The 57671-nt window shown below is 71.7% G+C and carries 52 protein-coding genes and 1 tRNA gene (2 of these 53 cut by a window edge); 42 read left to right on the top strand and 11 right to left on the bottom strand.

Annotated features, from left to right (window positions below; translation table 11 throughout):
* Positions 1-255 carry the final stretch of a flavin reductase family protein gene (locus AB4Y83_RS05235; RefSeq protein ID WP_442273401.1) on the top strand. Its footprint begins 267 nt before the window's first position, so only the last 255 of its 522 coding nucleotides appear in the window; its start codon lies off the left edge, out of view; the stop codon is at positions 253-255.
* Positions 256-363: 108 nt separating this feature from the next.
* On the opposite strand, the gene AB4Y83_RS05240 is transcribed toward AB4Y83_RS05235, so the two are convergent.
* Both AB4Y83_RS05240 and AB4Y83_RS05245 read right to left on the bottom strand, forming a co-directional pair.
* Entirely contained in the window at positions 364-2415 is a 2052-nt protein-coding gene (locus AB4Y83_RS05240; RefSeq protein WP_442296219.1) for an acyl-CoA dehydrogenase family protein, read from the bottom strand.
* A 23-nt stretch (positions 2416-2438) separates the two neighbouring features.
* On the bottom strand, positions 2439-3158 hold the full coding sequence (locus tag AB4Y83_RS05245) for a TetR/AcrR family transcriptional regulator (protein WP_442273403.1): 720 nt from the start codon (positions 3156-3158) through the stop codon (positions 2439-2441).
* A gap of 98 nt (positions 3159-3256) precedes the next feature.
* Between AB4Y83_RS05245 and AB4Y83_RS05250 the strand changes: the two genes are divergently transcribed.
* From AB4Y83_RS05250 to AB4Y83_RS05260, 3 genes are read left to right on the top strand one after another with little or no spacing between them, the layout of a single operon-like run.
* Positions 3257-4552 carry an acetyl-CoA C-acetyltransferase gene (locus AB4Y83_RS05250; RefSeq protein ID WP_442296220.1) on the top strand — a complete coding sequence of 432 codons (1296 nt, stop codon included), beginning with the start codon at positions 3257-3259 and terminating at the stop codon, positions 4550-4552.
* A 2-nt stretch (positions 4553-4554) separates the two neighbouring features.
* Positions 4555-5874 (top strand): 3-oxoacyl-ACP reductase, encoded by a 1320-nt coding sequence (locus tag AB4Y83_RS05255; protein ID WP_442296420.1) that lies wholly within the window; start codon positions 4555-4557, stop codon positions 5872-5874.
* 7 nt (positions 5875-5881) lie between these two features.
* Positions 5882-6739 (top strand): MaoC family dehydratase, encoded by an 858-nt coding sequence (locus AB4Y83_RS05260; protein ID WP_442296221.1) that lies wholly within the window; start codon positions 5882-5884, stop codon positions 6737-6739.
* Positions 6740-6767: 28 nt separating this feature from the next.
* Here AB4Y83_RS05260 and AB4Y83_RS05265 read toward each other — a convergent pair whose 3' ends face one another.
* Both AB4Y83_RS05265 and AB4Y83_RS05270 read right to left on the bottom strand, forming a co-directional pair.
* Complete coding sequence (locus AB4Y83_RS05265; protein WP_442296222.1) at positions 6768-7688, bottom strand: hypothetical protein; 921 nt, start codon at positions 7686-7688, stop codon at positions 6768-6770.
* Entirely contained in the window at positions 7689-8609 is a 921-nt protein-coding gene (locus tag AB4Y83_RS05270) for a GCN5 family acetyltransferase (protein ID WP_442296223.1), read from the bottom strand. It lies immediately after the preceding gene.
* A gap of 229 nt (positions 8610-8838) precedes the next feature.
* On the opposite strand from AB4Y83_RS05270, the gene thrS reads away from it, so the two are divergent.
* The 9 genes from thrS (at position 8839) to AB4Y83_RS05315 (ending at position 21059) form a co-directional block, all read left to right on the top strand.
* Positions 8839-10824: a threonine--tRNA ligase gene (gene thrS / locus AB4Y83_RS05275; RefSeq protein ID WP_442296224.1), complete on the top strand. Its 1986-nt coding sequence runs from the start codon at positions 8839-8841 to the stop codon at positions 10822-10824.
* A gap of 196 nt (positions 10825-11020) precedes the next feature.
* Complete coding sequence (locus AB4Y83_RS05280; protein WP_442296225.1) at positions 11021-14305, top strand: GH92 family glycosyl hydrolase; 3285 nt, start codon at positions 11021-11023, stop codon at positions 14303-14305.
* A gap of 466 nt (positions 14306-14771) precedes the next feature.
* The gene (locus AB4Y83_RS05285; protein WP_442296226.1) at positions 14772-15389 is read left to right on the top strand and encodes an HIT family protein; all 618 of its coding nucleotides are present in this window, start codon (positions 14772-14774) and stop codon (positions 15387-15389) included.
* A gap of 93 nt (positions 15390-15482) precedes the next feature.
* Positions 15483-16106 (top strand): phosphatidylinositol phosphate synthase, encoded by a 624-nt coding sequence (pgsA, locus tag AB4Y83_RS05290; RefSeq protein WP_020144318.1) that lies wholly within the window; start codon positions 15483-15485, stop codon positions 16104-16106.
* Complete coding sequence (locus tag AB4Y83_RS05295; protein WP_442296227.1) at positions 16103-17113, top strand: phosphatidylinositol mannoside acyltransferase; 1011 nt, start codon at positions 16103-16105, stop codon at positions 17111-17113. The genes pgsA and AB4Y83_RS05295 overlap by 4 nt, the downstream gene beginning before the upstream one ends.
* On the top strand, positions 17110-18282 hold the full coding sequence (locus tag AB4Y83_RS05300) for a glycosyltransferase family 4 protein (RefSeq protein WP_442296228.1): 1173 nt from the start codon (positions 17110-17112) through the stop codon (positions 18280-18282). The genes AB4Y83_RS05295 and AB4Y83_RS05300 overlap by 4 nt, the downstream gene beginning before the upstream one ends.
* Complete coding sequence (locus AB4Y83_RS05305) at positions 18279-18830, top strand: hypothetical protein (protein WP_056777231.1); 552 nt, start codon at positions 18279-18281, stop codon at positions 18828-18830. The genes AB4Y83_RS05300 and AB4Y83_RS05305 overlap by 4 nt, the downstream gene beginning before the upstream one ends.
* A gap of 101 nt (positions 18831-18931) precedes the next feature.
* Positions 18932-19870, top strand: a complete 939-nt coding sequence (pdxS, locus tag AB4Y83_RS05310; RefSeq protein ID WP_056825361.1) for a pyridoxal 5'-phosphate synthase lyase subunit PdxS — start codon at positions 18932-18934, stop codon at positions 19868-19870.
* A gap of 169 nt (positions 19871-20039) precedes the next feature.
* Positions 20040-21059 carry a DUF4037 domain-containing protein gene (locus tag AB4Y83_RS05315; RefSeq protein ID WP_442296229.1) on the top strand — a complete coding sequence of 340 codons (1020 nt, stop codon included), beginning with the start codon at positions 20040-20042 and terminating at the stop codon, positions 21057-21059.
* 32 nt (positions 21060-21091) lie between these two features.
* On the opposite strand, the gene kynU is transcribed toward AB4Y83_RS05315, so the two are convergent.
* On the bottom strand, positions 21092-22345 hold the full coding sequence (gene kynU / locus AB4Y83_RS05320) for a kynureninase (RefSeq protein WP_442296230.1): 1254 nt from the start codon (positions 22343-22345) through the stop codon (positions 21092-21094).
* Positions 22346-22472: 127 nt separating this feature from the next.
* Here kynU and pdxT point away from each other — a divergent pair, with 127 nt between their 5' ends.
* From pdxT to AB4Y83_RS05370, 10 genes are all read left to right on the top strand, one after another.
* Positions 22473-23213: a pyridoxal 5'-phosphate synthase glutaminase subunit PdxT gene (pdxT, locus tag AB4Y83_RS05325; protein ID WP_442296231.1), complete on the top strand. Its 741-nt coding sequence runs from the start codon at positions 22473-22475 to the stop codon at positions 23211-23213.
* A complete protein-coding gene (locus tag AB4Y83_RS05330) occupies positions 23210-23968 on the top strand; it encodes a YebC/PmpR family DNA-binding transcriptional regulator (protein WP_442296232.1) in 759 nt (252 codons plus the stop codon). Before pdxT ends, AB4Y83_RS05330 begins: the two co-directional genes overlap by 4 nt.
* Positions 23969-24114: 146 nt before the next feature.
* On the top strand, positions 24115-24771 hold the full coding sequence (ruvC, locus tag AB4Y83_RS05335) for a crossover junction endodeoxyribonuclease RuvC (protein WP_056777220.1): 657 nt from the start codon (positions 24115-24117) through the stop codon (positions 24769-24771).
* Positions 24768-25370 carry a Holliday junction branch migration protein RuvA gene (gene ruvA / locus AB4Y83_RS05340; protein WP_442273416.1) on the top strand — a complete coding sequence of 201 codons (603 nt, stop codon included), beginning with the start codon at positions 24768-24770 and terminating at the stop codon, positions 25368-25370. The genes ruvC and ruvA overlap by 4 nt, the downstream gene beginning before the upstream one ends.
* Complete coding sequence (gene ruvB / locus AB4Y83_RS05345; protein WP_056825368.1) at positions 25367-26503, top strand: Holliday junction branch migration DNA helicase RuvB; 1137 nt, start codon at positions 25367-25369, stop codon at positions 26501-26503. Before ruvA ends, ruvB begins: the two co-directional genes overlap by 4 nt.
* 245 nt (positions 26504-26748) lie before the next feature.
* Positions 26749-27111, top strand: a complete 363-nt coding sequence (yajC, locus tag AB4Y83_RS05350; RefSeq protein ID WP_442273417.1) for a preprotein translocase subunit YajC — start codon at positions 26749-26751, stop codon at positions 27109-27111.
* 7 nt (positions 27112-27118) lie between these two features.
* On the top strand, positions 27119-29029 hold the full coding sequence (gene secD / locus AB4Y83_RS05355) for a protein translocase subunit SecD (RefSeq protein WP_442296233.1): 1911 nt from the start codon (positions 27119-27121) through the stop codon (positions 29027-29029).
* Entirely contained in the window at positions 29026-30180 is a 1155-nt protein-coding gene (secF, locus tag AB4Y83_RS05360; RefSeq protein ID WP_442296234.1) for a protein translocase subunit SecF, read from the top strand. The genes secD and secF overlap by 4 nt, the downstream gene beginning before the upstream one ends.
* Positions 30181-30255: 75 nt before the next feature.
* Positions 30256-30780, top strand: coding sequence for an adenine phosphoribosyltransferase (locus AB4Y83_RS05365; RefSeq protein WP_442273420.1), 525 nt, complete (start codon positions 30256-30258; stop codon positions 30778-30780).
* A gap of 28 nt (positions 30781-30808) precedes the next feature.
* A complete protein-coding gene (locus AB4Y83_RS05370) occupies positions 30809-33094 on the top strand; it encodes a RelA/SpoT family protein (RefSeq protein WP_020144302.1) in 2286 nt (761 codons plus the stop codon).
* Positions 33095-33190: 96 nt separating this feature from the next.
* On the opposite strand, the gene AB4Y83_RS05375 is transcribed toward AB4Y83_RS05370, so the two are convergent.
* The gene (locus AB4Y83_RS05375) at positions 33191-35221 is read right to left on the bottom strand and encodes a DUF349 domain-containing protein (protein ID WP_442296235.1); all 2031 of its coding nucleotides are present in this window, start codon (positions 35219-35221) and stop codon (positions 33191-33193) included.
* On the bottom strand, positions 35218-36060 hold the full coding sequence (locus tag AB4Y83_RS05380) for a peptidylprolyl isomerase (RefSeq protein ID WP_442296236.1): 843 nt from the start codon (positions 36058-36060) through the stop codon (positions 35218-35220). Before AB4Y83_RS05380 ends, AB4Y83_RS05375 begins: the two co-directional genes overlap by 4 nt.
* 228 nt (positions 36061-36288) lie before the next feature.
* Between AB4Y83_RS05380 and AB4Y83_RS05385 the strand changes: the two genes are divergently transcribed.
* Both AB4Y83_RS05385 and hisS read left to right on the top strand, forming a co-directional pair.
* The gene (locus AB4Y83_RS05385; RefSeq protein WP_442273423.1) at positions 36289-36990 is read left to right on the top strand and encodes an MBL fold metallo-hydrolase; all 702 of its coding nucleotides are present in this window, start codon (positions 36289-36291) and stop codon (positions 36988-36990) included.
* Positions 36991-37019: 29 nt separating this feature from the next.
* Entirely contained in the window at positions 37020-38336 is a 1317-nt protein-coding gene (hisS, locus tag AB4Y83_RS05390; protein ID WP_442296421.1) for a histidine--tRNA ligase, read from the top strand.
* Positions 38337-38376: 40 nt separating this feature from the next.
* Here hisS and AB4Y83_RS05395 read toward each other — a convergent pair whose 3' ends face one another.
* The gene (locus tag AB4Y83_RS05395) at positions 38377-38988 is read right to left on the bottom strand and encodes a hypothetical protein (RefSeq protein ID WP_442273425.1); all 612 of its coding nucleotides are present in this window, start codon (positions 38986-38988) and stop codon (positions 38377-38379) included.
* The gene (locus AB4Y83_RS05400; protein ID WP_442296237.1) at positions 38985-39359 is read right to left on the bottom strand and encodes a hypothetical protein; all 375 of its coding nucleotides are present in this window, start codon (positions 39357-39359) and stop codon (positions 38985-38987) included. The genes AB4Y83_RS05395 and AB4Y83_RS05400 overlap by 4 nt, the downstream gene beginning before the upstream one ends.
* A gap of 202 nt (positions 39360-39561) precedes the next feature.
* Here AB4Y83_RS05400 and ald point away from each other — a divergent pair, with 202 nt between their 5' ends.
* The 14 genes from ald to AB4Y83_RS05470 all read left to right on the top strand — a co-directional run bounded on the left by ald (position 39562) and on the right by AB4Y83_RS05470 (position 53215).
* Positions 39562-40677, top strand: coding sequence for an alanine dehydrogenase (ald, locus tag AB4Y83_RS05405; RefSeq protein WP_056777190.1), 1116 nt, complete (start codon positions 39562-39564; stop codon positions 40675-40677).
* Entirely contained in the window at positions 40674-41660 is a 987-nt protein-coding gene (gene xerD, locus AB4Y83_RS05410; protein WP_442296422.1) for a site-specific tyrosine recombinase XerD, read from the top strand. The genes ald and xerD overlap by 4 nt, the downstream gene beginning before the upstream one ends.
* Before the next feature lie 204 nt (positions 41661-41864).
* The gene (locus tag AB4Y83_RS05415) at positions 41865-42701 is read left to right on the top strand and encodes a ParA family protein (RefSeq protein WP_442273734.1); all 837 of its coding nucleotides are present in this window, start codon (positions 41865-41867) and stop codon (positions 42699-42701) included.
* 14 nt (positions 42702-42715) lie between these two features.
* The gene (locus tag AB4Y83_RS05420) at positions 42716-43744 is read left to right on the top strand and encodes a segregation and condensation protein A (RefSeq protein ID WP_442273427.1); all 1029 of its coding nucleotides are present in this window, start codon (positions 42716-42718) and stop codon (positions 43742-43744) included.
* A complete protein-coding gene (scpB, locus tag AB4Y83_RS05425) occupies positions 43737-44393 on the top strand; it encodes an SMC-Scp complex subunit ScpB (RefSeq protein WP_442296238.1) in 657 nt (218 codons plus the stop codon). Before AB4Y83_RS05420 ends, scpB begins: the two co-directional genes overlap by 8 nt.
* Positions 44390-45352 carry a pseudouridine synthase gene (locus AB4Y83_RS05430; protein WP_442296239.1) on the top strand — a complete coding sequence of 321 codons (963 nt, stop codon included), beginning with the start codon at positions 44390-44392 and terminating at the stop codon, positions 45350-45352. Before scpB ends, AB4Y83_RS05430 begins: the two co-directional genes overlap by 4 nt.
* A gap of 46 nt (positions 45353-45398) precedes the next feature.
* Complete coding sequence (locus AB4Y83_RS05435) at positions 45399-46481, top strand: prephenate dehydrogenase (RefSeq protein WP_442296240.1); 1083 nt, start codon at positions 45399-45401, stop codon at positions 46479-46481.
* A gap of 58 nt (positions 46482-46539) precedes the next feature.
* A complete protein-coding gene (gene cmk / locus AB4Y83_RS05440; RefSeq protein ID WP_442296241.1) occupies positions 46540-47247 on the top strand; it encodes a (d)CMP kinase in 708 nt (235 codons plus the stop codon).
* Positions 47244-47909 carry a lysophospholipid acyltransferase family protein gene (locus tag AB4Y83_RS05445; protein WP_442296242.1) on the top strand — a complete coding sequence of 222 codons (666 nt, stop codon included), beginning with the start codon at positions 47244-47246 and terminating at the stop codon, positions 47907-47909. The genes cmk and AB4Y83_RS05445 overlap by 4 nt, the downstream gene beginning before the upstream one ends.
* Positions 47910-47921: 12 nt before the next feature.
* The gene (gene der / locus AB4Y83_RS05450) at positions 47922-49421 is read left to right on the top strand and encodes a ribosome biogenesis GTPase Der (RefSeq protein ID WP_056777170.1); all 1500 of its coding nucleotides are present in this window, start codon (positions 47922-47924) and stop codon (positions 49419-49421) included.
* A gap of 98 nt (positions 49422-49519) precedes the next feature.
* Positions 49520-49593: transfer RNA gene (locus tag AB4Y83_RS05455), tRNA-Pro, on the top strand.
* A gap of 282 nt (positions 49594-49875) precedes the next feature.
* The gene (locus tag AB4Y83_RS05460; RefSeq protein WP_442296243.1) at positions 49876-50379 is read left to right on the top strand and encodes a hypothetical protein; all 504 of its coding nucleotides are present in this window, start codon (positions 49876-49878) and stop codon (positions 50377-50379) included.
* 113 nt (positions 50380-50492) lie between these two features.
* Positions 50493-51473 carry a hypothetical protein gene (locus tag AB4Y83_RS05465; RefSeq protein WP_442296244.1) on the top strand — a complete coding sequence of 327 codons (981 nt, stop codon included), beginning with the start codon at positions 50493-50495 and terminating at the stop codon, positions 51471-51473.
* Entirely contained in the window at positions 51473-53215 is a 1743-nt protein-coding gene (locus tag AB4Y83_RS05470) for an Ig-like domain repeat protein (RefSeq protein WP_442296245.1), read from the top strand. The genes AB4Y83_RS05465 and AB4Y83_RS05470 overlap by 1 nt, the downstream gene beginning before the upstream one ends.
* Before the next feature lie 47 nt (positions 53216-53262).
* Here AB4Y83_RS05470 and AB4Y83_RS05475 read toward each other — a convergent pair whose 3' ends face one another.
* Entirely contained in the window at positions 53263-54066 is an 804-nt protein-coding gene (locus AB4Y83_RS05475; protein ID WP_442296246.1) for an acyltransferase, read from the bottom strand.
* A gap of 130 nt (positions 54067-54196) precedes the next feature.
* A complete protein-coding gene (locus tag AB4Y83_RS05480) occupies positions 54197-55621 on the bottom strand; it encodes a YibE/F family protein (RefSeq protein ID WP_442273437.1) in 1425 nt (474 codons plus the stop codon).
* Positions 55622-55779: 158 nt separating this feature from the next.
* On the opposite strand from AB4Y83_RS05480, the gene AB4Y83_RS05485 reads away from it, so the two are divergent.
* The 3 genes in view from AB4Y83_RS05485 to AB4Y83_RS05495 are tightly spaced (each overlapping or abutting the next) and all read left to right on the top strand, a layout consistent with a single transcriptional unit that may run on beyond the window.
* A complete protein-coding gene (locus tag AB4Y83_RS05485; protein ID WP_442296247.1) occupies positions 55780-56388 on the top strand; it encodes a CDP-alcohol phosphatidyltransferase family protein in 609 nt (202 codons plus the stop codon).
* Positions 56385-57434 carry a DUF881 domain-containing protein gene (locus tag AB4Y83_RS05490; protein WP_442296248.1) on the top strand — a complete coding sequence of 350 codons (1050 nt, stop codon included), beginning with the start codon at positions 56385-56387 and terminating at the stop codon, positions 57432-57434. Before AB4Y83_RS05485 ends, AB4Y83_RS05490 begins: the two co-directional genes overlap by 4 nt.
* Positions 57431-57671: the 5' portion of a small basic family protein gene (locus AB4Y83_RS05495; RefSeq protein ID WP_256795581.1), read on the top strand. Its footprint extends 92 nt past the window's final position; 241 of the gene's 333 nt are visible here — the first part of the coding sequence; its start codon is at positions 57431-57433; its stop codon lies beyond the right edge, outside the window. The genes AB4Y83_RS05490 and AB4Y83_RS05495 overlap by 4 nt, the downstream gene beginning before the upstream one ends.

Consider the following 57671-nt stretch of genomic DNA (forward strand, 5'->3'; position numbering starts at 1 on the left):
CGCCTCGCCGACGTCTTCGCCGGCGTCATGCCCGCGCCCGGCGGGGCCTTCCGGCTCATCGAGTGGGAGCAGACCGCGTGGGGTCCGCGCCCTCGCCACGCCACGACCTGGATGGGCGTGCGCCTCGACCCGGGCAGCCGTCGCGACGTCGGGTGGTCGGTGCTCGTCGAGGCGACGATCGAGCACGCCGAGGTCGGGGTCGAGGACGCCCCGCTCGTGCACCGGCGCGGTCGCTACCAGCGCGCGACCGAGTGACGCACGACTGACGGTGCGGGACGGCATACGACATCGGGCGGTAGATTGCGCGTGAGATCGCGCAGTGTGTGCGCTCGGGCGACAGGAGCCGCGCGATCTCACGCCGGATCAGGCGGTGCCCGACATCTCCGTCGTCAGCAGGCCCTCGGGGATGCCGAAGGCGTCGACGAGCGTCGTGGCGTACGGGCGCAGCTCCGCGCAGACCTCGTTGACGAGGGCGGTGAGGGCCTTGGCGCGCGAAGGGCTCAGCCGGTCGTGCTCGAGGTACCACGCCTTGTGGCGCTCGATCGTCGACAGGGCGTAGAGGTCGCAGACCCGGGCGAGCACGGCGCGGGCCTCGTCGTCGGAGCAGGACTCGACCGAGGCGGCGAAGGTCTCGGCGACGGTGCGCTCGACGTGGGCCGTCGCGGCCTCGACGAGGTGGTCCTGCGTCGCGTTGAAGATCGCGAACGCGTCGGCGCCCGGAGCGGTGGCCCGCCGGAGCCGTCGGGCCAGGCCCTCGATGAGGTGCTCCTCGCGTTCGCGCAGCAGGCGCAGCTGGGTGCCGCGGATGCCGAAGGTGACGTCCTCGTCGCGGCCCGGCGCAGCGTCGACGAGTCGCTGGATGATGCCCCGCGCCGACGACCGCTCGATGACGGTGCCGCCGACCAGCCGCGCGCCGAAGCGCACGATGCCGGCCGTGTCGAGGTCGCCGAACGTGGCCTGGTACTCACCGAGGAGCGACTTGGCGACGAGCTGGAGCAGGACGGTGTTGTCGCCCTCGAAGGTCGTGAAGATGTCGGTGTCGGCCTTGAGCGCGGCGAGGCGGTTGGCCCAGAGGTAGCCGGCTCCGCCGCACAGCTCGCGGCATTCCTGGATGGTGTCGGTCGCGTGCCTGGTCGTCAGCACCTTGATCCCGGCGGCCCGGGTCTCGAGCCGGCGCTGGTCCTCCTCGGACGTCGCGCGCCCGGCGAGCACGTCGTCCATGTCGGAGACGAGCTCGTGCTGCGCGAGCTGGAGGGCGTATGCCGTCGCGATCCTCGGCAGCAGGCGCCGCTGGTAGGTCCGGTAGTCGAGGACGGTCGTCTCCTCCTCGGTGCCGGGGGCGGCGAACTGGCGGCGCCCGGCGGCATACGTCGTCGTGACGGCGAGGGCCGAGCGGGCGGCAGCGCCCGCTCCGCCGGCCACCGAGATGCGACCGCGGACGAGCGTGCCGAGCATCGTGAAGAAGCGGCGGCCGGGGTTGTCGATGGGGCTCGTGTAGGTGCCGTCGTCGCGGATGTCGCCGTAGCGGCCGAGCAGGTTGGTGCGCGGCACCCGGACGTGGTCGAAGAGCAGCCGTCCGTTGTCGACGCCGGCGAGACCGAGCTTCGGGCCGCAGTCCTCGATGGTGACACCCCTTGCGGGAGTGCCGGACTCGTCGCGGATCGGGACGAGGACGCAGTGCACGCCGCGGGACTCGCCGTCGACGACGAGCTGCGCGAAGACCGCCGCGAGGCGACCGTCGCGGGCCGCGTTGCCGATGTAGTCCTTGCGTGCCGCGGGCACGGGTGAGTGGACGACGATCTCGTCGGTCGCCGGATCGAACGTCGCGGTCGTCAGCAGGCTCTGCACGTCGCTGCCGTGGCCGGTCTCGGTCATCGCGAAGCAGCCCTGCAGCTCGCCGGACGTGATGCGGGGCAGGAGGTGGTCGTGGCGGCTCGTACCGAGGAGGGAGRCGGCGCCGCCGAAGAGGCCCCACTGGACTCCGGCCTTGACGAAGAGCGAGAGGTCGGTGTGACCGAGCATCTCGAAGGCGGCGACGGCCTCGCCGTAGCGAGCGGTGCCGCCCTGGTGCTCGGGGAACCCGCGAGCGGCGTACGGCTCCGCGGCCAGGGCGGCGAGCTGGGCGGTGACACGGGAGCGGTGCTCGTCCATCGGCAGCGGGGCCGACGGCGGTCCGAACGTCGCGGCGTCGAGCGCTCGGCAGTGCTCCCGCACCTCGCCGAACGGGCCGTCGAGGTGGGCGCGGAGCTCCGCGGTCAGCGCGGGGCCGGCCTGGGTCACGGGGCCCTGGCCCGGCTCGAGGTGCTCGGGCGCCGGGGAGCGATCGGGGGCGGGTGAGCCGACGGGGGAGCCGCTGCGTGAGTCGGCGGGGAAGCCGGTGGGAGAGTCTGTGGGGGAGTCTGTGGCCGTGGACATCTCGGTGCCTTCCGGTCTGGACCTCAGGAGGTCGCGGTGGTCGGGGAGGTGGACGTGTGCGTGGCGGAGTGGGCCGTGAGGACGGGAGCGAGCCCGTGCCAGGCGAGGTCGGTCAGGGAGTCGACCACGGCGGCGCGCGGGGCGCGGTCGGCCTCGGGGGTGGCGAGCCAGTCGTCGGCGACCGCACGCACGGAGCCGACGAGCGCGATCGCCCACGTGCGGGCCCGCGACGGATCGGTCGCCGGTGACTGCAGCGCCTCGAGGAGCAGGCCGGTCAGCTGGTCGGTGACCTGGTCGACCGTGCCTCCGACAGGGTCGTCGGCGAGCGGGAGGTCGACGAGCGGCCGGTTGACGACGAAGCGGTAGACCTCGGTGTCGGACTCGACGAGGGCGAGGTAGGCCTCGACCGTGGACGCGACGAGCTCGCGGGTGTCCGCCGGCGGTGTGCTCGACCGGCCGAGCGCCGCCCCGACGTTGCCGACGACGCGTCCGTCGATGCGGGCGGCCACGGCGCGGTAGAGACCGGCCTTGTCGTCGAAGTGGCGGTAGATGACGGTCTTGGACGTGCCGGCCTCGGCCGCGATGTCGTCCATCCCGACGCCGGCGCCGTGGGTGCGGATCGCGCGGATCGTCGCGTCGACGAGGGCGGCGCGGCGCTCCTCGCGATGGCGCTCCCAGCGCGAGTCCCGCCCGTCCCGAGGGGCGGCGGGAGCCTGTCCCGGACGATCCACGTCGTTGTCCATCTCACGAAAGTAACAGGTACTTGCTGTATCGACTACTGCCGGTTTCGGTTATCTTGGTCGAGAACGACAGGTCAGACATCCGACAGCAGGAGAGACCCATGGCTTCCCAGTCCAGCCCACGCGCGCCGCGTCGAGTCGCGGTCCTCGGGGGCAACCGCATCCCCTTCGCCCGGTCCAACGGCCCCTACGCCAAGGCGTCCAACCAGGACATGCTGACCGCGACCGTCGACGGACTCGTGGCTCGCTTCGGGCTCGCGGGGGAGCGGCTCGGCGAGGTCGTGGCCGGCGCGGTCCTCAAGCACAGCCGCGACTTCAACCTCACCCGTGAGACCGTGCTCGGCACCCGCCTCGACCCCGCCACCCCGGCCTACGACGTCCAGCAGGCGTGCGGCACCGGGCTCGAGGCGGCCGTCCTCGTCGCCAACAAGATCGCGCTCGGCCAGGTCGACGCCGGCATCGCCGGTGGCGTCGACAGCGCCAGCGACGCCCCCATCGCCGTGAGCGAGGGCCTGCGCCAGACGCTCCTCGCCGTCAACCGCGCGCGGTCCGCCGGGGAGCGCGCGAAGGCGCTCACGGGCCTGCGCCCGGGTCACCTCGTGCCGGCCGTCCCCGAGAACGTCGAGCCCCGCACCGGGCTCTCGATGGGTGAGCACATGGCGCTGACCGCCGCGCAGTGGGGCATCACCCGTGAGGCCCAGGACGAGCTCGCGGCCGCCAGTCACCAGCACCTCGCCGCCGCCTACGAGCGGGGCTTCTTCGACGACCTCGTCACGCCCTACCTCGGCGTCTCGCGCGACACGAACCTCCGCGCCGACTCCACGGTCGAGAAGCTGTCGACTCTCAAGCCGGTCTTCGGCAAGGGCGACGGCGCGACGATGACCGCGGGCAACTCGACCCCCCTGACCGACGGCGCTTCTGCAGTGCTCCTCGCGAGCGAGGAGTGGGCGGCCGAGCACCGGCTGACCCCACTCGCCTGGTTCGTCGACGCCGAGACGGCGGCCGTCGACTACGTCCACGGCGACGAGGGCCTGCTCATGGCCCCGGCGTATGCCGTCCCTCGCCTGCTCGCCCGCAACGGCCTGTCCCTGCAGGACTTCGACTTCTACGAGATCCACGAGGCGTTCGCCGCGACGGTGCTCACGACGCTCAAGGCCTGGGAGGACCCCGACTTCTGTCGGGAGCGCCTCGGCCTCGACGCGCCGCTCGGCTCCATCGACCGCAGCAGGCTCAACGTCAACGGGTCCTCGCTCGCCGCGGGCCACCCCTTCGCCGCGACGGGCGGTCGCATCGTGGCCTCGCTCGCGAAGCAGCTCAAGGAGGCCGGCGGAGGCCGAGGCCTCATCTCCATCTGCGCTGCCGGTGGGCAGGGCGTCGTCGCGATCCTGGAGGCATGAGCATGACCGACCTCTTCACGACCATCGTCAGCTCGCCCGTGGCCCGAAGGGTCGGCGTGCCACAGCCGACCCGGCTGCGCCGCTACGAGCCCGGTATGCCGCTCTGCGAGGGGCCGGTGCTCGTCGCGGGCGGCGGGCGCTTCGCCGACGGCATCGCCGCCTGGCTCGGGGGTGAGGGGGTGGCCGCGGTGTCCACGCTGCCCGACTCGGGCGACAAGGTCGGGGCCGTGGTGCTCGACCTCAGCGCCGCCACCGACCCGGCCGAGCTCGACCAGCTGCGCCTGCTCGGCGCCCCCGCGGTCAAGGCGCTCAGACGCAACGGTCGCGTCGTGGTCATCGGCACGGACCCGGCGACGCTGACGGACGTCGCCGAGGTGACGACCCAGCGTGCCCTCGAGGGCGCCGTGCGCTCCATCGGCAAGGAGCTGCGAGCGGGAGCGACGGCGAACCTCGTTCTCGCGCAGGGGGATGCACGCGACGGCGTCAGATCCGCCGTCGAGTTCTTCCTGTCCGGACGCTCGGCCTACGTCGCCGGCCAGGTGGTCCGGGTCGACGAGTCCACGAGCGGCGACGTCGACGCGCTGCGCCCGCTCGACGGCAAGGTGGCCGTCGTGACCGGCGCCGCACGAGGCATCGGTGCCGAGATCGCCCGCGTGCTGGCCCGTGACGGCGCGACGGTCGTCGCCGTCGACGTCCCGTCGGCCGGAGACGCGCTGGCCAAGGTGGCCAACGAGGTCAGGGGGACGGCGCTCCAGCTCGACGTCACGGCGGATGATGCGGGCTCCCGCATCGTCGAGCACGCCACGACGCGGCACGGCGGCCTCGACGTCGTCGTGCACAACGCCGGCATCACGCGCGACAAGCTCTTCGTCAACATGGACGACGACCGCTGGCGCAGCGTCATGGAGGTCAACCTCCGCTCGGTCCTGCGGATGAACGACGCGATCCTGGGCGAGGGCGGACTCGCCGACGGCGGTCGCATCGTCTGCGTCGCCTCGATCGCGGGCATCGCCGGCAACCGCGGCCAGACGAACTACGGCGCGAGCAAGGCCGGCGTCATCGGCCTCGTCACCGCGCTCTCGCGCCAGGTCGCGGGCCGCGGGATCACGGTCAACGCCGTCGCGCCCGGATTCATCGAGACGGAGATGACGGCGCGGATCCCCTTCGCCACGAGGGAGATCGGGCGCCGGATGAACTCCCTCCAGCAGGGCGGGCACCCGAAGGACGTCGCCGAGACCATCGCCTGGTTCGCCCAGCCCGGGTCCGCCGCCGTCACGGGGCAGGTGGTCCGCGTCTGCGGCCAGAGCCTGCTCGGGGCGTGAGCGCCCCATGACCAAGGAGATCACCCTCGACGCGGCGCCCGACCTGCGCCGCATCTACGCCACCTCCGCGCTCCGCAGGGGCAACGCGAGCGACACGCTGCCCGACGTCCGCTGGTCACGGGCCGGCATACGCGTCGACGTCGACGACCTCGTCGCCTACGCCCACGTGTGCCGTTTCCCGGTGTCCGGCACGTTGCCGCCCACCTACCCGCACCTCGTCGCGTTCCCGCTCCAGATGGCGGTCATGAGCGGCGACCGCTTCCCCCTCCCGCTGCTCGGTGCCGTCCACGTCGAGAACCGCATCGAGGCGCTGCGACCCGTCCGGCTCGACGAGCCGCTGGACGTCTCGGTCTGGGCGCAGGACCTCCGACCTCACCGCCGCGGCCGGCAGGTCGACCTCGTGTCCGAGGTCGGGGTGCGGGGCGAGGTCGTGTGGCGCGGTGTGAGCACCTACCTCTCACGCGGGGCCCAGCACCCCGACGCCGAGCCGTCCGAACCACCGTCGACCGACCCGCTCGCTGCCGTCACGACGGGGCCGCTGTGGCGCTTGGGCGAGGGCACCGGACGGGCGTATGCCGCCGTGTCTGGTGACTGGAACCCCATCCACGTGCACGCGCTGACGGCCAAGCCGCTCGGTTTCCCGAGCGCCATCGCCCACGGGATGTACTCCTACGCCAGGGTGCTCGCCGCACTCGGACCGCGACTGCCGGAGGCCGGGCTCACGAGCCGCGTGTGGTTCCGCAAGCCGGTGCGGCTGCCGTCGTCGGTGCGACTGCGCACGGCGTTCGAGGCGTCGCGCACGCTCTCGGTCCTCGAGCACGCGAAGGGCGAGATCGAGCACGCCGTCGTCGAGAACACCTGGTGACCGGCGACGGCGCTGCTCACGGCGCCGCTCACCGTGAGGCTCCGGCGGCGAGGTCCTGGACGAGCCGGTACACCCCGCTCCGCACGACGTAGCCCAGCTCGGCGTTGATCCGGCGGATGCCGGAGTTGTGCTCCTCGTTGTTGGTCCGGGCCTTCGTGGCCCCTGCCCCGGTCGCGGCCACGTGCGCCTGCTGCTTGACGAGGCGCATGAGGCCGCGGCCCCGGAACGTGGGGTCGATGCCGCTGTAGGCGATGAAGAGCTCGCCTGCGCTGACCGTCCCGTAGGAGATCCCGGCAGGGGCGCCGTCGACGCGCGCGAGGACGCAGATGGGGATCTCGCCGCTCGTCGTCATCGTGCGGAACTTCTCGAGCGTCATGACGAAGCCAACGGCCGCCTCGGGGTTGGTCTGGCTCGCCCGGAGCATGGCCTCGACCGCGCCCTCGTCGTCGAACTCGAGGTCAGGGACCTCCTCGAGGTCGACCCCTGCCGGCACGACGGGGGCCTCGGGCGGGTGCTCGACGAGGTCGAGGGCCGAGTCGATGGCGTGCTCCTCGACGCCGAAACCCCAGTGGCGGACGATCTCGAGCGACCTCGGCTCGTCGTCGTAGACCCCTCCGCCGAGCCGTCGGGTCGTGTCCGGGACGTGGGGAAGCAGGAACCGGCGCAGGGCGCTTCCCACACCGTGGCCCTCGTGGTCACGGGCGACGACGACCCGGAGCATCGACCTGTCCGGCGGTGCGAACGTGGGGCGGAGCGACAGGCCCACGCCGAGCAGGTGCTCGTCGTCGTCCCTCGCGACGGCCACGACGAGATGGGTGAACACCTCGGGCGACTCGAACGGCCAGGCCACCTCGGCCCTCGTCAGGTGCTGCAGCCGAGCGCCGACGAGCTCGATGACGTCCTGGTGGGCAGCGGGCGACGCCAGCGTCACGGTGATGGACGTGGTCATCTAGGCCCCCGGCCGCCAGACCCAGTTGCGGCGGTCGTAGACCTCGACGAAGCCCGAGCGCAGCATGTTGTGGAGCGACGGGTTGTGGGCTCCCGCGAGCTCCTGCCACGTCTCCGCGCTCATCCACGTGCAGCCGGCCGCGCGAGCCGCCTCGACCCGCAGCTGCATGAAGGCCGACTGGGCACCACGGCCGCGCGCCTCGGGAAGGGTCGCCGCCCCGCAGAAGGCAGCCGCGGGTCCCGCGACGTGCAGGTTCGCGGCGGCCACGAGCACATCCCCGTCCCAGGCGCCGTAGGCGGTGAACCCCGGTCCGCCGCCCCCGGCGGCGGCGAACATCGAGAGCAGGTGCGGCTCGGGCGGCATCCCGAAGCCCCCGGCGAAGACGCGGGCGTACGCCCCGGCGTCCTCGGGGCCGATCGTGCCCACCCGGAGGTCGGTCGTCGACGGGGTCGTCGGCGTGGCCGCCGGGCGGAGCAGCTTGGCCCAGACGGACCCACCCACGATGCCGTGGCGCACGCAGATGTCGTCCCAGTCGGCCGGGAGAGCGGCAGGCGCGACCTGGAGGCAGAGGGCCGGGGCGCCGGCGGACGCGTAGAGGTCCACGAGGTGCGCGACGAGGGAGTCCGTGACCGGCTCGGTGACGCCGAAGCCGAGAGCCTTGTTCCAGTAGCCGCCCGTGGGGTCGCCGGCCATGACGACGGCCACGCCACCGGCGAGACGTTCGGACCGCATGCCCAGCGCGGCCTTCGCCTCGGTGGGTGCGCCGTCGTGCAGCGCGATCATGAACTCCGCCTCGGCCGTCTCGGCGAGGGCGAGCGCCGTCGCCCGGTCGAGCCCGAGCGACTCCCACCCGGGCACCGGCGGCACGGGTGGCTCGGCCGGCTCGGCCGGTGGTGACGGGCTGTCGGTCGTCTGCTCCACGGGCGTCCCCTCCTGTGCCGGGGCGCGCTCCGAGACGGCCGCCCGGCTCACCAGTATCCGCTCGGGAGCCGTCCCGCGAGGCCAGTTCGGGCCAGCCGAGTGGTCCCACGACCAAACCGTGTCGCCCGGTCCCGCGACGCCTCGATACGCTTGCACGAGCCGTCTGCAGCGGCAGCCCCCACGACCCGCCGCCCGCCGGCGGGTCCCGTTCGAACGAGGAGCACCAACCGTGTCTGCACAAATCACCGTCACCGTCGCCGGAAGCGAGCGAGCGGTAGCGGAGCAGACGACGGCGGGTGAGCTCTTCGAGGGTGACCGCGCCGTCGTCGTCGCGCGCGTCAACGGTCAGCTGCGCGACCTCTTCCACGCCCTCGCCGACGGCGACGTCGTCGAGCCCGTCACGGTCGACAGCGAGGACGGCCTCGCCGTCCTGCGCCACTCGACGGCCCACGTGCTCGCCCAGGCCGTCCAGTCGCTCCACGCCGACGCCAAGCTCGGCATCGGCCCGCCCATCCGTGACGGCTTCTACTACGACTTCGACGTCGAGACCCCGTTCCACCCCGATGACCTCAAGGCCCTCGAGAAGGCCATGCAGAAGATCATCAACGAGGGGCAGACCTTCGAGCGACGCGTCGTCACCGACGCCGACGCGCTCGAGGAGCTCAAGGACGAGCCCTACAAGTGCGAGCTCGTCGGACTCAAGGGCGGCAACGCCGACGAGGCGGCCGAGGGCGCCGGGGTCGAGGTCGGCGCCGGCGAGCTGACGATCTACGACAACATCCGCCGTGACGGCACCCGCGCGTGGGGCGACCTGTGCCGCGGCCCGCACATCCCGAGCACCAAGCTCATCGGCAACGCCTTCAAGCTGATGCGCTCGGCCGCTGCCTACTGGCGCGGCTCGGAGAAGAACCCGCAGCTCCAGCGCGTCTACGGCACCGCGTGGCCGACCAAGGACGAGCTCAAGGCCTACCTCGACCGTCTCGCCGAGGCCGAGCGCCGCGACCACCGTCGCATCGGCGCCGAGATGGACCTCTTCTCCTTCCCCGACGAGCTCGGCTCGGGCCTCGTGGTCTTCCACCCCAAGGGCGGCGTCATCAAGCGCGAGATGGAGGACTACGTGCGGCGCCGGCACATCGAGGAGGGCTTCTCCTACGTCGGCACGCCGCACATCAGCAAGGAGGCGCTCTTCCACACCTCGGGGCACCTGCCGTACTACGCCGACACGATGTTCCCGCCGATGGAGCTCGAGGGCGCGAAGTACCAGCTCAAGGCGATGAGCTGCCCCATGCACAACCTCATCTACCAGTCGCGGGGCCGGTCCTACCGCGAGCTGCCGCTGCGCCTCTTCGAGTTCGGCGGCGTCTACCGCTACGAGAAGTCCGGCGTCGTGCACGGCCTGACCCGGGTGCGGGGCATGACGCAGGACGACTCGCACAGCTACGTCACCGCCGAGCAGGCGCCGGCCGAGATCAAGCACCTGCTCGACTTCGTGCTCGGCCTGCTGGGGGACTTCGGCCTCGACGACTTCTACCTCGAGCTGTCGACCCGTGACACCGAGGGCGAGAAGTCCTCGAAGTTCATCGGCTCCGACGAGCAGTGGGAGGCGGCGACCAAGGTCCTCGAGGAGGTCGCCACCGCCTCCGGTCTCGAGCTCGTGCCCGACCCGGGCGGCGCGGCCTTCTACGGCCCGAAGATCTCGGTGCAGGCGCGCGACGCCATCGGCCGCACCTGGCAGATGTCGACGATCCAGTACGACTTCAACCAGCCGGAGCGCTTCGGCCTCGAGTACCAGGCCGCCGACGGGTCGCGCCAGCAGCCGGTCATGATCCACTCGGCTAAGTTCGGCTCGATCGAGCGTTTCCTCGGGGTCCTCGTCGAGCACTACGCCGGCGCCTTCCCGGTCTGGCTCGCACCGGTCCAGGCCCTCGGCGTGCCGGTCGCCGAGGACTACGCCGACTACCTCGGTGAGGTCCTCGACCGCCTGAAGCGCAAGGGAGTCCGCGTCGAGCTCGACGCGAGCGACGACCGCTTCCCGAAGAAGATCCGCAACGCGAGCAAGTCGAAGGTGCCCTTCACGCTCATCGCGGGCGAGGACGACCGCGCCGCCGGCGCCGTCTCGTTCCGCTACCGCGACGGCTCGCAGAAGAACGGCGTGCCGGTCGACGACGCCATCAGCGAGATCCTCGCCGCGATCGAGAGCCGCGCGCAGGTCTGACCGCCGTCCCTGACCGGACCCACCGACGGATGCCGTCGGGCCGGGCGCCCCTCACCGGGCCCCGGCCAGGCGGCATACGTCCGCTTCTGTCCGATGTCGCACGTCCATCGGACAGGACACCGGCCACCGGTTGACCGTCGCGCCGGGCGTCACGAGTCTCGGGCAGGACATCGTCGTCGCCCGTGAAGGAACCTCCATGCGCACCGTGCTCCGCTCGCTCGGCACCGCCGTCCTCGCCGCCGCCGTCCTCGGCCCCGTCCTGCCCTCCGGGGCGCCACCCGCGGCGGCCGCTCCGGCCGAGCGGCTCGTCGACGCGGTCAACCCGTTCATCGGCACCCAGGACAACGGCAACACCTTCCCGGGGGCCAGCGCCCCGTTCGGGATGGTGCAGGTGAGTCCCGACACCGGGGGAGAGGGGGGCTACGACCATTCCCAGGGCTCGATCTACGGCTTCAGCCAGACCCACCTGTCGGGCGTGGGATGCCCGGTGGTCGGCGAGCTGCCGGTGATGCCGACGACCGGCTCCGTGACGACCGTGGACCCGGACCGCTACCGGTCCACCTACAGCCACGCCGACGAGGAGGCCGAGCCCGGCTACTACCGCGTCGGTCTGGCGACCCACGGAGTCCAGACCGAGYTGACCGCCACCGACCGCACGGGCTGGCAGCGCTACACGTTCCCGGCCGACAAGCAGCCGAACGTCCTGCTCAACACCGGCAAGGCCAACATGCGAGTCTTCGACTCCGAGGTGCACGTCGTGGGTGACCGGGTCGTCGAGGGCCGGATCCACGACGGCAACTTCTGCGCAGGCAAGGACGAGCACACGGTGTGGTTCCGTGCCGAGTTCGACCGCCCGTTCAGCTCGTTCGGCACGTGGAGCGGGTCGACGCTGACGTCGGGCGCACGGGATGCCTCGACGAAGGACGGCGGCAACGGCGCCGCGGTCACCTTCCCGACCGGCACGACGTCGGTGACGATGAAGGTCGCCCTCAGCTACACCGGCCCCGAGGGCGCGCGGACCAACCTGACCAGCGAGACCGGTGACTCGTTCGACTTCGACGCCACCCGAGCCGCGCTCGGGCAGCGGTGGGAGTCCGAGCTCGACAAGGCGCGCGTGACCGGCGGCACGAGCGAGCGCCGCACCGCCTACTACACCGCGCTCTACCACTCGCTCATGCACCCGAACCTCGCGTCCGACGTCGACGGTCGCTACCACGGCTGGGACGGGAAGAACCATGTGGCGCAGGGCTACACGCCGCGCCAGAACTTCTCGCTGTGGGACACCTACCGCCCGCAGAACCAGCTGCTCGAGGTCCTGGCGCCCGACGTGGCCCGCGACTCCTACCTGTCCGTGCTCGCCATCGGTCGCGAGGGCGGATGGCTGCCCCGTTGGGCGCTCGTCAACAGCGAGACCAACATCATGACCGGCGACCCCGTCACCCCGTTCCTCGTCGAGGGCTGGAGCAAGGGCTTCCTCGCCGGCCACGAGGCGGAAGCGTACGCGCTGCTCAAGCAGAACGCGACCGAACGCCCGCCGGCCGACAGCCAGTACAACGGCCGCGCCGGGCAGCACTGGTACGAGAAGCTCGGCTACATCCCCTTCGGTCTGGACGTGGGCACCGACTGCGTGTCGCACGGCGGGGACAACGACTGCGCCCACCCGGCCTCGGCGACGATGGAGTACTCCGCCGCCGACGCGTCCCTCGCGCTGATGGCCAAGGGCCTGGGCCACACTGCCGACGCGGCGATGCTCACCGAGCGCAGCGGCTGGTACCGCAACCTCTGGGACGCCGGGACGCAGACGTTCCGCCCGCGCCTGGCCGACGGGACGTGGCTCGACCCGTACGACCCCGTCGAGGCGTCCCACGCCTTCCACGAGGGCGGCTCGTACCAGTACCAGTGGCTCGTCCCGCAGGACCCGGCCGGCCTGAGCCGCCTCATGGGTGGTCGGGCGGCGACCGAGAAGCGCCTCGACGACTTCTTCGCCTACCCGAAGCTGCTCACCGACCCGGCGGGCACCGCACGCACCGACTGGATCGAGGCGACCTACGCCTACTACAGCAAGCCCACCTACAACCCGAACAACGAGCCCGACCTGCTCGCGCCGTACGTCTACGCCTGGGTCCAGCAGCCCGCCAAGATCGCGACGGTGGCGCGGGCGGCCTTCACCCTCTTCACCGACGGCCCCGACGGCATGACCGGCAACGACGACCTCGGCACGATGTCGGCGTGGTACGTCTTCTCGTCCTGGGGGCTCTACCCGACCATGAGCGGGTCGAACGTCTTCGTCGTCAGCTCGCCCCAGTTCGAGCGCGTCGACGTCGCCGTGGCCTCACCGACGGCGGTGCGCACCGGACAGGGCGGTCACCTGACGATCACCTCACCCGGTGTCTCCGACGACCGGCGCTACGTCCAGAGCCTCACGGTCGACGGGACGAAGAGCACGAAGAGCTGGGTCGGCTGGGACGCCGTCCGACAGGGTGGGTCCATCGCGCACACGGTGGGCACCACCCCGAGCCGGTGGGGCACGACGCCGGCCGACGTGCCGCCGTCGGCCGTGCAGGCCGGACGCGACCCGCGCCTGTCGCTCTCGATGGCCGCTCGTCCGAACCCCGTCGTCGTGCCGACCGGGGCGCGTGAGGCCCGCCTCACCGTCGACCTCGTGGGCCAGGCCCCCAAGAGCCTGCCCGTCGACGTGTCCGTGACGGCCCCCGCAGGCTGGACGGCCGACGTGGGTTCCGGCGACGAGGGCGCCGCCGTGCTGCACAGCGACGGCGTCCCCGCGAGCGCGACGGTGCCGGTGACCCTGCGCCTCCCCGCCGGCCTGGGGGTGGGGGACCACGAGGTGGTCGTCACCGCCACGGCACCCGGTGTCGATCCCGTGACGCGCACCGTGCCCGTTCAGGTCCGCGAGGCCCTCGACTGCGTCGGCGGCGCACCGGGATGCGCCGTGGACCTGGCGCCGGCCCGCAACCACGACGGCACGGCGACCGTCGCCGCACCGAGCGAGGGCAACTTCGACGGCAGCGGCTGGAGCTACGACGCCGCCCTGCTGCCAACCCCGGGCCCGTGGGTGCACGACGGGACCACGTATGCCGCTCCGGTCACCTCCGGTACGACGCCGAACTTCGTCGAGGGACGCGGTCAGACGCTGCTCGTGCAGGCCGGCAGCCGCTCCACGATCCATCTCGTCGGGTCGACGCACAACGGCGACGTGGGGACGGCCCTGCGCCTGACCTACACGGACGGCAGCGTCCAGTCCGTCCCGGTCGCCCTGACCGACTGGGCCGCGGGCAGCGGGCACAACGGCAACACGGTGGCGATTGCCATGGACCATCGGATCAAGGGCGGTGCAGGTGTCGACGGACCTCCGGTCCAGATCTTCGGCACGGCGGTCGCCGTCGACCCCGCCCGGCAGCTCCAGGCCGTCACCCTGCCCGCCGACGACCGCTTCGAGGTGTACGCCCTGACGCTCCGCTGACGGGTCTGAAGGCCCTCCCGCGGGCGAGGGGGCGGCGTGTCAGGGCGACACGCCGCCCCCTCCGGGTCGCGGTGAAGAAACTGCCGACAAGGGCTTGCGCGCCGACGTCCGCGGGGTTACAAATGAGGAACCGAACCGCTTCGGCGGATCGGTTTCCGAATCGCTTCGGCGAGGACGAACCGAAGGCCCGGGAACTCATACTTCCCGGGCCTTCACCTTCCGTCGCACCGGTCGACCGACGAGTCCGTCGAGACCTGCGCGTCCGAGGATCCCGGCCCTGCGGCTCTCACACCCGCAGGGCTGTTCCCTGTCCGGGTCCTGTCGAGGTCCCGGGTACGACGAAGGCCCTGCGGTCTCACACACCGCAGGGCCGACTCCATTGAACCGAAGCTCGGGCCGATGGGGAAATCGACACGCGGCAGGCGGGTCGTCGCGCGTCGCGGGCGTCGTCCTAGGATCAGTCACCATGACGACGCAGGGGAGTGGCCCGACGCCCACGGGTGGAAGCCCCGCCCCAGAGCCCCCCTTCGAGCCCACCCCCGAGCCCACCCTCGAGCCGGCGACCGACTTCGCCCGCGTCGAGGACGGCTTCGAGCGGCTCTGGACCCCGCACCGGATGGCGTACATCCTCGGGGACCGGCCCACCGAGGAGGCCGGGCACGGCTGCCCGTTCTGCGCCGCTCCGGGCAAGACGGACGCGGAGGGCCTCATCGTCCACCGCGGCGAGCACTGCTACGTGGTGATGAACCTCTTCCCCTACAACCCGGGCCACGTCCTCGTGTGCCCCTACCGTCACGTCTCCCTCTACGTCGACCTGACCGACGACGAGACGGCCGAGTTCACGGCGCTGACCAAGCAGGCCGTGCGTGCCCTGCAGGCAGCCTCCGAGCCGCACGGCTACAACCTCGGCATGAACCAGGGAGCCGTGGCCGGCGCCGGGGTCGCGGCCCACCTGCACCAGCACGTCGTGCCGCGCTGGAGCGGCGACTCGAACTTCCTGCCCATCGTCGGCCAGACCAAGGCGCTGCCCGTCCTGCTCGAGGACACCCGCGCGCGCCTCGTCGATGCCTGGCCGACCGACTGAGGACCACCGGGCGCGGGCCCGCAGGTCACGGACGCGCCACGGTGCGTGCGCCGGGCCCGAGCACGCCCGACCGGTCAGTACGCTGTCACCACCATGCTCAACAGACTCCTGCGCGCGTCGCTGACCAAGATCCTCGGTCCGATCGCCCACCTGTTCCTCCGCCTCGGGATCAGTCCCGACGTCGTGACGGTCGTCGGCACCCTCGGGGTCTGCGCCGGGGCACTGGCGTTCTTCCCCCGCGGTGAGATCTGGGTCGGCGTGCTCGTCATCACCGCGTTCGTCTTCTCCGACAACGTCGACGGCATCATGGCCCGCGAGTCCGGCCGCTCGAGCAAGTGGGGCGCCTACCTCGACTCCACGCTCGACCGCATCGGCGACGCCGCGATCTTCGGCGGCCTCGTGCTCTTCTACGCCGGCAAGGGCAACAACCAGCTCATGGCCGGCCTCGCGCTCAGCTGCCTCATCCTCGGCAGCGTCGTGTCCTACGCCAAGGCGCGGGCAGAGGGCCTCGGCTACACGGCCAACGTCGGGATCGCCGAACGCGCCGACCGGCTCGTCGCCGTTCTCGTCGCGGCCTTCTTCGCCGACCTCTTCAACTCGACGATCCTGCTCGGCGTCGTCCTGGGCCTGCTCGCCGTCGCCAGCCTCGTCACCGTCCTCCAGCGGATGCTGACGGTGCGTCGCCAGGCCCTTGCCTCCGGCGAGGTGGGCGCGTGAGCGACCTCGCACGCCGCGCCACCGACACCGTCAGCGTGCTCGGCTTCAAGCTCGGGTGGTCCGTCGTCCGCGCCCTCCCGGAGCGCGCGGCATACGCCCTCTTCGACCGGGTGGCCGCCATCTCCGTCCGGCGCGGTGGGAAGGGCATCGACCGGCTGCGGTCGAACTACCGTCGGGTGCGGCCCGAGCTGTCCGATGCCGACCTCGACTCCTTGGTGCGCCAGGGGATGCGCTCCTACATGCGCTACTACTGCGAGGCGTTCCGGCTCCCGTCCCTGACCCGGGCCCAGATCGACGGGGCGGTCGTCGTCCGTGGCGACGCCGAGATCCGCGAGCTGTGCGCGCGCGGCGACGCCGGGGTCGTCTTCGTCGGCCACCTCGGCAACTTCGACCTCGCCGCGGCCTGGTCCGCCGGCAGCCTCATGCCGGTGACGACCGTCGCCGAGCGGCTCAAGCCCGAAGAGGTCTTCCAGGAGTTCGTCGCGTTCCGGCGCAGCATCGACATGGACATCATCCCGCTCACCGGCGGGGACGACCCCTTCCACGGGCTGCTCGACGCGACACGGAGCGGCGGGAGGCTCATCGCCCTGGCCGCCGACCGCGACCTCACCAACGGCGGTGTCGAGGTCGACCTCCTCGGCCACCGTGCGCGGATGGCCAAGGGGCCGGCCGTCCTGTCGCTGATGACCGGTGCACCGCTCTTCGCGGCCCGGATCTGGTACGAACCCGCTCCTGCTGGCTCCGGCCTCGGCGGCCATCGCACGGTCATCGAGTTCAGCAACCGTCTCGTGCCCCGTGTCGAGGGCACGACGGCGGTCAAGGCGGCCGACCTCATCCAGCAGTGCGCCGACCACGTCGCCGTCGCGATCCGCGAGCACACGTCGAGCTGGCACATGCTCCAGCGGGTCTTCGTCGACGACCTCGACGCCCCTGCGGCCTCCTCGGACGCCGCCGGCGCGCAGACCTCCGCGCAGCCGGCACAGCCGACGACGGGACGCACGACGTGAGGATCGGGATCGYCTGCCCGTACTCGTTCGACGTCCCGGGCGGGGTGCAGTTCCACGTGCGCGACCTCGCCGAGCACCTCATCGGCCAGGGGCACGACGTGTCGGTGCTCGCACCGGCCGACAGCGAGACCGAGCTGCCCGACTACGTCACGTCGGCCGGCCGGGCCACCGCCGTGCGCTACAACGGCTCCGTCGCGCGTCTCAACTTCGGCCCCGTCACGGCGTCCAAGGTCGGCAAGTGGCTCGACGCCGGCCAGTTCGACGTGCTCCACCTCCACGAGCCGGTCACCCCCAGTGTCAGCGTGCTCGCACTCATGGCGGCCGAGGGACCCATCGTCGCGACCTTCCACACCTCCATGCTGCGGTCGCGGACGATGCAGACGGCCTACCCGATCATCCGACCGAGCCTCGAGAAGATCGCCGGCCGCATCGCCGTGAGCGAGGACGCCCGCCGGACGGTCACGACCCACGTCGGCGGCGACGCGGTCGTCATCCCCAACGGCGTCTACGTCGACCGGTTCGCGAGCGCCCAGCGGCGCTCGGCGTGGATGGGCACGCCCGCATCGCCGACGATCGCCTTCCTCGGCCGGATGGGGGAGCCGCGCAAGGGACTCCCGGTGCTCGCGGCTGCTCTGCCCGAGATCCTCCGCTCGGTCCCGGGACTCCGCGTCCTCGTCGCCGGGCCCGGTGACCCCGATGAGGTCACCCAGGGCTGGTCGCCCGAGGTCGTCGCCGCGTGCGAGTTCCTCGGCTCCGTCTCCGACGACGACAAGGCGTCGCTGCTCGCGTCGGTCGACGTCTACGTCGCGCCCAACACCGGGGGAGAGAGCTTCGGCATCATCCTCATCGAGGCGATGAGCGCCGGCGCCTGCGTCCTCGCCAGCGACCTCTCGGCCTTCTCGCGCGTGCTCGACGGCGGCACGGCCGGCGCGATGTTCGCCAACGAGCAGCCCGACGCCCTCGCGCGCACGCTCGTCGACCTGCTCCGACGACCCGAGCGCCGCGCCGAGCTCGCCGCCGCCGGCCAGCACCGGGCCCGGCTCTTCGACTGGTCGGTCGTCGCCGACGAGATCCTCGCCGTCTACGAGACCGTCATCGAGGGCGTCGCGGCCGCGCACCTCGAGCCGCAGGGACGCTGGAACCGCTTCCTGCGCGGGGGTGCCCGGTGAGCGAGGTCCTCTCGTGGGTCTTCGCGATCCTCTTCGTCCTCGTCGTCATCGCCTGGTACCTCTCCTACACGGCGGCCCGCCTCGACCGGCTCCACGTCCGCCTCAGCGGCACCCTCGCCGCGCTCGACGCGCGGCTGGTCCGCCGGGCCGAGGCGGCCGTCGAGCTGGCCAACAGCGGGCTCCTCGACGGTGCGACCGCGCTCATCCTGGCCAACGCCGCGGCGGAGTCCCTCGAGGCACCGTCGGAGCACGGCGACGCCCGCGAGCTCGCCGAGAACGACCTCACCGAGGCCCTCGAGCTCGCCCTCACCCCGCAGGCCGTCAGCACGCTGCGCTCGACGGCCCTGGGGCAGGACGTGCTCGCCCGGCTCTCCTCGGCCTGCACCCGCGTACAGCTGGCGCGACGCTTCCACAACGACGCCGTCACCGACGTCCGCCGGGTGCGGCGCAAGTGGACCATCCGCATGTTCCACCTCGCGGGCTACACCCCGATGCCGCACACCATCGAGTTCAACGACGACTCGCCGGAGCACCTCGCCCTCGTGTGACCGGCCCCACGCGCAGGACCGCGGACCGCGTCGTCCACACCTCTCGCGGGGGCCTACGCTTTGAGGCACACCGAACCCAGATCACGGGAAAGCAGGACATCGTGAGCACCACCCCGACCTCGGGCAGCACGCCCGCGGCTGACCAGCAGAGCGGCACGAGCCACACCGGCACGACGCGCGTGAAGCGCGGCATGGCCGAGATGCTCAAGGGCGGCGTCATCATGGACGTCGTCACGGCCGAGCAGGCCAAGATCGCCGAGGACGCCGGCGCCGTCGCCGTCATGGCCCTCGAGCGGGTCCCCGCCGACATCCGCGCCCAGGGCGGCGTGTCGCGCATGAGCGACCCCGACATGATCGACGGCATCATCGAGGCCGTCTCGATCCCCGTCATGGCCAAGGCCCGCATCGGCCACTTCGTCGAGGCGCAGGTGCTCCAGAGCCTCGGCGTGGACTACATCGACGAGTCCGAGGTGCTGACCCCGGCCGACTACGCCAACCACATCGACAAGTGGCAGTTCACCGTGCCCTTCGTCTGTGGTGCGACCAACCTCGGCGAGGCGCTGCGCCGGATCACCGAGGGCGCGGCGATGATCCGCTCGAAGGGTGAGGCCGGCACCGGTGACGTCTCCAACGCGACGACGCACATGCGCACCCTGCGCGCCGAGCTCAACCGCCTGCACTCGATGAGCCCCGACGAGCTCTACGTCGCGGCGAAGGAGCTCCAGGCTCCCTACGAGCTCGTCAAGGAGGTCGCCGAGGCCGGCAAGCTCCCCGTCGTGCTCTTCACGGCCGGTGGCATCGCGACGCCTGCCGACGCCGCGATGATGATGCAGCTCGGCGCCGAGGGTGTCTTCGTCGGCTCGGGCATCTTCAAGTCCGGCAACCCGGCCCAGCGCGCCGAGGCCATCGTCAAGGCGACGACCTTCCACGACGACCCCGACGTCATCGCCAAGGTCTCGCGCGGCCTCGGCGAGGCCATGGTCGGCATCAACGTCGACGAGATCGCCCAGCCGCACCGTCTCTCCGAGCGCGGTTGGTGACCTCCGCACTCCCAGCTACACACTGACGTATGCCGCCGTGCCCCACCGGGCGCGGCGGCATACGCGTCCGTGGCCGGGGACTCGCGCCGTGTGCGGTCGTCGGGGCCATGGCACCGAGCACTGCACACCGCGTCTCCGTCCGGGTGCCCGGGCTGGCACGATCGGGTGCGTGAGCGCCACCGGAGCGGAGCTGTCGCGGACCTACTTCGAGCGGGTCGTCGAGCCCCTCGTGCGTGACCACTGGCCCGGGATGCCGTGTGCCGCAGCCCGTCTCGGGAGCGGGTCCGACGTCCTCGGGCTCGACGACGCGATGTCGCGCGACCACGACTGGGGCCTGAGGCTCAACCTCCTCGTCCCGGACGACGTCGTCGTGGCCGTCGACGACCACCTCGCCGAGCAGCTGCCTGCGTCGTTCGCCGGCCACCCCACCCGGTTCGCGACGACGTGGGACCCGGCTGTGCGCCATCGGGTGCAGGTCGAGACGGCCCGCGACCTCGCCGTCTCGCGCCTCGGCGTCGACCCCACCCGCGACCTGACGGTGGACGACTGGTTCTCCCTGACGGGCCAGGCCGTCCTCGAGCTCACCGGGGGAGAGGTCTTCGTCGACGACGTGGGCGAGCTGTCCGGCATACGCCAGCGCCTCGCGTGGTGTCCCGACGACGTCTGGCGCCACGTCGTCGCGACCGACTGGGTCCGGCTCGGGCAGGAGCTGCCCTTCGTCGGCCGGACGGGGGAGTGCGGCGACGACCTCGGCTCGCGGGTCGTCGCGGCGCGGCTGGCCGGGATCGCGATGCACCTGGGCCACCTGCTCGAGCGGCGCTGGCCGCCCTACGCCAAGTGGCTCGGCACGAGCTTCGCCCGGCTGCCCCGGTCCGCGGTCGCCCTCGGACCGCTCGAACGGGCGGTGGCATCGCCTGACTGGCGGCAGCGGGAGGACGGTCTCGTCGAGGCGCTGCGGGTGCTGGCCGTGGTCCAGGGCGAGGTCGGGATGCCCACCGTCGCCGACCCCGTCGAGCCGTTCTGGGACCGGCCCTACCGCGGCGTGCGCGGCGCCGTGGTCGAGGTCCTCGAGGCCAGCGTCACCGACCCGGCCGTGCGCGCGCTGCCCCGAGGAGTCGGCTCCGCCGAGCAGTGGAGCGACAACGTCGACGTGCTGACGGGCGCCGGTCGACGCCGGCCCACCCGATGACGGGCGCAGCACCCATTCACCCGACGATGCGGTCAGGTGACGGCGCCGCGCTCGGCGAACTCGGGACGCTCGAACTCGCGCGCGTCGAGGACCTCCTTGACGTGGACCGCGGCCTGCACCGCGTCCACGTGGGTGACGTAGAGCGGCGCGAAGCCCAGCCGGACGATGTCGGGCTCGCGGAAGTCCCCGATGACACCACGGGCGATGAGGGCCTGCACGACGGCGAACGCCTGGGGGTGGCGCAGTGACACCTGGGACCCCCGGCGCTCCGGCTCGCGCGGCGTCGCCAGCGGGAGGCCGACCCCGAGCGCGTCGAGGGCGTCGATGAAGGTGCTGGTCACCGAGAGCGACGCCGCCCGGACGTCGGCGGGGGAGAGGCCGTCGTAGGCCGTGAGCGCGGCCTCGAGGGCGAGCACCGAGAGCAGGGGCGGGGTCCCGACCCTGGCCCGCGTGATGCCGGGCGCGGGCTCGTAGTCCGGACGCATCTCGAAGGGGTGGGCGTGTCCCTGCCAGCCCGTGAGGGGCTGGTCGAAGTCGTCCTGGTGGCGGGTCGCGACGTAGAGGAAGGCTGGGGCGCCGGGGCCGCCGTTGAGGTACTTGTAGCCGCACCCGACCGCGAGGTCGGCGCCGCCCTCGTCGAGCTCGACCGCGATGACGCCCGCCGAGTGGCAGAGGTCCCAGCAGGCGAGGGCGCCGACGGCATGGGCGGCCTCGGTGATCGCGCGCAGGTCCCAGAGCTCGCCGGTGCGGTAGTCGACGCTCGAGTAGGAGGCGAGCGCGAGGGCGTCACCGATGTCGGCGATGGCGGCCACGGCGTCGCGCGGGTGGACCCGGCGCACCTCGAGGCCGGCCAGCTCGGCCGCGGACTCGGTCATGTAGAGGTCGGTCGGGAAGGAGTCGGGGTCGGTGATCACGACGCTGCGGCCGGGCCGCAGCCGTCCGGCGCCGATGACCGCCTTGAAGAGGTTGACCGACGTCGAGTCGGTCACGACCACCTGGCCGGGAGCGGCACCGACGAGACGGCCGACGCGGTCGCCGACGCGGGTCTGCGCGCCCCACCAGTCGGCCTCGTTCCACGAGCGGATCAAGCGCTCACCCCACTGGCGGTGCATGACGTCGTCGACGACGGCCGGCACCGCGCTCGGCAGGGCGCCCAGCGAGTTGCCGTCGAGGTAGATGACGTCGTCGGGGATGGTGAACAGGTCGCGGGTGCCCCGGAGCGGGGAGGCGGCATCGGCCTGCTCGGCGCGGGCGGTCAGGTCGTCGTGGGTGTGCACCGTCGTCATGGCCGCAACGTATCCGGTGGCATCGTGCCGATGTCAGGGCCGCCTCCGCGGACGTCTGGCATCCGAGACGGTTCTCGCTGCCCGACCCGTGCGGCGTCCGTCACGACGCGCGCTCTACGCTGACCCGGTGAGCACCATCAGCACCATCCCCGGCACGACCGCCGACCCCGCCGCGGACCCTGGCCCCGACCGTCGCGCCGACGCCGTCGGCGTGCCGCGCATCGGCGTCCTCGCCGTCCAGGGCGACGTCCGCGAGCACCTCGCAGCCCTCACCGCGCTCGGCGCCGAGGGCGTCACGGTCCGGCGTCCGGCCGAGGTCGAGGCCATCGACGGCCTCGTCATCCCCGGCGGCGAGTCGACGGTCATGGACAAGCTCGTCCGCGCGTTCGACCTGCGGGAGCCGCTGCTGCGGCGCATCGCCGAGGGCATGCCCGCCTACGGCTCGTGCGCCGGGATGATCATGCTCGCCGACCGCATCGCCGACGCGCGTCCCGACCAGCAGACGCTCGGGGGTCTCGACATCACGGTGCGGCGCAACGCCTTCGGCCGTCAGGTCGACTCCTTCGAGCAGGACCTCGACTACGCCTGGGGCGACCCCTCGACGACGGGCACGGTGCACGCCGTCTTCATCCGCGCCCCATGGGTCGAGCAGGCCGGTCCGGGCGTCGAGGTGCTCGCCCGCGTCAGCGAGGGCCCGGCCGCCGGTAGGATCGTCGCGGTCCGGCAGGGCAACCTCATGGCCACGTCCTTCCACCCCGAGGTGGGGGCCGACCGCCGGATCCACGCCGAGTTCGTCTCGATCGTCAGAGAGCACCGACTCCAGCAGTCGGGTGCACGCCAGTCACCGGAACGCGAGGACACTGCATGAGCGGCCACTCCAAATGGGCCACCACGAAGCACCAGAAGGCGGCCAAGGACGCCAAGCGCGGCAAGCTCTTCGCCAAGCTCATCAAGAACATCGAGGTCGCGGCCCGTCAGGGCGGCGCCGACCCCACCGGCAACCCGACGCTCTACGACGCCATCCAGAAGGCCAAGAAGACGTCGGTGCCCAACGACAACATCGACCGCGCCGTCAAGCGCGCGTCGGGTGCCGAGGCGGGCGCGGCCGACTGGCAGACGATCATGTACGAGGGCTACGCCCCCAACGGTGTCGCCGTGCTCATCGAGTGCCTCACCGACAACCGCAACCGGGCTGCCGCCGAGGTGCGCACTGCGCTGACGCGCAACGGCGGCCAGCTCGCCGACCCGGGCTCCGTGTCCTACGTCTTCAACCGCAAGGGTGTCGTGACCGTCCTCAAGGACGCCGGCTCCGAGGACGACATCCTCGAAGTGGTGCTCGAGGCGGGTGCCGAGGAGGTCAACGACAACGGTGACACGTGGGAGATCATCTCCGAGGCCACCGACTTCGTCGCGGTCCGCAAGGCGATCCAGGACGCCGGCATCGACTACGAGTCCGCCGAGGCGTCGTTCGTCCCGAACCTCCAGGTCCCGCTCGACCTCGACGGCGCGAAGAAGATGATCCGCGTCATCGAGGCGCTCGAGGACAGCGACGACGTGCAGAACGTCTTCGCCAACGGCGACATCCCCGACGACGTCCTCGCACAGCTCGACGACGAGGACTGACCGCGCCGAGGGCTCGTGCGCCCGAGGTTCGACGAGGAGGCACGCCGAGACCGGCGTGCCTCCCGTCCTTTCGGGGGAGGCCCGTTAGCGTTGTCCCGAACACCTGTTCGGATCGTCCAGAGCCCCACGCCCCAGGGAGGTATGCCGTGCGCGTCCTCGCGGTCGACCCCGGGCTCACCCGCTGCGGCGTCGGCGTCGTCGACGGAGTCCCGGGGCGCAAGCTGTCGCTGGTCGAGGTCGGGGTCATCCGCACGCCGTCCGGCGACCCCACCCCGAAGCGCCTCGTCGCCGTCGAGGACGAGATGCGCCAGTGGTTCGCGCGGCACCGTCCCGAGGCCGTGGCCATCGAGCGTGTCTTCGCCGACACCAACGTCTCCACCGTGATGGGCACCGCTCAGGTGACCGGGATCGTCATGATCATGGCCGAGCGGCTCGGCCTGCCCGTCACCCTCCACACACCCACCGAGGTCAAGGCCGCCGTCAGCGGCAGCGGCCGCGCCGACAAGGCGCAGGTGACGACGATGGTGACCCGGCTCCTCGGGCTCGACACCCCGCCCAAGCCCGCCGACGCCGCCGACGCGCTCGCCCTCGCGATCTGCCACGTGTGGCGCGGAGGCACGCAGAGCCGCCTCGAGGAGGCGCGGCTCGAGGTGCTCGCGCGCACGGGCAACCGGGGGAGCGGCATACCCCGTCGGGTCCCGCCGGGGGCCGCCCCACCGCTGCAGCGGCTGCGCGCCGCGACCACCCAGCCCACCCGCACCGGCCAGACCGCCCGACCCCACCCTGGAGCCCAGCCCCGATGATCGCCTCGCTCTCCGGCACCGTCCTCAAGGTCGGCCTCGACTCGGTCGTGGTCGGCGTCGGCGGTGTCGGCATGCTCGTCCACACCACCCCGGCCACGGCGACGTCCGTGCGCCTGGGCCAGCCCACCGAGCTCGCCACCAGTCTCGTCGTGCGCGAGGACTCGCTGACGCTCTACGGCTTCGCCACCGACGACGAGAAGCACGTCTTCGAGACCGTCCAGACCGTGTCCGGGGTCGGTCCCCGCCTCGCGCTGGCCGTGCTGGCGGTCCACTCGCCCGACGCCGTCCGGGTCGCGCTGGGCACCGGCGACCTCGTCGCGCTGACCAAGGTCCCGGGCATCGGCAAGAAGGGGGCAGAGCGGATGGTCCTCGAGCTCAAGGACAAGCTCGGCGCCCTGCCAGGCTCGGCCGGCCAGAGCGACCACGTCCACCTCGACACCGGCGAGGCGTGGCGCGAGCAGGTCAGGGAGGCGCTCGTCGGACTCGGATGGACCGTGCGCCAGGCCGACGACGCGCTCGACAAGATCGCGCCGATCGCGGCCGACGGCGCCGGGGTGTCGGCACTGTTGCGGGCCGCGCTGCAGGAGCTCGGCCGATGAGCGTCGACCGCTCCTGGGAGCTCGACACCGGGGCCGAGCCGGACGTCTGGGACGACGGCTCCTTCGACGCGACGGCACGCATCGTCGACGCGGCCGGCGACACCGACGAGCGACAGGTCGAGGCCGCGCTGCGTCCCAAGCGACTCGACGACTTCCCCGGACAGACCCGCGTCCGCGACCAGCTGGGACTCGTCCTCAAGGCGGCCAAGCGTCGTGGCACGCCGCCCGACCACGTGCTGCTCTCGGGCCCGCCCGGGCTCGGCAAGACCACCCTGGCGATGATCGTCGCCGGTGAGCTCGAGCAGCCCATCCGCATCACCTCGGGCCCCGCGATCCAGCACGCCGGCGACCTCGCGTCGGTCCTCTCGTCGCTCGCCGAGGGGGAGGTGCTCTTCCTCGACGAGATCCACCGGATGTCGCGCTCGGCCGAGGAGATGCTCTACCTCGCGATGGAGGACTTCCGGGTCGACGTCATCATCGGCAAGGGTCCCGGCGCGACGGCCATCCCGCTCGAGCTGCCGCCCTTCACCGTCGTCGGTGCGACGACACGTGCCGGGCTGCTGCCCGCGCCGCTCCGCGACCGCTTCGGCTTCACCGGCCACCTCGACTACTACGCCGCGGCCGACCTCGTCACGATCCTGCACCGTTCGGCACGCCTGCTCGGGCTCGACGCCGATGAGGACGGCATCCGCGAGATCGCCCTGAGATCCCGCGGCACGCCGCGCATCGCCAACCGCCTGCTGCGCCGGGTCCGCGACTGGGCCCAGGTGCACGGCGAGGACCGCGTCACTCACTCCGCGTCGCGTCAGGCGCTCGAGCTCTTCGACGTCGACGAGCGCGGTTTGGACCGCCTTGACCGAGCCGTGCTGGAGGCGCTCTGCCGCCGCTTCAACGGCGGGCCCGTAGGCCTCTCGACCCTCGCCGTCGCCGTGGGCGAGGAGCCCGACACCGTCGAGACGGTCGCCGAGCCCTACCTCGTGCGCGAGGGCTTCATGGTCCGCACCCCCCGTGGCCGGGCCGCCTCGAGCCTCGCCTGGGAGCACCTGGGCCTGACCCCACCGCACGACTCGCAGGCCCTCTGGACCGCCACCCTGCCCATCGACGAGGCCGGCGGCGCGCGATTCGACGCCTGAGGCCGGGCCCGGCGTGGTCGCGCGGCCGGCACCGAGCGCGACCAAAACGTGACCCGCGCACGCTGCGGAACCGTTCCGTCTTGGTCTGACAAACTGCACCGGCGCACGTAGACTCCTGCGGGCACCATCGCCGCTGCCGCGGCACCATCCGGTGCTCCCGGTCGTTGACGCGACAGCCGACCCGATCAACGGGTCGTGGCGCGCCTGCGCGCTGACCGGACGAAGACACGAAGGACTGAGCTGACATGAACAACAACGGGGCCCTCTCGTTGCTGATTTTCGCCCTGCCCCTGCTGCTGCTGGGCTGGCTGTTCTTCTCCCAGAACAAGCGGATGAAGCAGATGCGCAACTTCAGCTCGTCGCTCGAGGTCGGAGACGCCGTCGTCACCTCGTCGGGCATCTACGGCACGATCAAGCACCTCGACGACAGCAGCGCGTGGCTCGAGATCGCCGAGGGCACGACCGTCCGGTTCGACCGGCGAGCCCTGGCGATGAAGCAGGCCGACGTGGCTGCCGCCGATGCGGCAGCCGCTGGTTCGCCCGCCCACGACGCCCCCGTCGACGACGCGCCGGGTGCGAACCCGGGTTCCCACCAGAACGGTCAGTGAGGGTTTCGTGGCACGCAGCTCCACCAAGAAGTCGGCGAGACGGAGCCTCCTGGCGCTCGTCGTCATCATCCTCGCCCTCGGCGGTCTCGCCGCCGGCCTGACGAAGTGGGCCGACGGGTCGATGAACCCTCGCCTCGGGCTCGACCTCGAGGGCGGCACGGAGCTCGTGCTCCAGCCCCAGCTCAACGGCACCGAGACCATCAGCGAGGGCCAGGTCAACCGCGCGGTCGACATCATCCGCCAGCGCATCGACGCCAACGGCGTCTCCGAGGCCGAGATCACGACGCAGGGCGGCCGCAGCATCGTCGTGGCGATCCCCGGCCAGCCGACGGCCGAGCAGCTCGACGCGCTGAAGAAGCCCTCTCAGCTGCGCTTCCGCGCCGTCTACGTGCAGGCGCTCGACCCCAACGCCAGCCAGGCCAACCCGAGCGGCACGCCGACCGGGACGTCCACCGGCACGGCGACGCCTTCCGGCACCGCGACCGGCACGGGCACGCCGAAGGCCACGAGCACTGCGACGCCCTCGACGTCCGCGACCGCCCAGAACGGCGTCGTCCCCGACGCGCTGCGCGCCGCCACGACCCCGGTGACCCCGACGCCGTCGGCCACGCCGTCGGGCACGGCGACGACGCCGGCACCTGCCGCCACCGAGGCCCCCGCGCCGACGGCCGCGCAGACCGAGGCCGCCATCAAGACGCAGGTGAGCACCGGCCTCGTCGGGCTCGGCTGGGACAAGGCCAAGGCCGACGCAGCTGCGACGAAGGTCGCCAAGGAGTACACCGCGCTCGACTGCTCGGCTCCCGGGGCGGTCGACAAGATCCAGGACGACCCGGCCCAGCCCATCGCCACGTGCGGCGAGGACCGTGTCACCAAGTACGTCCTCGGCCCGAGCGAGATCGACGGCAGCGAGATCGCCGACGCCACGAGCGGCTACCAGCCCGGCCCCAACGGTCAGCCGACCTCCATCGTCGAGGTCGCACTGTCCTTCAAGGACGCCGGCAAGGCCAAGTTCGCGGCCGTGACCAAGCGCCTCTACGGCCTGCAGTCCCAGCCGCCGCTCGACCAGTTCGCCGTCGTGCTCGACAAGGCCGTCATCACGGCACCGCAGGCCCGCGCCGTCATCACCGACGGTCGGGCCTCGATCACCGGCTCGTTCACCATCGACTCGGCCAAGCAGCTCGCCGAACAGCTGAAGTTCGGTGCCCTCCCGATCTCCTTCGCCCTGCAGACGCAGGACAACATCACGCCCCAGCTCGGTGAGGAGCAGCTGCGCATCGGCCTGCTGGCCGGCTTCATCGGCCTGCTGCTCGTCGTCATCTACTCGCTGCTCCAGTACCGCGCGCTCGGCCTCGTCACGGTCGCCTCGCTCGTCGTGGCCTCCGTCATCACCTACCTCGCGGTGACGGTCCTCGGTACGACGCACGGCTTCCGCCTGACGATGGCCGGGGTGACGGGTCTCATCGTGGCCATCGGTGTCACGGCCGACAGCTTCATCGTCTACTTCGAGCGCATCCGCGACGAGGTGCGTGACGGTCGCCCGCTCGTGGCTGCCGTCGAGACCGGGTGGAAGCGCGCCCGCCGCACGATCATCGCGGCCGACGGCGTCAACTTCATCGCGGCCGGGGTGCTGTACTTCCTCGCCTCGAGCAACGTCCGGGGCTTCGCGTTCACGCTGGGACTGACAACGCTCATCGACCTGCTCGTCGTCATCCTCTTCACGCACCCCACGGTGCAGCTGCTGGCCCGCACGAAGTTCTTCGGCGGCGGCCACAAGTGGTCGGGTCTCGACCCGGAGCGCCTCGGCGCCAAGGAGGCGGTCCGCTACCGCGGCCGCGGCCAGTTCGGGGCACCCGGCGTCCAGCGCCCGCCCGCCACCGTGGGCTCGGCCCGCGTCGCCGATGGGAAGGCCCAGGCATGATCAACTTCGCCCAGGTCGGCAACGACCTCTACACCGGCAAGCGCTCGATCGAGTTCATCAAGCGCCAGAAGACGTGGTACGCCATCTCGGCGGTGCTCATCGTCCTCGCACTCGTCGGCATCTTCGTCAAGGGCCTGAACTTCGGCATCGAGTTCAGCGGTGGCTCGGAGTTCCGCGTCCAGGGCGTGTCCAACAGCCAGGGCTACGAGGAGAAGGCCCAGACCGCCATCGCCAACGCCGGCATCGAGGGCAACGTCGTCACGACGATCGTCGGCCAGGACACCGTCCGCGTGCAGTCCGAGGCTGCGGCCGACCGCACCGACGAGGCCAGCACCGCACTCGCCCAGCAGTTCGGCGTCGACAAGGGCGCGGTCAGCGCGTCGCTCATCGGTCCGAGCTGGGGGCAGTCGGTCAGCCAACAGGCGATCCGGGGACTCATCGTCTTCCTCGTCATCGTGACGGCGGTCATGGCGCTGTACTTCCGCACCTGGAAGATGGCCGTGTCGGGTCTCGTGGCCCTGCTGCACGACCTCGTCATCACGGTCGGCATCTACGCGCTCTTCGGCTTCGAGATCACGCCCTCGTCGATGATCGGGTTCCTCACGATCCTCGGGTACTCGCTCTACGACACCGTCGTCGTCTTCGACAAGGTGCGTGAGAACACCGCGGACGCGTTCCGGACGAAGCGCATGACGTACTCCGCGGCGGCCAACCTCGCGGTCAACCAGACGCTGGTCCGCTCGATCAACACGACCGTCGTCGCGTTGCTGCCGATCGCGGCCGTCCTCTTCGTCGGCTTCACGCTGCTCGGCCCGGGCACGCTGCTCGACCTGTCGCTCGCCCTCTTCATCGGCATCGCGGTCGGTGCCTACTCGTCGATCTTCATCGCGACCCCGCTGCTCGTCGACCTGCGTCGCAACGAGCCCGCCGTCCGTGAGCTCGACAAGTACGTCGCGCGCCACGGTGCCAGGCAGGGGGCCACCGCAGCATCCGGTGTGGCCGAGCCGGCCTACGTCGGCGCGGACGCCACCGGTGCTGCTGCCGACGACGGCGCCGACTCCCCGGTCGACGGCGCACCGCGTCCCGTGCACAAGTACGCCCAGGCCGGACCGCGCAACCAGCCCAAGCGCGCGCCGAAGTCGCGACGCTGACGGCGGGGCCGCATCCGCGGCCCCGCCTCCGCAGGCGGTTCGTGCACCGCCCGTTCGACCACCTCAGGAGACGGCGTGAGCCAGATCAGTGACCTCGTCGCGAGCAAGCTGCGTGACATCCCGGACTTCCCCAAGCCCGGGGTCCTCTTCAAGGACTTCACCCCGCTCATCGCCGACGGTGCCGCCCTCGGCGAGCTCGTCCGCGACATCGCCCAGCGGTATGCCGGTCAGGTCGACGTCGTCGTCGGCATCGAGGCCCGCGGCTTCATCCTCGGCGCGGCCGTGGCCTACGAGCTCGGCCTCGGCATGGTGCCCGTGCGCAAGGCCGGCAAGCTGCCGGGGGAGACCCTCAAGGAGTCCTACGCGCTCGAGTACGGCACGGCCGAGATCGAGGTGCACACCGACGCCTTCGAGCCGGGCCAGCGCGTGCTCGTCCTCGACGACGTGCTCGCCACCGGAGGCACCGCCGAGGCGTGCGCCCAGCTCGTCGAGCGGGCCGGTGCCACGGTCACCGCGATCGAGGTCGTCCTCGAGCTGGCCTTCCTCGACGGACGCAAGCGCCTCGTGGGCCGGCCGGTCAACGCCATCCTCACCGTCTGATCACAGAGGGACCGCCTAGACTCTCTGCATGAGCGAGGACGTCCGCAACGAGCTGTCCACCCCGTCGCGGGTGCGCGCCCGTTTCGCCCGGTTCGGGGCGACCCGGCCGGCGGGCAACCCCGTGCTCGAGCCGCTCATGACGGCAGTTCGCCAGAACCACCCGAAGGCCGACCTCTCGGTCATCGAGCGGGCGTATGCCGTCGCCGAGAGCGCCCACGAGGGCCAGATGCGCAAGAGCGGCGACGCCTACATCACGCACCCGCTCGCCGTCACGACGATCCTCGCCGAGCTCGGCATGACGCCGCCCACCCTCGCGGCGGCGCTGCTGCACGACACCGTCGAGGACACGGCGTACGGCCTCGACGAGCTGCGCCACGACTTCGGTGACGAGATCGCCATGCTCGTCGACGGCGTCACCAAGCTCGACAAGGTCACCTACGGCGAGGCCGCGCAGGCCGAGACCGTCCGCAAGATGGTCATCGCGATGGCGCGCGACATCCGGGTCCTCGTCATCAAGCTCGCCGACCGGCTGCACAACGCCCGCACGTGGCGCTACGTCAGCCCCGAGTCGGCCAAGCGCAAGGCCAACGAGACGCTCGAGATCTACGCCCCGCTCGCGCACCGGCTCGGCATGAACACCATCAAGTGGGAGCTCGAGGACCTCTCGTTCGCGACGCTCTACCCGAAGGTCTACGACGAGATCGTGCGTCTCGTCGCCGAGCGCGCGCCGGCCCGCGAGGAGTACCTCGCCGGGGTGCGCACCCAGGTCACCGAGGACCTCACGGCCGCCAAGATCAAGGCCGTCGTCACCGGCCGGCCCAAGCACTACTACTCCGTGTACCAGAAGATGATCGTGCGGGGCCGCGACTTCGAGGAGATCTACGACCTCGTCGCCGTCCGCGTCCTCGTCGACACGGTGCGCGACTGCTACGCGGCGCTGGGCGCCCTTCACTCGCGGTGGAACCCGGTCCCGGGCCGGTTCAAGGACTACATCGCGATGCCGAAGTTCAACATGTACCAGTCGCTGCACACGACGGTCATCGGACCCCAGGGCAAACCGGTCGAGATCCAGATCCGCACGCACACGATGCACCGCCGCGCCGAGTACGGCGTCGCCGCGCACTGGAAGTACAAGGACCAGAGCAACGGCGGCGGCCCCGCGCGTCCCGGCGAGATCACGCCGCAGAACGACATGGCCTGGCTGCGCCAGCTGCTCGACTGGCAGCGCGAGACCGAGGACCCGGGCGAGTTCCTCGACTCGCTGCGCTTCGAGATGGGCAGCAGCGAGGTCTACGTCTTCACCCCGAAGGGCTCGGTCGTCGCGCTGCCGATGGGCGGCACGCCCGTCGACTTCGCGTATGCCGTCCACACCGAGGTCGGGCACCACTGCATCGGCGCGCGCGTCAACGGGCGCCTCGTGCCCCTCGAGTCGACCCTCGAGAACGGCGACGTCGTCGAGGTGCTGACGTCCAAGGCCGACGGCGCCGGCCCGTCGCGCGACTGGCTCCAGTTCGTCAAGAGTCCCCGGGCCCGCAACAAGATCAAGCAGTGGTTCTCCAAGGAGCGCCGCGAGGAGGCCATCGAGGCCGGCAAGGACTCGATCGCCAAGGCGCTGCGCAAGCAGAACCTCCCGCTCCAGCGGCTCATGAGCCACGAGTCGATGACCGCTGTCGCGACCGACCTGCGCTACCAGGACATCGAGGCGCTGTACGCCGCGGTGGGCGAGGGACACGTCTCGGCGCAGCACGTCGTCGGCAAGGTCGTCGCGTCGATGGGTGGCGTCGACGGCGCCACCGAGGACCTCGCCGAGGCCACGGTCCCGACGCGGGCAGCGAGCCGGCGCAAGCCGGGCGACCCCGGTGTCGTCGTCGTCGGCACGGCGGACGTGTGGGTCAAGCTCGCCAAGTGCTGCACCCCCGTGCCGGGTGACCCGATCATCGGTTTCGTGACGCGCGGCAACGGCGTCTCGGTGCACCGCGTCGACTGCACCAACGCCGACCAGCTGACGGCCAACCCGGAGCGGCTCATCGACGTCGAGTGGGCCCCGAGCTCCGCCAGCGTCTTCCTCGTGCAGCTGCAGGTCGAGGCCCTCGACCGCAACCGCCTCCTCAGCGACGTGACCCGCGTCCTGTCGGACCAGCACGTCAACATCCTGTCGGCATCGGTCCAGACGTCGCGCGACCGGGTGGCCATCTCCCGCTTCACCTTCGAGATGGGGGACCCGGCGCACCTCGACCACGTCATGCAGGCGGTCCGCAAGATCGACGGGGTCTTCGACGTCTACCGTGTCAACGGCGGCAAGTCGACGATGTAGCCGTCGGCGTCTGGACACCGCACCACGCGCCACGCAAAAGGGCCCATCCGAGGAGATCGCTTGCCGGGTGGGCCCTTTCGTGGGTGGGGCTGGTCGTCAGCCGCCGAACTCGGCGACGCCGGCGCGGGCCTGGTCGAGCCAGACCTGACGCGCGTCGAGCGCCTCGCGGGCCTTCTTGATCTTGCTCGCGCTGCCGGACGCCTCGGCCTTGGCGAGGTCGTCCTGCAGGTCCGCGACGGCACGCTCGAGCTGGTCGACCATGGCCCGGGCACGGGCCGCGACCTCGGGGTTGCTCGACTTCCACTTGCGGTCCTCGGCGTCCCGCACGGTCTGCTCGACGCGGCGCATGGCCTTCTCGACGCGCTCCATGTCGGACCGCGGGACCTTGCCGGCGGCATCCCACTTGTCCTGGATGACGCGCAGCTGGCCCTTGGCCTTCTCGAGGTCGGTCACGGGCAGGATCGCCTCTGCCTCGACGAGCAGGGCCTCCTTGACGGTCAGGTTGCCGCGGTACTGCTCCTCCTCGGCGGCGACGACCTCGTCCTTCGCCGTGAAGAAGGTGTCCTGCGCAGCCTTGAAGCGCGCCCACAGCTTGTCGTCGTCGGACCTGCTGGCCCGACCGGCGCGGCGCCACTCGTCCATGAGGCGCTTGAACGCCCCTGCGGTGGCAGCCCAGTCGGTGCTCGTCGCGAGCTTCTCGGCCTCGGCGACGAGCCGCTCCTTGGCACCCTTGGCGTCGGCGTGCTGCGCGTCGAGCCCGGCGAAGTGGCTGCGTCGTGCCTTGTCGAAGCCGTTGCGGGCGCTGCTGAAACGCTGCCACAGGTTCGACTCCGTCTCGCGGTCGAGGCGGGTGGCGGAGCGCTGGTGCGCCTTCCACTCGTCGAGCAGCTCACGCATCCGGGCGCCGCTCGTCTTCCACTGGATCCGGTTCTCCGGCTGGCCGGCGATCGACTCGGCCTCGGCCACGATCTTCTCGCGCTCGGCCGTGGCGGCCAGCCGCGCCTCGGCGCGGTGCTGCTGCTCGACGTTGCGCTTGGCGGCGAGGCCGGACTGGATCTCGTCGAGCTTGGTGGCGAGGGCGTCGAGGTCGCCGACGACGGTCGCGTCCTTGACCTGTGCCGCGAGGGTCTTGAGGCCCTCACCGACGTCCTTCGACGGGACCTCGGGCTGCGACAGGCGCTGCTCGAGCAGCACCGCCGACGCGAAGAGCTCGTCGTACTTGCGCGCGAAGTAGGTCAGTGCCTCCTGGTCGCTCGCGCCGGGATAGGAGCCGACCTCCTGCTCCTCGCCGTCCTTGGTGCGGACGTAGACCGTGCCGTTCTCGTCGACGCGTCCGAACGCCGCCGAGGCCGAGTGGTCGGTCGTGATCGGCGCCGGCGCGGCGGGAGTGACCGTCGGGTGCGGGACGGCCTTGGCGAGTGCCGCCGGCGTCGGGATCGACGTGGGCTTGGGGATGCTCCCCGGGGACGGCGCAGCGGGTGCCGCGACCTCCTCGCCCTCCGGGCCCTCCGTGGGCGCTGCGGTCTCCGCCGGCGCTGCTGTATCCGACGGCGCCGCGCTCTCGCCGGCGTCACCGGACTCGGTGCTGCTGACCGACGCCACGGCCTCCGCGGTCTCGACCGCGGCCGCTGCCGGCTCGTCTGCCGTCGCCGCGACGGGCTCGGCCACGGCTGGCTCGCTGGCCTCGGGCGTGGCGACGGGCGCCTCGGCCGCTGCCTCCGGCGGGGTGCCGGCAGGCTCGGCGCTCTCCGGCTCTGACACCGCGACCGGCTCGGGCTCGACGACGGACTCGACGACGGGAGCGGCCTCGGCGTCAGCCTCGACGCTCTCGGTCGTGTCGCCGGACTCGGTGGCCTCCACCGAGGCGACGGCCTCGGCTGTCTCGGTCGTCGCCGCAGGCTCGGACGGGATGGAAGCGTCGGCCGTGTCGACCGGCGCGGTGTCGTCGACCGTCTCGACGGTGTCGGCCGTGTCGGCCGGCTTGGTGTCGTCGACCGCCTCGACGGTGTCGACGGTGTCGGCGGTGTCGGCGTTATCGGCCGCCGGTTCGACCGCGGCCTCGCTGGGCTGCTCCTCCGTCACGGTGGCGGTGGTGTCGTCCGGCTCGGGCTGCTTGATGTCGGTCATGCCTTCTTCTCCGTCACGCTGACGCTGAGGATGCTGATCGGGGAGACGGGGGTTCCGTCCGTCGGGCTGGGGGGCAGGGCCTTGTTCGCGGCGATCTTGTCGACGATGTCGAGGCCCTTGGTCACCTTCCCGAAGATCGTGTAGCCACCGCCGTCGGTGGGCAACTGGGTTTCCTTGTAGGTGATGAAGAACTGGCCGCCGTTGCTGTTCGGGTCGGAGGTGCGCGCCATGGCGAGCACACCGGTGGGGTACTTCCCGTCCTTGGGCGCGTTCTCGATGCCGAAGGTGTAGCCCGGGCCGCCCTGACCGGTGCCGGTGGGGTCGCCGCACTGCAGGACGTAGATGCCCTCGGTCGTGACGCGGTGGCACGGGCTCGGGGCCCAGAAGCCGGTCTTGGCCAGATTGAWGAACGAGGCGACGGTCTGCGGCGCCTTCGTCCCGTCGAGCTCGAAGGTGAGGTCGCCGCACGTGGTCTTGACCGTCGCGACGAAGGTCTTGCCGGCAGCCGTGGCCTTGGCCGGGACCTGCTTCTGCTGCTTCGGGGTGGTCTGGTTCGCCGGGGGAGCGGTGCAGCCGGCCGCGAGCTTCTGGCCTGCAGCGAGCCCGCCCGAGCTCGTCGGGGTGCTCGCAGGGGTCGTCGACCCGGCCGCGGGGGTGGCGGTGTCGGAGCTGCCGACGAGCTTGGGCACGACGATGGCCGCAGCGATGACGAGGATGACCGCGAGGATCACACCGAAGACCTGCTTGTCGCGCGTCGAGTCGCTCACCGGCGGCTTGGCGGTCTTCTGCTGTTCCTCGTGGCGGCGGCGCGCACGTGCGCGTTCCTGCTCTTTGGTCACGAACCTCTCCTCGTACGGGCCACATGGGCTGTCCCCGGGCGTTCGGTCATTTTATGGAACGACTGCGGCGCGCACGCAGCGGGACGGGTCACGAGTCCGTGACATCTCCCCTCCGGCGCGCGGATTTGCGCCCGGAAGCCCTGCGGACGGCATACCCAGTGTGTCGGTCCTGAGTCCCGAGGGCGTATGCCGTCCGCCTCGGTGGGGGTGCGTCGCTAGGCTCCCAGCGTGCTGACCATTGCCTTCCCCGCCCAGGCGTTCGACACCAACTGCTACGTGCTCGCCGCGGGTGCCGGGGAGGAGTGCGTCATCGTCGATCCCGGGATCGGCGTGGAGGAGACGCTGCGCGAGGTGCTGACGGAGCACCGGCTGAGGCCGGCCGCGGTGCTGCTCACGCACGGTCACGTCGACCACGTCTACTCGGTGACCCCCGTCTGCGGCGCCGACACGGCTGCCTACATCCACGCGGACGACCGCTACCGCCTGCACGACCTGCTCGGACGCAGCAACCCGGGCCTCGTCGCGATGCTCGAGCAGCAGTTCGGCGCCGCGGCGACGTGGACCGAGCCGACCAACGTCGTCGAGATCACCGACGGCACCCGGCTGACGCTCGCGGGCATGGAGTTCGACGTGCTCCACGCCCCCGGCCACACCGAGGGCTCGGTCATGTTCGGCATCGACCGGGTGCCCGACGGCATCCGGGACCAGGTCGACGTCGACCGGACGATGGTGACCGGTGACGTGCTCTTCGCCGGCTCGGTGGGCCGCACCGACCTGCCGGGCGGCGACTCGGCCGCGATGCAGCGCAGCCTGCGTGACGTCGTGCTGCCGCTGCCTGACACGACGCTCGTGCTGCCCGGCCACTACCAGGCGACGACCATGGCCCACGAACGCGCCACCAACCCCTACCTGAGAGACTTGCCCGCGTGAGCACCCCGCAGACCAAGGCCGCCAAGGTCATGCCGATCAGCGGCTTCCCCGAGTACCTCCCGTCCGAGCGCATCGTCGAGCAACACTTCCTCGACGTCATCCGGGAGACCTTCGAGCTGCACGGTTTCTCCTCGGTCGAGACCCGGTCCATCGAGCCGATCGAGCGACTCAGCGCGCAGGGCGAGGACGCCGACAAGGAGATCTACGCCGTGTCGCGCCTGGCCGGCGGCAGCGACGACGACGCGCGCTGGGGCCTGCACTTCGACATGACCGTGCCGTTCGCGCGCTACGTCCTCGAGAACGCCGGCAAGCTCGCCTTCCCCTTCCGCCGCTACCAGATCCAGAAGGCGTGGCGTGGGGAGCGACCCCAGGAGGGGCGCTACCGCGAGTTCACCCAGGCAGACATCGACGTCGTCGACGTGGGGCAGCTCTCGCCGCACTTCGAGGCCGAGATGCCGCTCGTCATCGCCGACGTCTTCAGCCGGTTCCCGGTGGGCGACTTCGTCATCCAGGTCAACGACCGCAAGATCCCCAACGGCTTCTACCAGGGCATCGGCATCACCGACGTCATCGGGACGCTGCGCATCGTCGACAAGCTCGACAAGATCGGCCCGGAGAAGGTCAAGGTGCTCCTCGTCGAGTCGGGCACGACGGACGAGCAGGCCGACCAGTGCCTCGCCCTCGCCGCGATCCGCTCGGCCGACCTCGGCTTCGTCGAGCAGGTCCGGGCCCTCGGCGTCGAGCACCCGCTCCTCGACGAGGGGATCGATTCCCTGGCCAACGTCATCCGCACCGGCATGGCCCACGCCCCCGGCAAGCTCGTCGCCGACCTGCGCATCGCGCGCGGCCTCGACTACTACACCGGCACCGTCTACGAGACCCAGTTCGTCGGGCACGAGTCGTGGGGGTCGTTCTGCTCCGGCGGCCGCTACGACGCCCTCGCCAGCGACGGGAAGAACACCTATCCGGGTGTCGGCATCTCCATCGGCGTGACCCGCATCCTCGGCCTGCTCATCGGCCGCGGGCTCGTCACCGCGTCACGCTCGACGCCTGCCGCCGTGCTCATCGCCCTGACCGACGACGAGTCGCGCGAGGGTGCGGTCGCCGTGGCCACGGCCCTGCGCCGCCGCGGGATCGCTTGCGAGGTCGCACCGTCGGCAGCCCGCTTCGGCAAGCAGATCCGCTACGCGGAGCGTCGCGGCATCCCCTACGTGTGGTTCCCCGGGGCGGGGGAGTCCGGCGACGAGGTCAAGGACATCCGCAGCGGCGAACAGGTCCCGGCCACCGCCGACGCGTGGACCCCGCCGGCTGACGACCTCGTGCCGCAGGTCACGCGAGCCGACTGACCCGACTGACCCGAGGTGCGCGACCGACCGCGTGCGGAGGTCAGGTGCCGGGCGGCGGCCGCAGGCCCTGGTCGCGCAGCTCGAGCAGGGCGAGCTCCCGGATGACCTCACGGTCCTGGCGGCGCCAAGCACCCGCCGGGTCGTCGGAGACGCGGGCCAGCGCGCGCATCGGCTGCGTCGCCATGGCGCGGAGCGCGAAGAGGTCGAGGTCCTCTCCGGCGTCGATGAAGCGCTGCGACTGGGTCGCGTTGCGCACGAAGCGAACCCGGACGTAGAGCCAGACCACGAGGACGAGGACGATCGGCACGAGCGCCAGGGCGATCCCGAGCCCGAGGGCGAGCGTGTCGACCGTGTCGGCCATCGACGTCCCGGCCTGCTGCAGCGTCGTGCCGGACCCGGCGGCCTGGGTCAGCCACGTCTTCAGCTGGTCACCCACGAGCGGCAGCTGCCCGGCCTGGTCGCCCGCGCCGGTGAGGGCCCCGTTGACCGACTTTCCGGCCGACGTGATCGAGTCCGCAGGGGCACGCAGCTGCTCGACCGTGTCGTGGACCTGGCGACCGGCATACACCCAGAGGCCGATCCACAGGAGCATGAGCACGTCGGACAGCAGCTGTCGGGTGCGTCGGGCGGGGGTGTCTGCGTAGAGCTTCACGGGCCCATGTTGGCGAAGACGACGACGAAGAACACGACGAGGGCTATGAAAGCGGCGAATCCTCCCACCAGGGAGGCCACGAGGAAGCCCCCCGCGAACGAGCGAAGTGCCGGGAGAGCCGTGGCCGCCGCGGCGACCGCGAGGCCGATCACGAGCAGCACGAACGCCTCGGGTGGCTCCACGCCCTGGAAGATCGGCCCCCAGACGGCTGCCACGGCGAAGAGCACGCCGGCGACGACGCCCTGGCGCCGCGTCAGCACCATGCCGGGCCCGCCCGGCCGCCACCGCGAGGGCCTACGCCGCCTCGGCGGCCGTGAACCGGCCGGCGCCACCGGCCAGCTGTATCCCTCCTGCGCCGGCGGATCGGTCACGGCCCCTCCTTCTCCGAGCTCGTCGGCCGCGCATGGCGGTGACCACACTGTGGCACGAGGCCGGGCCGGTCAGCGGCAGTTGCAGGAGGTCGTGACCGGGCCGTGACACCCATGGATACAGTGGGCTCGCGGCCCCTGCGGGCCCCTTCTCACCACGGCAACGGCGCCATGGTCGAGTCAGTCCGGAAGGAAGTGCAGCAGCATGAAGGTCGGCATCCCCCGCGAGGTCAAGAACCACGAGTACCGCGTGGCCATCACCCCCTCAGGCGTCCACGAGCTCACCGAGAACGGTCACGACGTCATCGTGGAGAAGGACGCCGGCGTCGGTTCGCAGATCAGCGACGACGACTACGTCGCGGCAGGCGCCCGCATCCTCGGTTCCGCCGACGACGTCTGGGGCGAGGCGGAGATGGTGCTCAAGGTCAAGGAGCCCGTGGCCGAGGAGTACCACCGGATGCGCGAGGGCCTGACCCTCTTCACGTACCTGCACCTCGCGGCCGACAAGCCGCTCACCGAGGAGCTCGTCAAGCGCAAGGTCACCGGCATCGCCTACGAGACCGTGCAGCTGCCGTCCGGGGCCCTGCCGCTGCTCTACCCGATGTCCGAGGTGGCCGGCTGTCTCGCCCCGCAGGTCGGTGCCCACGCGCTGATGCGCGCCCAGGGCGGCCGTGGCGTGCTCATGGGCGGCGTCGGTGGCGTGGCCAACGCCAAGGTCGTCATCCTCGGTGCCGGCGTGTCGGGCCAGAACGCCGCCAACATCGCGCTCGGCATGGGTGCCGACGTCACGCTGCTCGACACCGACCTCGACAAGCTGCGGATGTCCTTCTGGCGCTACGAGAACCAGGTCCACGGCCTCGCCTCCAACCGCCTCACGGTGCAGCAGCAGGTCCAGGAGGCCGACATGGTCATCGGGGCCGTGCTCATCCCCGGTGCGGCCGCCCCCAAGCTCGTCTCCAACGAGCTCGTGTCCCAGATGAAGCCGGGCTCCGTGCTCGTCGACATCGCGATCGACCAGGGTGGGTGCTTCGAGGACAGCCACGCGACGACGCACGCCGACCCCACCTACACGGTGCACAACTCGGTCTTCTACTGCGTCGCGAACATGCCCGGCGCCGTGCCCAACACGTCCACCTACGCGCTGACGAACTCGACGCTGCCGTATGCCGTGAAGCTCGCCAACCAGGGGTGGCGCGACGCGCTGCGCGCCGACCACGCGCTCGGACTCGGTCTCAACACGCACGACGGGCACGTCACCTACGCCGGCGTCGCGGAGGCCCATGGCATGACGTCGGTCGGTCTCGACGAGGCCCTGTCCTGACCGAGCAGGTCGTCACCGAGCCACCCGCGGCACGGCCCTCGCGCGTCGAGCGCGACGTCCGCGGGTGGCTCGACCACGTCCGCGTCGAGAAGGGCGCGTCCGACAACACCCTCAAGTCCTACGCCCGCGACCTGCGCTCCTACGCAGCGTTCCTGGCGGCCAAGGGGATCGACGACCCGAGCCGGGTCACCGAGGCCGACGTCACCGACTTCCTCGCCTCCCTGCGCGAGCGCGGGCTCGCGGCCTCGTCCGCGGCCCGCACCCTCGTCGCCGTGCGCGGCTTCCACCGGTTCCTCGCGCTCGAGGGCGAGGTCGCCGGCGACCCGGCGGCCAACGTCGCCCCGCCCAAGCCACCCGCCCGGCTGCCCAAGGCGATCCCGATCGAGGCCGTGGAACGGCTGCTCGCGGCGGCATCGGTCGGCGACACGCCCGAGTCGCTGCGCGACCGTGCACTCCTCGAGGTCCTCTACGGCGTCGGCGCCCGCATCAGCGAGGCCGTCGACCTCGACGTCGACGACATCGAGACCGCCGGACCCGCAGACGGCTCCGGGACCGCCCCGAACGGCGGGGGAGTGGCGTCCGTCCGGCTGCACGGCAAGGGAGGCAAGGAGCGCGTCGTCCCCGTCGGCCGCTACGCGGTCGAGGCCGTGACGGCATACCTCGTCCGGGGCCGTCCGGCCCTCGCCACGCACGGACTAGGGGGTCCGGCGCTCTTCCTCAACCAGCGGGGGGCGCGCCTCTCGCGGCAGTCGGCCTGGGCGATCATCCGGCGCGCAGCCGAGCGGGCCGGCCTCACCGAGCACGTGTCGCCCCACACGCTGCGCCACTCCTTCGCCACCCACCTGCTCGACGGCGGGGCGGACGTCCGCGTCGTCCAGGAGCTGCTCGGGCACGCCTCGGTGACCACGACCCAGATCTACACGATGGTGTCGGTCCACCGGCTCCGCGAGGTCTATGCGGGCGCCCACCCCCGTGCCCGCTGATAAGGTCACTCGTGATCAGCGCGAGGCTGACCGCAGCATCCCAGGGCAAGGCCGAGCGGAGTGGAACACCCGGTGAACGAGGAGTCACACGACACCATGCAGTCCGTGCCGTCCGAGGACCTCGACCAGCCCCGACAGAGTCCGGTCAGTGCCGCCCCGCGGGTCGCGCACCTGCCCGGCACCGAGTCCGCCGGCTCCGGGGCCATGGGCCCGACCGGCCGTCCGCTGCCCGACTTCCCGACCCCCGTGCCGCTCTCGAGCCACGGTCCCGCGCGCATCATCGCCATGTGCAACCAGAAGGGCGGCGTCGGCAAGACGACGACGACGATCAACCTCGGTGCCGCGCTGGCCGAGCTCGGTCGCAAGGTCCTCGTCATCGACTTCGACCCGCAGGGTGCGCTCTCCGTCGGTCTCGGCGTCAACGCGCAGGAGCTCGACACGACGATCTACAACCTCCTCGTCGAGCGCGGCCACGAGATCCACGACGTCATCCAGCACACGCGCACGCCCAACCTCGACCTCGTGCCGGCCAACATCGACCTGTCCGCGGCCGAGGTCCAGCTCGTCGGTGAGGTCGCCCGCGAGCAGATCCTCGCCCGCGTCCTGCGCCCCGTCGTCGACGAGTACGACCTCGTCCTCATCGACTGCCAGCCGTCGCTCGGCCTGCTCACGGTCAACGCCCTGACGGCCGCGCACGGCGTCATCATCCCGCTCGAGTGCGAGTTCTTCGCGATGCGCGGCGTCGCCCTGCTCATCGACACGATCGACAAGATCACCGACCGGCTCAACCCGCGCCTGCAGGTCGACGGCATCCTCGCCACCATGTACGACAGCCGGACCCTGCACAGCCGGGAGGTCGTGCGCTCGGTCGTCGACCACTTCGGCGAGCAGGTCTTCCACACGGTGATCAGCCGCACCGTGAAGTTCCCCGACGCGACCCTGGCCGCCGAGCCGATCACGTCCTACTCGTCCGAGCACTCCGGTGCCAACGCCTACCGCCAGCTCGCCCGTGAGCTCATCGCGCGCGGCGGCGCGGCCTGATCCGCAGTGATCTGATGACCGAGCAGGACACCGTCGACCGCCCCGCGGTCGACGCCGACGACGCTGCCGTGCCCCCGGACGCGATGGTCGAGGTCGCACCCACCCAGGAGCTGACACCCGGCGGTGTCATCACGCGACGCTCGGCAGCCCCCTTCGAGGTGCACCTCGACGTCTTCTCCGGGCCCTTCGACCTCCTGCTCGGCCTCATCAGCAAGCACAAGCTCGACATCACCGAGGTCGCCCTCGCCAAGGTCACCGACGAGTTCGTCGCACACATCAAGACCGCCCAGGCGGCCAACAGCGACTGGGACCTCGGCCAGGCCTCGGAGTTCCTCCTCATCGCGGCGACCCTGCTCGACCTCAAGGCCTCGCGCCTGCTCCCGCAGTCGGGCCCCCAGGACGACGAGGACCTCGCGCTCATCGAGGCGCGTGACCTGCTCTTCGCCCGGCTCCTGCAGTACCGCGCCTACAAGGACATCGCGGCCACCTTCCGTGAGCGCATGGCCACGGCCGGGCGCATCACCCCGCGCCAGGCCGGTCTCGAGCCGGAGTTCGCGGCGCTGCTGCCCGAGCTCGTCATCGCCATCACGCCCGAGCAGTTCGCGATGATCGCCGCCCGGGCGATGACGCCGAAGGTGGCGCCGACCGTCGGGCTCGAGCACCTCCACGCACCGCAGGTCAGCGTCCGGGAGCAGGCGGCGATCATCGTCGAGCGCCTGCGCCACCGCGGACAGGTCTCGTTCCGCAGCCTCGTGGCCGACGCCGACAGCACCCTCGTCATCGTGGCGCGCTTCCTCGCCCTGCTCGAGCTGTTCAAGGAGGCGGCGATCGCCTTCGAGCAGGCCGAGGCGCTCGGCGAGCTCGACATCCGCTGGACGGGCACCGACGACGGCGACATCGCCATCGACGACGAGTTCGACGAGGACGACGAGAACGACGAGAACGACGACGACGTCGAGGGCGCCGAGGGTGACGCGCCGACGCCGGACACCGAGCAGACGGGTGGCGACGCCACCTCACGAAGAGGAGCAGACGATGAGTGACCAGTCGGCGCAGGGGCCCGACGCGACCGTCGAGCCCGGGGTGCCCGATGACCGCGAGGGTGCCGACGAGCAGATCGCCTTCGACATCAACGACTTCCCGGGCGGCGCCCGCTCGGCGCTCGAGGCCGTGCTCATGGTCGTCGACGAGCCGGTGACCGAGGTCGCCCTCGCGTCGGCGCTCGAGCTGCCGGTCGACGACGTGCGGGTCCACCTGCACGCCCTCGAGGAGGAGTATGCCGCCGCGCAGCGCGGGTTCACCCTGCGCAGCGTCGCGGGCGGATGGCGCGTCTACAGCCGGTCCGACTTCGCGCCCGTGGTCGAGAAGTTCGTCCTCGACGGCCAGCAGGCCAAGCTGACCCAGGCCTCGCTCGAGACGCTCGCCGTCATCGCCTACCGCCAGCCGGTGTCCCGCGCCCGGGTCAGTGCGGTCCGCGGCGTCAACGTCGACGGCGTCGTCCGCACGCTGGCGTCGCGCGGCCTCATCGAGGAGGTCGAGGACGTGGGCGAGAGCGGTGCCATGCTCTTCCGCACGACCCCCTACTTCCTCCAGCGGATGGGACTGTCGTCGCTCGACGACCTCCCGGCGTTGGCGCCCTACCTCCCGGACGCCGACGTCATCGACGAGCTCATCGAGGAAGGACACGCATGAGCGAGTACTCCAGGTCCCCCCGCCAGCCGCGCAAGAAGGGGTCCGGGCCCACCGGCGCCCCCGGAAGCGTCGGCGGCGCCCGCCGTGGCGGCCGACCCGTGGCGGGCGGCAAGAGCGCCGGCGGCAAGACCGGCGGCAAGGGTTCCGGCCCGCGCTTCGCGGGCTCGACGAAGGCCAGCCAGCCCACCAGGCTGCCCGACCGCAAGCCCGCACCCGAGATCGACGTCCACGACCCCGACGGCGTGCGCCTGCAGAAGCTCATGGCCGCCGGCGGCGTCGGCTCGCGGCGTGTCTGCGAGAACCTCATCGAGCAGGGGCGCGTCGAGGTCGACGGCCAGATCGTCACGGAGCTCGGCGTGCGCATCAACCCGCAGACCCAGGTCGTCCACGTCGACGGCGTCCGCGTCAACCTCGACGAGGACCGCGTCTACCTCGCCTTCAACAAGCCCAAGGGCGTCGTGACGACCATGCACGACGAGCTCGGCCGCATCTCGCTCGAGGACTACGTCGGCAACCGCGAGCAGCGCCTCTTCCACGTGGGGCGGCTCGACGCCGACACCGAGGGCCTGCTCCTGCTCACCAACGACGGCGACCTCGCCCACCGGCTGCAGCACCCGGCATACGGCGTCCTCAAGACGTACGTCGCGACGATCCGCGGCCCGGTGCAGCGCGACGTCGGCAAGCGCCTGCGCGAGGGCGTCGAGCTCGAGGACGGTCCCGTCAGCGTCGACTCCTTCCGGATCGTCGACCACCAGCCGGGCAAGGCCATGGTCGAGGTGGTGCTCCACGAGGGCCGCAAGCACGTCGTGCGCCGGATGCTCGAGGCGGTCGGGCACCCGGTCCTCGAGCTCGTCCGCACCGAGGTCGGCCCGATCCGTCTCGCCGACCTCAAGTCCGGGCGCACCCGACGCCTCAACAAGGCCGAGATCGGGGCGCTCTACAAGGCCGCCGGTCTGTGATCCGGACGTCCCGGGCCCGGGACGAGCGGCTCGCTACGCTGACGGGGTGAGCACGCACGTCCGCATCGTCGGCGCAGGGCTGATCGGGACCAGTCTCGGGATCGCGCTGTCCAACAACGGATTTCGGGTGTCGCTGGACGACCCTTCACCGACGGCCGTCCAGCTGGCGCGCGACCTCCGGGCGGGCGACATGGCCGAGGACGTGACGGACGCCCCGGACGTCGTCGTCGTCGCGGCGCCGCCCGACGTCGCCGCTCGCGTCGTCGTGGACGCGCTGGGCCGGTGGCCCGACGCGGTGGTCACCGACGTCGCCTCCGTCAAGGAGTCGGTGCTCCGCGTCGTCCTCGACTCGGGCGCCGACGCGAGCCGCTACGTCGGGTCGCACCCGATGGCGGGTCGCGAGCGCTCGGGCGCCGCAGCCGCCCGGGCTGACCTCTTCGACGGCCGGGCGTGGGTCGTCGTGCCGCACGAGGCCTCGACCGACGCGGCGGTGCGCCGCGTGAGGGAGCTCGCCCTCGCCGTCGGCTCCGCCGTGCGGGTCATGCCGGCCCACGAGCACGACGAAGCCGTGGCAGCCGTCTCGCACGTGCCCCAGCTCGCGGCGAGCATCGTCGCCGCGTGCCTGCGCGAGCTGCCCGAGTCCGCCGTCGGTCTCGCCGGCCAGGGACTGCGCGACGTGACCCGGATCGCGGCGAGCGACCCGCGGCTCTGGACCCAGATCCTCGCCGGCAACGCACCCGCCGTGCGCGACGTCCTGCGCCACGTCCGCGACCAGGTCGACGACGTCGTCGGGGCCCTCGACACCCTCGTGGACGCCGACGGCGCCGGCTCGCTCGGCACGCTGAGCCGGGTCCTCGAGGCCGGCAACCTCGGCCACGCACGGATCCCCGGCAAGCACGGTGCGGCTCCCGCGGCGTACGAGGTCGTCTCCGTCGTCGTCCCCGACAAGCCGGGATCACTGGCCCGACTGCTCACGGACGTCGGCCACGCCGGCATCAACCTCGAGGACCTCCACCTCGAGCACGGGCTCGGGCAGGCCGTCGGCGTCGCCGAGATCTCGGTCATGCCCGCGTCCGTCGAGCCGTTGCGAGCCGAGCTGGCCCGCCTCGGCTGGCGCGTGCACGACTGAGGCTCCGGTTGTCGGGCGGGTCCCGGGGCGGGTCGGTCGAGGCACTATCCTCGTCCGCATGCCGCAGACCCCCGAGGACCCCCTGTCCGGTTTCGTCATCGCCGTGGACGGTCCCTCGGGGTCCGGCAAGTCGAGCGTCAGCAAGCAGGTGGCCCGGACCCTCGGCTACGGCTTCCTCGACACCGGGGCCATGTACCGCGCCCTCACCTGGTGGTGCCTCCACGAAGGTGTCGACCTCGCCGATGCCGACGCGATCACCGCTGCGGCGCAACGGTTTCCGCTGTCCATCGGCACTGATCCCGACGCGCCGACGGTGGAGGTCGGCGGCACCGACGTCGCCGCGGCCATCCGCGAGACCGGCATCTCGACGAACGTGTCCGCGGTCGCCACCGTCGTCCCCGTCCGCGAGATCCTGCGGGTCCTCCAGCGCCGTCTCATCTCCGAGGCCGCCGCGGCCACCGGCGGTGTCGTGGCCGAGGGACGCGACATCACGACCGTCGTCGCACCCGATGCGCCGGTGCGCATCCTGCTCACCGCCTCCGAGGAGGCCCGGCTCGCACGACGCTCGACCGAGCTGCACGGAGCTGCGGACGCCGCCGCCGTCGCGGCGACCCGGTCCCAGATCGTCGACCGCGACAAGGCCGACTCCGCCGTGTCGGAGTTCACCGTGGCCGCCGACGGCGTCACGACGATCGACACGTCGCACCTCGACTTCGAGGGCTCGGTCGAGGCGGTGCTCCAGGTGGTCGAAGCGGCCCGGGCATGAGCCAGGCGGTCGCTCCCCATCCGAACCGGGCCCGGATCGGCCGCCCGATCGGCAAGGTCATCTTCAGCACCCTCTACCGGGGCGTGGCCCTGCACCCCGAGCGGGTGCCGCTCACGGGGCCGGTCATCCTCGTCGCCAACCACGCGGCGTTCCTCGACGGGCCCCTCGTCTTCGGCCTGGCGCCGCGCGCCGTGAGCCTCCTCGTCAAGCAGGAGGCCTTTTCGGGCTTCTGGGGCTGGACGATCCGCAACGTCGGCCAGATCCCCGTCGACCGCTCCGTCGGAGACCGCGCGGCGCTGGCCTCGGCCAGCGCCGTCCTCGAGGGCGGGGGTGCGGTCGGGATCTTTCCCGAGGGCAACCGCGGTGACGGTGAGGTCCACCAGGTCAACCACGGGGCCGCCTGGATCGCGCTGCGCACCGACGCGCAGATCGTGCCGGTCGCGGTCAGCGGGACTCGCGTCCCGGGCGCGACGAAGGACGACTGGCCGCCCTTCCGGTCGCGACTTCTCGTCGACTTCGGGGACCCGTTCCGGCTCGTCGTCGACCCCTCAGCGCCCGGTCGGGACCGCCTCCGGCTGGCCAGTGACCACCTGCGGGACGCCCTCGCGTCACATGTACGCCGCTCGCGGGTGGAGAATGGTTCCTCAACAGACGTTCACTGATTCGAGGACACCGTGACTGACGAGACCGCCCGCCCCATCGACGAGGGCGCTCCGATCTCGACCGCCGACCCCTCCGTCGACGACGCCGCCGTGGAGCGCGCCCTGCGCGCCGGGCTCGACGACTTCGAGCTCAGCCCCGAGGACCAGGCGCTGCTCGACGCCCAGGGGCCGATCTCCGACGACGGCGCGGGGCAGGGCCCGCTGCCCGTCGTGGCCGTGGTCGGCCGACCCAACGTCGGCAAGTCGAGCCTGGTCAACCGCATCCTGCGGCGCCGCGAGGCCGTCGTCGAGGACGTGCCGGGTGTGACGCGTGACCGCGTCTCCTACGAGGCCGAGTGGGGCGGGCGCCGCTTCACCATCGTCGACACCGGCGGCTGGGAGGCGGACGCCACTGGCATCCACCTGCGCGTCGCCGAGCAGGCCGAGATCGCGATCGACCTCGCCGACGTCGTCATGTTCGTCGTCGACGCCACGGTCGGCGCGACGGACGACGACGAGGCGGTCGTCAAGCTGCTGCGCCGCTCCGGCAAGCCGGTGGTGCTCGTCGCCAACAAGGTCGACGACCAGCGCGGCGAAGCCGACGCGGCGATGCTGTGGAGCCTCGGCCTCGGCCAGCCGTTCCCGGTGTCCGCCGTACACGGCCGCGGGAGCGGCGACGCCCTCGACGCCGTGCTCGAGGTGCTGCCCGACGTGTCTGCGCACGGCGCGTACGCCCAGGGTGGTCCGCGGCGGGTGGCGCTCGTCGGGCGCCCCAACGTCGGCAAGTCGAGCCTGCTCAACCGTCTCGCGGGCTCCGAGCGCGTCGTCGTCGACAACGTGGCCGGCACCACGCGCGACCCGGTCGACGAGCTCATCGAGCTCGGCGGCAAGACCTGGCGCTTCGTCGACACCGCCGGCATCCGGCGCCGCGTCCACCAGAGCCGGGGCGCGGACTTCTACGCGTCGCTGCGCACCCAGACGGCCCTGGAGAAGGCGGAGGTGGCCGTCGTGCTCATCGACGCCGAGGAGCCCATCGCCGAGCAGGACATCCGTGTCGTGCAGCAGGTCATCGACTCGGGCCGAGCCCTCGTCATCGCGTACAACAAGTGGGACACCCTCGACGAGGAGCGCCGCTACTACCTCGAGCGCGAGATCGAGAAGGAGCTCGTCCAGGTGCCGTGGGCTCCCCGGGCCAACGTCTCCGCGCGCACGGGCCGTCACATGGACCGCCTCGTGCCCGCCATCGAGACCGCCCTCGAGTCGTGGGACACCCGTGTCCCCACCGGCCGGCTCAACGCCTTCCTCGGCGAGATCGTGGCCGCCCACCCGCACCCGCTGCGTGGTGGCAAGCAGCCCCGCATCCTCTTCGCCACCCAGGCCTCGACGCGTCCGCCGCGCTTCGTCATCTTCGCGTCGGGCTTCATCGAGGCCGGCTACCGCCGCTTCATCGAGCGTCGCCTGCGCGAGCAGTTCGGCTTCGAGGGCACGCCGATCGAGGTCTCGGTCCGCGTCCGCGAGAAGCGCCGGCGCTGACCTGCCGCTGTCCCGACGGGGCACACGGCCGCTCACGGGGGCCGATTGGGACCAGCGGCATCCGGTGCGCTAATGTTCCTTTCGCCCCGAGGGGCATTCGGGCTGTGGCGCAGCTTGGTAGCGCACTTGACTGGGGGTCAAGGGGTCGCAGGTTCAAATCCTGTCAGCCCGACCGAACGACGAAGGGCCGCACTCTCCACGGAGAGGGCGGCCCTTCGTCGTGCCCTCGCTCGTGTGCTGGTCGCGCGTGCCGTCGACGGGGTCTGAATCCGCTTGTTGTGCAAGGTGTCCCGGCCGTCACTGCAAGGTCTCCACCGTGGCCACAAGCAACCCGCAAGGTATGCGCAACGTTGTCCGAGGTGCCCCTGAATCGGCCGAATCGCGTGTCACTGTTCCCTCAGCAGCACACCAAGAACCGGTAGAGCCACTCGAGGGAAAGGTCATGGGGATCACCATGCGCACTCAGAAGAAGTCCAGCTCCAAGAAGAAGAAGTCCGCAGCCTTCCTCGCAGCCGGGGCCATCGGCCTCGCGACCGCCGGTGGCGCCTACGCCTACTGGACGAGCCTCGGTGGTGGCACCGGCACGGCCACCACGCGGGCCGGAGCGAGCAACGTCTTCCTCGTCACGGGCGGCAGCGCGACGGCGATGTACCCGGGGGACTCGGCGCAGACGGTCACCGCCACGGTCAAGAACACCGGCACCGAGAACTACAAGATCCAGGCGGTCAAGGCCTACGTCACGACGAACAAGACGGACTGCGACGGCACCGACTACAAGCTGAACGGCGCGGTGGCCCCGGTCTCCGAGGCCACGGCCGCCTCCCTCGCCATCACGTCGGTCGACCTCGCGCCGGCCGCGACGACCACCGTCGACTACACCCTCCAGTTCAACAACAAGACGACGAACCAGGACGCCTGCAAGGGCGCCACGGTGACCATCAACTACGTCGCCAGCTGAGACCCGGGAGGGGTGGGACGCCGCATCGACCCCGGCGCCCCGCCCCTTCCGCGTCCCTCGCACGACCGCACGAAGCGCTGACCCGCATCGACCACGACGGGGGGAGTCCCATGATGACGCCGACGAACGCCAGGCACACCGCCCTGGCCCTGCTCGGCGTCTTCGTCGCGTTCCTCGTCGCGGTCCACGGGATGCCCCGTGCGGCCTCGGGCCACTCTGTCGTCAGCCCCGTCATCACCTCGCGTCCGGCCGACCCGTCAGCCAGCACGACGGCGACGTTCGCCTTCGCGGCCCTGTCTGGTGCCGGCTTCCGGTGCGCCCGCGACGGGTCCTCCTTCACGGCGTGCGCGAGCCCGGTCACCTACACCGGCCTCGCGCAGGGCAGGCACACCTTCAGCGTCGTGACGGTCGCTGCCGGCGCCGAGAGCACCCCCACGGCATACGGCTGGGTCGTCGACACCGTGGCACCGCCCGCTCCCGTGCTGACCACGGTGCCGGCGAACCCCACGAGCAACGCGACGAACACCGCGAGCTGGACCAGCGCCGGGGCGGGGGCCACGTTTCGCTGCTCCCTCGAGAACGGCGCCTGGACCACGTGCATGTCGCCGCTGACGTGGCTCATCGACACCTCGAACAACGGGCAGCACCAGCTCGCCGTCCAGGCCGTCGATGCAGCGGGCAACGTGTCCGCGACGACGGCCTACGCGTTCACCCACCAGAAGGGCCTGCCCGAGAGCGGCCCGCCCTTCACCGTCGCGGGCAGCGTCGGTGACCTCGTGCCGGGCGTGTGGCGTCCCCTCTCGGTGACGGTCACGAACCCGAACCCCGTCACCATCAGGGTCTCGGCCCTGACGGTCGCCGTCGCGGCCGACAGCACCCCACCGGGCTGCACCTCGGCAGCGAACCTCGAGCTGCGCCAGCCCTCGGTCACGACGAGCTCCGTGCTGCTCGTCCCGTCACGCGGCTCGGTCACTCTTCCCGGCCAGGGAGTGGCGACCGCGCAGATCCGCCTGCGCAACCTCCCCAACGTCAACCAGGACGTCTGCAAGAACAAGAGCTTCGCGCTCACGTGGTCGGGGACGGCGAGCAACTGATGCCCGCCCCGACACCCCCGAAGACGCGCGCACGCCGTGCAGCCCCGAGCCGCGGCGTGCGCGCCCTCCACGTCACCGTCCTGCTGGTGGTGCTCATGACGGTGTCCGGCACCGCCTGGGCGTCCTGGACCGTGACCGGACGCGGCACTGGCACGGCCCCGACGGCGATCCTCACGGCCCCGACGTCGGTCACGGCCACGGCAGCCGACGGGGCCACGACCGTGTCGGTCGCATGGTCCGCGCCGACGACGGGGGTGGCTCCCACGGGCTACCGCGTCGACCGCACCGACGTCGCCTCCGCTGCCACCGTCGCCGCCTGCGGCACGTCGCCCTCCTCTCTCGTCGCCACGACGTCCTGCAGCGACGCTGCGCTACCGGATGGGAGCTACCGCTACACCGTCGTCGCCGTGCGCTCCGGGTGGACGGCGACGAGCGCATCGAGCGCCTCCGTGACCGTCCTGGCCTCGGTTCGCACGAGCACCTCGGTGACGTCGTCGGCCAACCCGTCGGTGGTCGGGCAGCCCGTGACCTACACCGCCACCGTCAGCGCGGCCCCCGGGACACCGACCGGGGCGGTCGCGTTCCGCGACGGCAGTTCCGCAATGACGTGCGCCGGCGGCTCCCAGACGCTCAGTTCCGGCACCGCGACGTGCACCGTGCCCCAGGCGTCCGCCGGCACCAGGTCGATCACGGCGGCGTATGCCGGGTCGGCACCGTACGCTGCGTCGTCGTCGTCCTCGCTGTCGCAGGTCGTCGCCCCGGCATCGACGACGACGTCACTCACGTCGTCGGCGAACCCTTCGACCGTCGGTCAGCCCGTGACCTACACGGCCACCCTGTCGGTGTCCGCGCCTGGAGGCGGCGTCCCGAGCGGGACGGTCACCTTCAAGGACGGCTCGACGCCCCTGGCCTGCACGGGCGGCACCCAGACCCTCGGCTCCGGATCGGCGACCTGCGTGGTGACCCACACGGCTGCCGGGACGCGCAGCGTCACCGCCGTCTACTCCGGCTCGGCCGACCACCTCACGTCGACCTCGCCGACCGTCAGCCAGGTCGTCGCGCCGGCGGCCACGACGACCACCCTGACGACCTCGGCGCAGACGGTCCGGAGCGGCCAGAGCGTCACCTACACCGCGACCGTGGCGGCCACGGCTCCCGGCGGGGGAGTGCCGACCGGCACCGTGACCTTCAGGGACGGCTCGACGGTGATCAGCTGCTCGTCCGGCACGCAGACCCTCAGCGCGTCGGGTGTCGCCACGTGCACGACGACCTTCACGACGACCGGCACCCGGTCGGTCACGGCGGCGTATGCCGGCACGACGAACCACTCGGCGTCGACGTCCGCATCGCTGAGCCAGGGGGTCGTCGCCGGCCAGACGGCCGGGCTCATCTTCTCGGGCGTCACCGTCAACGGCATCGCGGCGACGCCGAGCTGCTCCGGAACCGTCGGCACCTCCTTCACGTGCACGGTCGCCGGTGGCAACAACGCCGTCATCGCGGCCAACGTCGGCTTTGGCAGCGGCACGCAGACGGCGGTGTCCTACAGCGGCTCGACGGAGACCATCAACTGGTCCTCGACGGGCAAGAACGCCGCCACGGGGACGGTCACGGTGGCCGCGAACGCCACGACCTCGACCGCCCCGGTCTCCGCGACGAAGACCGGCTCGAACGCGGCGTCGGTCACCGTGACGTTCACGGAGTCCGGTGGGTCGACGTGGACCGCGGTGCTGACGGTCTCCTGAGCGTCAGCGTCCCGGACTCCCCAGAATCCTCAGAGCCCCTGGCGGGCTCAGGCGCGACGGGTCAGAGTGTCGGCCCTGGCCCGGACGGCCTTGAGGCTCCGGCGCGTGCGTCGGCGGGCGCCGGCGTAGATCTCGCGGCTCCGTGACGGCCTGCTGCCGGGGTCGACGGTCAGGGTCCAGTAGTCGGTCGACTTCTTGACCGAGGCCACGGTCGGCTTCCGGTAGGGCGGGTCGAGGGTGAGGTGCGGGCGCTCCCAGGCCACGTTCCGCTTGACGACCTTCGCCGGTGAGCCAGCGCCGACGACGTTGTTGGGCAGGGACCGCGTCACGACCGAGCGCATGCCGACGACGGTGCCGTCGCCGATGGTCACGCCACCGAGGACGCAGGCGCCGAGGCCGAGCCACACGTGGTTGCCGATGACGATCGACCGGGCCGCGTTGACGCGCTTGCCGGTGCGGACGTCGAAGATGGGGTGGCCGTCGTCGGCGCGGATCTGGATGTCGGACGCGATCATGACGTCGTCGCCGATCGTGATCGACGTGCCCTCCGCCGTCGACATCGCCACCGTCGTCGTCGACGACACGTTCTTGCCGATCCGCACCTGGCAGCCGTCCCCGACGCGGATCGCCGCGCGGAGACCCGGCACGCCGCGGCTGCTGCCGATCTCCACGAGGCCGTCGTCGCAGTCGAAGTCGACGAAGAGCTGGGCGATGTTCTGCTGGCTCGCGACACGCAGGACGTTGTTGCGTCCCTTGAACTTCACCCGGATGTTCTTGTCGACGCTCCCGCTGAACTCGATGCGGTTACCCCGGTCGTCGTCGTACGCCTCGAGGGTCGTCACATGGTTCATGGCGGCGAGCCTAGTGGTTGCCGAGAACTGGTTGAAAGCCCGACGAGCGCCGGCAGAGTCGAGCTGCGAGGTGACCGGCGCAGGTGCCAGTCGCGGGCGGTGCCGGTCTTTCGGTGACGGCACGAACCGGTCAGGAGGAGGACATCCTCGAGCGTGCCTCGGCCCGCGTCGTGGGTGCCGGCGGCCCGCTCGCAGCCCGGACGAGGTCAACTGCGGTGGGGCCCTGGTGCTCCGGCTCGTCGACCGTGCGCGGCAGACCCGGGCCGCGTCCGTCGCCGTCCACCGGCGCACGCGTCCGCGCTGCACCGACGGTGAGGGCCGCGACCGCCGTCGTGACGGGTACGGCGAGCACGAGGCCGATGGCGCTGGCGAGCGTGCGCACGATCTCCTCCGAGAGCGACTCCGTCTGGAGCATCTCGAGCACAGGCCGCTCGTAGAGGAAGAGGAGGAGCAGCACGGGTAGCGCGGCACCGGCATACGCGAAGACGATCGTGTAGATCGTCGAGGCGATGTGGTCGCGCCCGATGCGCATGCCCGACTGGAAGAGCGCCCGTCGCCCCATCGAGGGGGCCGCCGCACGCAGCTCCCACACGGCCGAGGACTGCGTGATCGTCACGTCGTTGAGGACCCCCAGACCGGCGACGATGAACGCGCACGTCAGCAGCTCGCGCGGGTTCATCGTCGTGACGAAGGAGGCCAGGGTGGCACCCTCGTCGTTGGCCACCCCGCTGAGGCGTGCCAGGTCGACGGCGAGCAGACCCAGACCCGCCGTGACCGCGACGCCGAAGAGCGTGCCGGCGAGGGCCGTGCTCGTCCGCACCGAGAGCCCGTGGGCGAGGTAGAGGACGACGAACATGATCGCCGAGGAACCGATGAGGGCCACGAGCAGCCCCGACTGGCCCTCGAGCAGGGCCGGCAGCATGAACTTGACGACGACGAAGCCGCCGAAGACGAGACCGACGAGGGCCAGGATCCCGCGCCACCGCGCGACCACCGCCACGACGACGAGGAAGAGCGCGAGCATGAGCGACAGGGGAGCCCCGCGCTGCACCTGGAGGAAGGAGTACGTCTCGGGCTGCGTGTCCTGGGGCGGGGTCCGCAGCAGCATGACGGTGTCGCCCTCGCGCAGGCCGGACGTGGAGACCGCGGGAGGCACCGAGACGGACACGACCGGACGCACGTCGCCGGAACTCGCGGTGGGTTGCTCGAGCTGCACCGTGATCGCGCCGCAGGTGGGGTTGCCGTCGACGACGTCACCGCCCTGGCCGGCGGCGGGGCCGCCCGCCGTGCTGCCCTCGGCCCCCTCGCAGACCGGGAGGACCCGCTGGACCTCGGCGACGGGGAAGGTCACCCCGGGAGCCGCGAAGTCGGACGTGCCCACCCGGACGGCCGCCTGCGACTCCGCCGGCCAGTAGCGCACGAGACCGAAGATCGTGGCCGCGGCAGCGAGCGTGATCAGGAGGGTGAGGCCTACTCGGGCCAGCGTGCTGACGGCGACGGTGCCGGACGCTGCACGGGCTCCGTGGTCATGGCTGTGCGAGTGTCCGCCGGGCATGGTGCCGAGTGTGCCAGAGCAGACCGGCGTGGACGCACCCGCGGCACCGGCCCTCGCACGTTCCTCGCGGACTCCCTCCTCGCTCGACGAGGGGTCGTGTCCGGATCGATGCCGGGCACGGATCTCGGCCACTCCGGACGCCCGTTAGGCTTGCCGCCGTGGAGGTCGAGAGAGCGGGCGAGCGCGAGCACGTCGTGACGGAGCGCCTGCTGACGATCCCCAACGTGCTGTCGGTGCTCCGGCTTCTCGGCGTGCCCGTCTTCCTCTGGGCGATCGTCTCGGAGCGCGACGGGCTGGCCTTCTTGCTGCTCTTGTTCTCGGGTGTCACCGACTACCTCGACGGCAAGATCGCCCGTCGGTTCAACATGGAGAGTCGCCTGGGCCAGTTCCTCGACCCCATCGCCGACCGGCTGTACATCCTCACGACCCTCGTCGGGCTCATGTGGCGCGAGATCATCCCGGTCTGGCTCGTCGTCGTGCTCCTCGCCCGCGAGGTCGTCATGGCCCTGATGCTGCTCTACCTGCGCAGCAAGGGACAGCTCGGCCTGCCCGTTCACTTCGTCGGCAAGGCCGCGACGTTCAACCTGCTCTACGCCTTCCCCCTGCTGCTCCTCGCGCACCGTGACGACTGGCTCGGCGACCTCGTCCGCCCCATCGGCTGGGGCTTCGCGTGGTGGGGCGTCGTCCTCTACTGGCTCGCCGCCGTGCTGTATGCCGTCCACGCCCGCCTCGTGCTGGCGCAGCGCCCTCAGGTGGTGACCCCATGAGCCCCCAGCGGCGTCCGGACGAGTCGATGACGCTGCTGACGACGATGATGGAGCGGCCCCTCGACGCGGGTTACCAAGAGGCCGCCGACCGACGGGTCGCGGCCGGGCTGCCCGGAGCCACCTCCACGCGCACCGTCCTCGTCGTCGTCCTGGCGATCCTCACCGGCTTCCTCTTCGCCGTGGCGGCGCAGTCGCTGCGACCGAAGCCGACCGCTGCCGCGGCCGTGAAGAAGGAGCTCGTCACGCGCATCGAGGCGCTGCAGAAGCACGGGACCGACCAGGAGGCCAAGGTGGCCGCCCTCGGCAAGCAGGTGCGTGACTACGAGGCCCTCGCCCTCCAGCAGTCGGGGGGCACCGACCTCACGAGCACCATCAAGGACCTCGAGGTCCAGGCCGGAGCCGTGCCCCTCACGGGGCCCGGGCTGACGCTGACCCTCGACGACGCCGCCTCGACCGACGCCGGCGCCGACGCGGGGACCCGCCCGAGCAGCGGGTTCCAGGAGGGACGGGTGACCTCCGGCGACCTCCAGATCATCGTCAACGGCCTCTGGGGGGCCGGAGCCGAGGCGATCTCGATCAACGGGCACCGGCTCAGCTCCACGGCCGCCATCCGGTTCGCCGGACAGGCGATCATCGTCGACTTCCGACCGCTGTCACGGCCCTACGTCATCACCGCCCTCGGCGACTCCCAGGGCATGCAGCAGCTCTTCGAGCCCTCGTTCGCGGGGCTCTACCTCTCCCAGCTGACCGACGAGTACAAGATCCGGTCGATCATGGCGGGGAGCGACTCCCTGACCGTGCCCGGAGACTCGGCCGTGCGGCTCGAGGTCGCAGAGCCCGTCGGTCCGCCCGTAGGCTCGACCACGCCGGGCGCCACGACGCTGCAGCAGGGCACGACCGCCCCGAAGCGGAGCGCGGGTGCGGGTGTGGCCCCGACCGGCTCGGGCACGTCGACGGCGCCCTCGCCCTCGGACACCCCGAGCGGCACCACCGACTCCGGGACCGGCAGCCCGGCGTCACCGACCAGTCAGGAGAACCCTTCGTGATCCCAGTTCTCGGCCTTCTGGCCGGACTCGCGGTGGGGCTCTTCCTCGATCCCTCGGTGCCCGTGTGGCTCCAGCCGTACCTGCCGATCGCGGTCATCGCCGCTCTCGACGCCGTCTTCGGCGCCCTCCGCGCAATCCTCGACGGCATCTTCAACGACAAGGTCTTCGTCGTCTCCTTCCTGTCCAACGTCGTCGTCGCCGCGTTCATCGTCTTCCTCGGCGACCAGCTCGGCGTCG

Origin of the sequence: Terrabacter sp. RAF57, from assembly GCF_052113925.1 — a bacterium.
GTDB lineage: Bacteria > Actinomycetota > Actinomycetes > Actinomycetales > Dermatophilaceae > Terrabacter.

Coding starts and splice junctions, on each gene's coding strand:
- AB4Y83_RS05245 (WP_442273403.1), bottom strand. CDS start 3,158: ATGGACAACGACGTGGATCGTCCGGGACAGGCTCCCGCCGCCCCTCGG.
- AB4Y83_RS05250 (WP_442296220.1), top strand. CDS start 3,257: ATGGCTTCCCAGTCCAGCCCACGCGCGCCGCGTCGAGTCGCGGTCCTC.
- AB4Y83_RS05255 (WP_442296420.1), top strand. CDS start 4,555: ATGACCGACCTCTTCACGACCATCGTCAGCTCGCCCGTGGCCCGAAGG.
- AB4Y83_RS05260 (WP_442296221.1), top strand. CDS start 5,882: ATGACCAAGGAGATCACCCTCGACGCGGCGCCCGACCTGCGCCGCATC.
- AB4Y83_RS05265 (WP_442296222.1), bottom strand. CDS start 7,688: ATGACCACGTCCATCACCGTGACGCTGGCGTCGCCCGCTGCCCACCAG.
- AB4Y83_RS05285 (WP_442296226.1), top strand. CDS start 14,772: ATGACGACGCAGGGGAGTGGCCCGACGCCCACGGGTGGAAGCCCCGCC.
- pgsA (WP_020144318.1), top strand. CDS start 15,483: ATGCTCAACAGACTCCTGCGCGCGTCGCTGACCAAGATCCTCGGTCCG.
- kynU (WP_442296230.1), bottom strand. CDS start 22,345: ATGACGACGGTGCACACCCACGACGACCTGACCGCCCGCGCCGAGCAG.
- AB4Y83_RS05330 (WP_442296232.1), top strand. CDS start 23,210: ATGAGCGGCCACTCCAAATGGGCCACCACGAAGCACCAGAAGGCGGCC.
- ruvA (WP_442273416.1), top strand. CDS start 24,768: ATGATCGCCTCGCTCTCCGGCACCGTCCTCAAGGTCGGCCTCGACTCG.
- ruvB (WP_056825368.1), top strand. CDS start 25,367: ATGAGCGTCGACCGCTCCTGGGAGCTCGACACCGGGGCCGAGCCGGAC.
- yajC (WP_442273417.1), top strand. CDS start 26,749: ATGAACAACAACGGGGCCCTCTCGTTGCTGATTTTCGCCCTGCCCCTG.
- secF (WP_442296234.1), top strand. CDS start 29,026: ATGATCAACTTCGCCCAGGTCGGCAACGACCTCTACACCGGCAAGCGC.
- AB4Y83_RS05370 (WP_020144302.1), top strand. CDS start 30,809: ATGAGCGAGGACGTCCGCAACGAGCTGTCCACCCCGTCGCGGGTGCGC.
- AB4Y83_RS05375 (WP_442296235.1), bottom strand. CDS start 35,221: ATGACCGACATCAAGCAGCCCGAGCCGGACGACACCACCGCCACCGTG.
- hisS (WP_442296421.1), top strand. CDS start 37,020: ATGCCGATCAGCGGCTTCCCCGAGTACCTCCCGTCCGAGCGCATCGTC.
- ald (WP_056777190.1), top strand. CDS start 39,562: ATGAAGGTCGGCATCCCCCGCGAGGTCAAGAACCACGAGTACCGCGTG.
- AB4Y83_RS05415 (WP_442273734.1), top strand. CDS start 41,865: ATGGGCCCGACCGGCCGTCCGCTGCCCGACTTCCCGACCCCCGTGCCG.
- AB4Y83_RS05420 (WP_442273427.1), top strand. CDS start 42,716: ATGACCGAGCAGGACACCGTCGACCGCCCCGCGGTCGACGCCGACGAC.
- scpB (WP_442296238.1), top strand. CDS start 43,737: ATGAGTGACCAGTCGGCGCAGGGGCCCGACGCGACCGTCGAGCCCGGG.
- AB4Y83_RS05430 (WP_442296239.1), top strand. CDS start 44,390: ATGAGCGAGTACTCCAGGTCCCCCCGCCAGCCGCGCAAGAAGGGGTCC.
- cmk (WP_442296241.1), top strand. CDS start 46,540: ATGCCGCAGACCCCCGAGGACCCCCTGTCCGGTTTCGTCATCGCCGTG.
- AB4Y83_RS05445 (WP_442296242.1), top strand. CDS start 47,244: ATGAGCCAGGCGGTCGCTCCCCATCCGAACCGGGCCCGGATCGGCCGC.
- AB4Y83_RS05460 (WP_442296243.1), top strand. CDS start 49,876: ATGCGCACTCAGAAGAAGTCCAGCTCCAAGAAGAAGAAGTCCGCAGCC.
- AB4Y83_RS05465 (WP_442296244.1), top strand. CDS start 50,493: ATGACGCCGACGAACGCCAGGCACACCGCCCTGGCCCTGCTCGGCGTC.
- AB4Y83_RS05470 (WP_442296245.1), top strand. CDS start 51,473: ATGCCCGCCCCGACACCCCCGAAGACGCGCGCACGCCGTGCAGCCCCG.
- AB4Y83_RS05475 (WP_442296246.1), bottom strand. CDS start 54,066: ATGAACCATGTGACGACCCTCGAGGCGTACGACGACGACCGGGGTAAC.
- AB4Y83_RS05480 (WP_442273437.1), bottom strand. CDS start 55,621: ATGCCCGGCGGACACTCGCACAGCCATGACCACGGAGCCCGTGCAGCG.
- AB4Y83_RS05490 (WP_442296248.1), top strand. CDS start 56,385: ATGAGCCCCCAGCGGCGTCCGGACGAGTCGATGACGCTGCTGACGACG.